A 57,098-nucleotide genomic window follows, 5' to 3' on the forward strand; every position below is an offset into this window, starting at 1 on the left:
AGCCTTCGACCGACACCCACAGCAGCAGGGCGCGCTGCTCGGCAGTGAGTTGGTCGAAGGCTTGCAGGGTGGATTGGGCCATTACCGTACGCTCCACCGAGGGCTGAGCATCGTCGCGGCCGGTGAAGAATTCGAGCATGCGCGCGTAGCGCCGGTTGCGCCGATGGGCATCGAGGAATTGTCGGTACAGGATCGAAAACAGCCACGCACGCAGGTCGCCTTCGATGCGCTTGTCGGCCCAGGCGATGATCGCCCGTTCCAGGGTTGACTGCACCAGGTCGTCGGCGCTGCTGGCGTTACGGGTCAGGGACACGGCAAAGCGCCGCAGCCTGGGGATGAGTTCACGTAACTGTTCGTCGAGTTCATGCATGGGTGTCTGGCTGTTTACTACGCTGCTGGGACTAGGGAGACGTCCTGTGCTGAAGGTTATTCCATGGGCTGGAAAATAAAACGCAGCCAGGGAATAGAGTTTATCGGCGTGCGTCTCAATGCTCCGACCTTATGTTTCACCCCCTAAGGCCTCTGGCCCTGGAGTTCATACATGGTAGATCACTCATCACCGCCTCGTCCTCCGTTGAGCACTGCGAGCCTGATCGCGCGACTCGCCGGTATCGGTGCCGTGGTTGCCGTTGTTGCCGGGGCATTCGCCTACGTCAACGGCACCCTCGACCCACAGCGCCTGCGTCCAAAAACCCTGGTCAATGCCCTGGAAACCAATAACGGTGTGCACCCGGGGTTTCGGCGTAACCATGCCAAGGGTGTGTGCGTGGCCGGGTACTTCGAGAGCAATCCCCAGGTACGCACCTACTCCAGCGCCCAGTTGTTCAACGAAGCGAAAACCCCAGTGATCGGGCGGTTCGCCTTGCCCAGCGGCAACCCTTATGCGCCGGACAGCAGTGTGCCGATCCGCAGTTTTGCCGTGCAGTTGAGCCAGGCCAACGGCCAGCAGTGGCGCACCGGGATGAACAGCATGCCGGTGTTCCCGGTGGGCACGCCCGAGGCGTTCTACCAGTTGCTCAAGGCCGGCGCGCCGGACCCGGCCACCGGCAAGCCGAACCCGGCGAGCATGCCGGCGTTTTTTGCCGCACACCCGGAGACCGCGCCGTTTCTGGCCTGGGTCAAAACCGCCAGACCATCGGCCAGTTACGCGACCGAAACCTATAACGGCATCAACACGTTTTACCTGGTGAATGCCGACGGCAAACGCCAGGCTGTGCGCTGGACCGTGGTGCCGCAGAGCCGCGACGCAGCGGGCGATACCGCGCCTGAAGGCGGCGACTTCCTGGAAAAAGACCTGGTGCAGCGCCTGGCTGCGGGGCCGCTGCATTGGCAGTTGAACATGACGCTGGCCAACCCCGGCGACCCGCTCGATGACGCCAGCAAGACCTGGACCGGTGAGCACAAGGTGCTCAACGCCGGCACCCTGGTGTTGCAGAGCAGCCAGCCACAAGCCGATGGCGATTGCCGCGATATCAACTTCGACCCGCTGATTCTGCCCAGTGGTATCGAGGCGTCCAATGACCCGCTGCTGGCGGCTCGCTCGGCGGCCTATGCCAGTTCATACCTGCGCCGTGCCGGTGAAGTCAGCCCGTTGCACAGTGTCCCCCAGGAGTCGAAGCCATGAAGGTTGAACCACGATTTTTTGCCCCGCTGGCGCGTTTGCTGCACTGGGTGATGGCGTTGATGATCATCGCCATGCTGTTTATCGGCGCGGGCCTGGCGGCGTCAGTGTCTGAGCGCCACGAGTGGCTGATTCACCTGCACAAGCCATTGGGGATCGCCATTCTGGCGCTGGTCATCGTGCGCCTGGTGGTGCGTTTTTCCACGCGCCAACCGCCGCTGCCGGCTGACTTGCCGCTGTGGCAAGTGCTCGCGGCCAAGGCCTCACACGCGGTGCTGTATGGGTTGATGCTGGTGTTGCCGTTGTTGGGCTGGGCAATGATTTCGGCCGCCGGTGACCCGGTGATGCTCAGCAGCTCCGTGCAACTGCCGGCATTGGTCTCGGCGAATGCGCCGTTGTTTGCGCTGTTGCGCAAGGCCCACGGTTATCTCGCCTACCTGCTGTTTCTGACGGTGCTGGTGCATCTGGCGGCCGCACTGTTCCACGGGTTGATCCGCCGCGACGGCGTACTGCAAAGTATGACCGGCACCCGCCACTGATCAGTCTTTGACTGATCGTCAACGCAGGTGGCCGATGATATCGGCCACGCTGCTCAGGACATCCTTGCCCAACTGCCGGGAGCGATCGCCGGACCAGCCGGTTTTCGCGTTGGGCGCATCGTCGTTGTCCTTGAAGGGCATCTCCAGGGTCAGTGACAGGCAGTCGTACTTCTCACCGACCGCATTGCAAGCCAGGGTCATATTGGCTTCGCCCGGCAGATCGCGGGTGTAGCCGTAGGTGGTCTGAAAGTCACGAGTCAATTGGCTCAGGTGGCTGCGGAAGTGTTTTTCCAGGGCTTCGATACGCGGGCTGTAGCCGGGGTTGCCTTCGCAGCCTGCGGTGAACACGTAGGGGATTTCTTCGTCGCCATGGATATCGAGGAACAGGTCGACGCCATATTTTTCCATCTGCTGTTGCACGAACAGGACTTCCGGGCTGAGTTCCTGGCTGGCGCTCTGCCAGGCGCGGTTGAGGTCCTGGCCCATGGCATTGGTACGCAGGTGGCCATGAAATGCGCCGTCGGGGTTCATGTTCGGCACCAGGTACAGGTCGGCGATGGCCAGGAGCTTTTTCAACTCGCTGCCACCGCTCTGTTGCAAGCGTTCTATCACGCCCTCCATAAACCATTCGGCCATGTGTTCACCGGGATGCTGCTGGGCGATGATCCAGACCTTGCGGCGGCCTTCGCCCCCTTTGCCACGGCGCAGCAGTTGGATATCGCGGCCCTCGACACTTTTGCCGGTGGCCAGCAGCTTGACGCCGGCGTACTTCAGCGCCTGCTCGATCAACCAGTCGTGGCGTTCACGGCTATAGGGTTCGAAGTAGGCGAACCACGCGTGTTTTTCCCGGGTCTGGAGGCTGATATGCAGGATTTCGCCATCAAAGCGTGACGGCACGCGGAACCAATTGACGTGGTCGTAGGATGCCACGGCGTTATAGCCGGTCCAGGCGTGCTTGTAGGACGAACCGCCCGCGTTGCTCAGGCGAAAAGTATGGGTGTGACCCACATGCATGCCTTCGGCCTTGAAGTGAAACCACTGATAATGCTGGCTGCGGGTGTCGGGTTTGATTGCCAGCAACAATTGGTAGGCATCGCTGGCATCCAGGACCTGGATATTGCCGCTGTCGAAGTCGGTGCTGATTTTGATGGACGTCAAGGCCACGGTCATAGTCTGGTTGCCTGAATATGAGGATGTGGCGGCTATCTTACACAGGCAGCAGGCAATGTCTGGAAGCAAAATTGTTGCACGGGGGGAGGGGGGCATCATCCGTGACGCTGCGCCAGCTTAGGGTCTATGAGATTGATTCTCAAGCGCTAAATCGGGAAGATTTGGACTGGGGCCTTGCTGCGCCTTTCTTTTCGCAATGGTCTTTTGCTACCATCCGCGCCATCAAGCAACACACAGTCTTCATTAGCCTGAAGCCATGCCAGAAAAACTGGCAAAAAAAAGACCCGGCCAAAGAGCCGGGTCAAAAACCGTGATTAGCCTGATGAGGAGATATTCCAAGAGTCCGACCTAAGGTCTCTTGGTCTATCGACTGATCTCGCGATCAGCTAGGTCCAATAATAATCATTATCATTTGCAAGTCAAATGTTTTTATCCGTCCGATAGAAATATTTTTCCCGTGTGCCCGTCATCCGCTTGCCTGAGCGTCCTGCGCTCGCAACGACCGCTCCACCATCGCCTTCGCCATATCGATCAAGTACACCACCGAAAATGCCAGGTCACGCTGATTGCCCTGATGGCTGCTCGCCGACTCGTAGGCGGTTGCCGCCGCACTGCGCAGCAGGTCGGAGGCGTGCACCAGCGCTTCCTCCTGGCTGATGCTTGAATTGATGGTGAAAAAGGCTGTGCCCGAGGCTGGCGCAGACATATCTTCTTTCAAGTAATAGTCCAGCGCGCGCTGTGCGGCGCCGCTGCAGTGCATGTCGTGCAGCTCAGTGTTTTCAGGTAGTTCAGGCAGGTGATACGGGCTCGTCGTCATGAGGGGCGGTACTCTGGGTGGGTGTCGAAAACCTTATATCGATGATAGTACGTATCGTATTTATGTCGTTTTATGGATTACTACAAACTGTTTATTGCCGTGGAAAATACGCACCGTATTGTCAGCGCCATGGATAACTGGATAGCGTTGGTGCGAGCCAACATGAAAGACCGCAAGGTCACGCAGGATGAACTGGCGGAGCGCCTGGGCATGTCCCAGGGCGGCGTGGGCCATTGGCTCAACAAGCGCCGCGTTCCGAGCCTGGCGGACATGAACCGGGTACTGGCGGAACTGGGGCTGGGCTACCTTGAAGTGGCGCTGGAGATTCGCGACAGGACGGATGCACAGGCGGCACTGGAGCACCACTACAACCCGTATTTTCGCTACCCGGTCAACGACTGGGGCGGTGTGTGCGAACTGCGTGAAACACGTGCCCATTATGGGCCGGAACGCTTTGAACTGACCGATTACCATGCCCATGGCGACGCCTTCTGGCTGCCGGTGATCGGCGACGCCATGACCGCGCCCACGGGTCTGAGCATCAGCGCAGGCATGCTGATCCTGGTCGATCCGGCTATCGAGGTGCAGCCCGGCAAACTGGTGGTTGCGCAATGGCTGGACAGCCCCCAGGCCACCTTTCGCCAGCTGCAGGCAGACAGCGGCCAGCTTTACCTGGTGCCGCTCAATCCCACTTACCCCAAACTGCTGTTCACCGACGATTGCCGCATCCTGGGCGTGGTCGTGCAAGCCATGGCGAAGTTCTAGTGCGCTGGCTCCAGTTCCACCAGTGCACTGCCTTCGGCGACCATCTCGCCCTCCTGGCAAAACAGTGCCTTGACTACGCCCGCCTCGGGCGCGCGGATGCTGTGTTCCATCTTCATCGCTTCAAGTACCACCAGTTGCGCACCGGCTTCGACGCGTTGGCCGATGTCCACCAGTACGCGCACGATGCTGCCGTTCATGGGGGCGGTAAGGCCGCCTTGAGAGGTGTGACCGGCCTCGGCCGCCGCAATCGGGTCGAACAGGCTGACCGCCTGCATTTCGCCATCCCAGCGCAGATACACCGTGCCTTCATTGCGCACCGCCAGATGGGAGCGATGTATACCCTGGTGTTCGATCACCAGGTGCTCGTCCATGAGTGGCGACGGTGGCCCGGCCAGCGTGACCAGTCGGTCCTGGCCATTGCAGCTCAAATGCAGTGAAACCTGGGCCGGCAGCCCCGCGCGAAAACCTTGGGTCGCTGCCCAGGGTCCGTCACCGGTCGGCAAGGTTTGCATAAAAGCCGAACCTGCCGCCTGCCAGAACTCATCGCTCAACGCTGCGGCCACCGGCAGCAGCTCAGCCTGATAACGCGGAATAAACCCGGTATCCAGCTCGGCCGCAGCAAAGGCCGGATGGCCAATGATGCGCCGCAGGAAGCCCAGGTTGGTCTTGAGCCCGCCCACCGCATATTCGTCGAGCATACTCAGCAAGCGTAGCCGCGCCTGTTCACGGTCCTCGCCCCAGGCAATCAACTTGCCGAGCATCGGGTCGTAGAACGGCGAAACGCTGTCCCCTTGTTCGACGCCGCTGTCCACACGCCGCCCCGGGCCTGGCCTGGACTCGCGGTACAGCGCCAACCGTCCGGTGGCGGGCAGGAAATCAGTGGCCGGGTCTTCGGCATACAGCCTGACCTCAATCGCATGCCCCCTCAGCGGTACCTGGGCCTGGGTGATCGGCAGCACTTCGCCCTGGGCCACACGGATCTGCCAGGCCACCAGGTCGAGGCCGGTGATCGCCTCGGTGACCGGATGCTCGACTTGCAGGCGGGTGTTCATCTCCATGAAGAAAAACTCGCCGCGGGCATCCAGCAGGAACTCCACTGTGCCCGCGCCCACATAGCCAATGGCCTGCGCCGCGCGAACCGCCGCTTCGCCCATGGCCTTGCGTTGCTCGGCACTGAATCCCGGCGCGGGGGCTTCTTCCACGACCTTTTGATGACGCCGCTGGATCGAGCAATCACGCTCATTGAGGTACAGGCAGTTGCCGTGTTGATCGGCAAACACCTGGATTTCCACATGGCGCGGTTTGAGCAGGTATTTCTCCACCAGCATCTGCCCGTTGCCAAATGACGACAGCGCCTCACGCTGGGCGGAGGCCAGGGCTTCTGCCAGCTGGCTGACGTCCTCGACCACCTTCATACCCTTGCCGCCGCCGCCAGCCGTGGCCTTGAGCAACACCGGGTAACCGATACGCGCGCAGGCCTCCCGGAAGGTCTCGAGGTCCTGGGCCTCGCCGTGATAACCCGGCACCAGCGGCACGCCGGCGGTGTCCATCAGCGCCTTGGCCGCCGACTTGCTGCCCATGGCGTCGATTGCCGAGGCGGGCGGGCCGAGGAAGATCAAGCCCGCTGCCTCGACGGCCCGAGCGAACCCGGCGTTTTCCGAAAGAAAACCGTAGCCCGGATGAATCGCCTGGGCGCCGCTGGCGTGGGCGGCGGCGATCAGTTTATCGATCTGCAGGTAACTGTCAGTGGCCTTGCTGCCGCCCAGGTCGACACGAATATCCGCTTCGCGGCTGTGCCGCGCATCACGGTCGATCGCACTGTGCACGGCCACGGTGGTCAGCCCCAGCGCCTTGGCGGTGCGCATGATTCGGCAGGCGATTTCGCCACGGTTGGCCACCAGCACGCTAGTCAATGTGCTCATGGGTGCGGCTCCTTGGATTGCCAGCTGGGTGCGCGTTTTTGCAGAAAGGCGCGCAAGCCTTCCTGGCCCTCGGCACTGACCCGAATTCGCGCGATGGCGTTTTCACAGTAACGCCGCAGCGCCGGGGTAAGGGCACCGTTGCCCACCTCACGCAATAAGTCTTTGCTCGAACGCATTGCCGCCGGGCTGTTGTGCAGCAGGTTGGCGATCCACTCATCCACCCGTTGCTCCAACGTCTCGACCGGGTAGCTTTCCGCCAACAGGCCGATCTCCCGCGCACGCTGGCCGCCAAACCGCTCGGCCGTCAAGGCATAGCGACGTGCCGCGCGTTCACCGATGGCCTGCACCACGAATGGGCTGATCACCGCCGGTGCCAGGCCGATACGCACTTCAGACAGACAGAACTGCGCGTCATCGGTGCCGATCGCCATGTCGCAGCAACTGATCAAGCCCAGCGCGCCGCCGTAAGCGGCGCCTTGTACCACCGCCAGGGTGGGGATTTTCAGCTTGGCCAGGTTGTACATCAACTCGGCCAGTTCACGGGCGTCGTCCAGGTTGGTGTGGTAATCCAGCTCGGCCGATTGCTGCATCCAGGCCAGGTCGGCGCCGGCGCTGAAGTGCTTGCCGCGCCCGCGCAACACCAGAAAGCGCAGGGACGGGTCGCCCTGTACGTGGTCGAGAGCGATGATCAGTTCGCGGATCATCTGGGCGTTGAACGCGTTGTTCTTGGCTTCACGACTGAGCCACAGCGTGGCAAAGCCACGGCTGTCGGTGATCAGTTCGAGGGTGTTGAAATCGCTCATGAAAGAAGCTCCGTGAAAATGAGAGGCTTCCTGTAGGAGCAAGCTTGCTCGCGAAGGTCGTCAACGATAACGCGGGTATCCAGGATGTACGCGTTGACTGGACGTTTTTCGCCAGCGAGCTCGCTCCTGCAGGTCACATGCGGAACACGCCGAAGCGGCTCGGCTCGATAGGGGCGTTGAGGGCGGCGGACAGTGCCAGGGCCAGCACGTCGCGGGTCTGCAGCGGGTCGATGACGCCGTCATCCCACAGGCGTGCGCTGGAATAGTACGGATGGCCCTGGGTTTCGTATTGGTCGAGGATCGGCTGCTTGATCGCCGCTTCTTCCTCGGCACTGAACGCGTTGCCGGCGCGCGAGGCCTGCTCGCGCTTGACCTGCACCAGCACGCCCGCCGCCTGTTCGGCGCCCATCACGCCGATGCGCGCATTGGGCCACATCCACAAAAAGCGCGGGTCATAGGCGCGACCGCACATGCCGTAGTTACCGGCACCGAAACTGCCGCCGATGATCACCGTGAACTTCGGCACCTTGGCGCAGGCCACCGCCGTCACCAGTTTGGCGCCGTGCTTGGCGATGCCGCCGGCTTCGTACTTCTGGCCGACCATGAAGCCGGTGATGTTCTGCAGAAACAGCAGCGGAATCCCGCGCTGGCAGGCCAGCTCGATAAAGTGCGCACCTTTTTGCGCGGCTTCAGCGAACAGAATCCCGTTGTTGGCCAGGATCGCCACCGGGTAACCGTGCAGATGTGCAAAGCCGCACACCAGGGTGGTGCCGAACAGCGCCTTGAACTCATCGAACACCGAACCGTCCACCAGCCGTGCGATCACTTCGCGCACATCGAACGGCTGCTTGGCATCGGCCGGAATCACGCCATAGAGCTCTTCGCCGCTGTACAACGGCGCGACGGGCGTGCGTTGGCGCAACTCACCCTGCTTGCGCCAATTGAGGTTGGCCACGCTGCGGCGGGCCAGGGCCAGGGCGTGTTCATCGTTGTCGGCATAGTGATCGGCCACGCCGGAAATCCTGCAGTGCACATCGGCACCGCCGAGGTCTTCGGCGCTGACCACTTCGCCGGTGGCGGCCTTCACCAGCGGCGGGCCCGCGAGGAAAATAGTCGCCTGCTGGCGCACCATGATCGCTTCGTCGGCCATGGCCGGCACATAGGCTCCACCGGCGGTGCACGAGCCCATCACCACGGCAATCTGCGGGATGCCCTGGGCACTCATATTGGCCTGGTTGAAGAAGATCCGCCCGAAATGCTCGCGGTCCGGGAACACTTCATCCTGGCGCGGCAGGTTGGCGCCGCCGGAGTCCACCAGGTAAATGCACGGCAGGCGGTTCTGCTCGGCGATGGTCTGGGCGCGCAAGTGTTTCTTGACCGTCAACGGGTAGTAGGAGCCGCCTTTCACGGTGGCATCATTGGCGACGATCATGCATTCGACGCCTTCCACGCGGCCGATGCCGGCAATCACGCCGGCAGCCGGTACGTCTTCGCCGTACACCTGGTGGGCGGCCAACTGGCTCAATTCGAGGAACGGCGAGCCCGGGTCGAGCAAACGATTGATGCGCTCGCGTGGCAGCAGTTTGCCGCGTGAGGTATGCCGCTCCTGGGCCTTGGCGCCGCCGCCTTGTTGTACCTGGGCGAGGAGGGTGTGCAGCGCGTCGACCTGGCGGCGCATCGCCGCGCTGTTGGCGACGAATTCCGCCGAGCGCGGGTTGAGCTGGGTGTGTAGAAGCATGGGCTACTCCGTAGCAGCTTTAAGTTTCGAGCTACAAGCTACAAGTTAGAAGCAAGAGCACCGTCCTCTTGCCGCTTGAAGCTTGTCACTTGCCGCTGACGAAATTCATTTCGTCTCATTAAACAGTTCGCGACCGATCAACATCCGCCGAATCTCACTGGTGCCGGCGCCGATTTCGTACAGCTTGGCATCACGCAGCAGGCGCCCGGCGGGGAATTCATTGATGTAGCCGTTGCCGCCCAGGATCTGGATCGCATCAAGGGCCATTTGCGTAGCGCGTTCGGCGCTGTACAGGATCACGCCAGCGGCGTCCTTGCGCGTGGTCTCGCCGCGCTCGCAAGCCTGGGCCACCGCGTAAAGGTAGGCGCGACTGGCATTGAGCTGGGTGTACATATCGGCGACCTTGCCCTGGATCAGCTGGAACTCGCCGATGCTCTGGCCGAACTGCTTGCGGTCGTGGATGTAGGGCACGATCAGGTCCATGCAGGCCTGCATGATTCCGGTGGGGCCGCCGGAGAGCACCACGCGTTCGTAATCGAGGCCGCTCATCAGCACTTTGACGCCGCCATTGAGCACGCCGAGGATGTTTTCTTCGGGGACGTGCACGTCATCGAAAAACAGCTCGCAGGTGTTGGAGCCGCGCATGCCCAGCTTGTCGAACTTGTTGCTGCGACTGAAGCCTGCCCAGTCGCGCTCGACGATGAACGCGGTGATGCCGTGGGCGCCCTTTTCCATGTCGGTCTTGGCGTAGATCACGTAGGTATTGGCGTCGGGGCCGTTGGTGATCCAGGTCTTGCTGCCGTTGAGCACGTAGACGTCACCGCGTTTGTCGGCGCGCAGTCTCATCGACACCACGTCGGAACCGGCATTCGGCTCGCTCATGGCCAGGGCGCCGATGTGCTCGCCGCTGATCAGCTTGGGCAGGTACTTGAGTTTCTGTGCGTGGCTGCCATTGCGGTTGATCTGGTTGACGCACAGGTTGGAGTGGGCGCCGTAGGACAACGCCACCGAGGCCGAGCCACGGCTGATTTCTTCCATGCTCACCACATGCGCCAGGTAACCCAGGCCCGCGCCGCCGTACTCCTCCGGCACGGTAATACCCAGCAGGCCCATGTCGCCGAACTTGCGCCACAGGTCGGCGGGAAACAGGTTGTCGATATCGATCTGCGCTGCGCGGGGCGCGATTTCCTTGGCCACGAAGGACTGCACCTGGTCGCGCAGCATGTCGATGGTTTCGCCGAGGGCGAAGTTCAGGGACGGGTAACTCATGGACAGGCACCTTAATGTGAGCTTTTGTTGTTGTGTAGGCAAGGCGCGGGGGAGGGCGCTCACCTTTACGTTAACGTAAGCTTGCGTTGCGGCGCTGTCAATCGTAGTTTACGTTTACGTCAACCTACAAAAAAGACAACAGGGGTCGTTATGGATCAACCGAATCCGAGCTACAGCCGTGGCTCCCAGGACAAGGCCTTGCTGGCCATGACCATTGGCGAGGCGTTCGATCGTACCGCTGCGCAGTATCCTGATGGGGAAGCCTTGGTGGTCCGCCACCAACAGCGGCGCTACACCTGGCGGGAGCTGGCCGAGACGGTTGATCTGCATGCGCGGGCGTTCCTCGCCCTGGGCATGCAAACCGGCGACCGCCTGGGCATCTGGGCACCCAATTGCGCCGAGTGGCTGGTCTGCCAGGTGGCGAGCGCGAAACTCGGCGTGATTCTGGTCAATATCAACCCGGCGTATCGCACCAGTGAGCTGGACTACGTGCTCCAGCAGTCCGGTTGCCAGTGGCTGGTGTGCGCCAGCGCGTTCAAGACGTCCGATTACCACGCCATGCTGCAGGAACTCAAGCCCGACCTGCGCCGCATCATCAGCCTGGACCCCAACCCACCTGCGCCATTCATGCCTTGGGCGCAATTGTCGGCGCTGGGGGCGAGCGTCCCTGCGCAGCAACTGCATGCCCGCCAGGCCAGCCTGCATTTCGACCAGCCGGTGAATATCCAGTACACCTCCGGCACCACCGGCTTTCCCAAAGGCGCCACCCTCAGTCACCACAACATTCTCAACAACGGCTATATGGTCGGTGAAAGCCTGGGGCTTGCCGCGCAGGACCGTTTGGTGATTCCTGTGCCGCTGTACCACTGTTTTGGCATGGTCATGGGTAACCTGGGGTGCATCACCCACGGCACCACCATGATCTATCCCAATGACGGCTTCGACCCGTTGCTGACGCTGACCGCCGTTGCTCAAGAGCGCGCCACCGGCCTGTACGGCGTGCCAACCATGTTTATCGCGCTGCTCGATCATCCACGCCTGGGCGAGTTCGACTTGTCCAGCCTGCGTACCGGAATCATGGCCGGCTCGACCTGCCCGATCGAGGTGATGCGCCGCGTCATCGGCGAACTGCACATGGGCGAAGTGCAGATTGCCTATGGCATGACCGAAACCAGCCCGGTGTCCTTGCAGACCGGCGCCGATGACGATCTGGAGCGCCGTGTGACCACCGTAGGCCGCACCCAGCCGCAGCTGGAAAACAGGATCATCGACGGTGACGGCAACACACTACCACGCGGTGAAATAGGCGAACTGTGCACGCGCGGTTACAGTGTGATGCTCGGCTATTGGAACAACCCCGAAGGCACTCGCGATGCCATCGACGAGCAGGGCTGGATGCACACCGGCGACCTGGCGACCATGGACGAACACGGTTACGTGTGCATCGTCGGGCGCAACAAGGACATGATCATTCGCGGTGGCGAGAACGTATATCCACGGGAGCTGGAGGAGTTTTTCTTCACCCATCCGGCCGTGGCTGATGTGCAAGTCATCGGTATTCCCGATGAACGTTATGGTGAGGAAATCGTCGCCTGGATCAAGTTCCACCCGGGCCAGGTGGCGAGCGAGCTGGAACTGCAAACCTGGTGCAATGGCCGCATCGCCCACTTCAAGAGGCCCAGGCACTTCAAGTTCGTGGACGCGTTTCCGATGACGGTGACGGGCAAGATCCAGAAATTCCGGATGCGCGAGATCTCAATCGAAGAGCTGCGAACACGCTCGCAATAACTCACAGAAAGCACAAAGGGGACCCGAAGGTCCCCTTTAATATGTCGTTGCGTGCTCTTTTTTATTATTGAGGGGCGGCCTGTTGTTGTTTTTGGTAGCCGTGACCCGTACCGCTGTTTTGGCGACCCCCATCCGGGGTCAAGAGCAAACGTATTTTTTTGAGCGCTGATCTGCTTCTTCGTAAACGATCCAACCAGTGGGTAGCTACCTGAGGTAGTTTTATTTTTCTCTAACCGGTTGCGGGTTTCGGCACGCCGTACCCTGCAAAGCACATCTTCTCCAAAAAAATCTGTTAGCTGCGTCTCTGCCGTGTTGTTTTTGTTATGTCAGAGTCGTTTCGTCTTATTTTTATTAGGTTTGGTGCTTTTTATTCTTGTTATGCCATAGAGATAGCAGAAGCCGTGCCAACTTTTTAAAGTCCTTTAAAATCAATGGTTTGATTTTTTAGCAGGTTATATTTCTCTGGATTGGCAACGGATTATGTTCCCGCGTTACCCGTTATGCCGGTCTGCGGTAACACATTGTCACAGGTGTGCTACTCAACCGAGGTTACGCGCCTTCGCCACACGCGATCCACTTGCCCGTCCCAGCACCTGGCTGATCTGCTGGCCCGCGCCAATCAGGCGCTCCAGGTCTATACCCGTGTCGATCCCCAGCCCATTGAGCAGGTACACCACATCCTCGGTGGCGACGTTACCGCTCGCGCCCTTGGCATAAGGGCAGCCGCCGAGGCCCGCGATAGAGCTGTCGAATACCTGGATGCCTTCCAGCAGGCTGGCGTAGATGTTGGCGATCGCCTGGCCGTAGGTGTCATGGAAATGCCCTGCGAGCTTGTCGCGCGGCACTTGTGCGCCGACCACCTCGAACAGCCGGCGTGTCGCGCCCGCCGTGCCGGTGCCGATCGTGTCGCCCAGGGACACCTCATAGCAGCCCATGGCATACAGCTCGCGGGCGACAGCCGCCACCTGTTGCGCAGCAATATCCCCTTCGTAGGGGCAACCCAGCACACATGACACATACCCGCGCACGCTGATGCCGTGCTGCCGGGCCGCCGCCATGATCGGCGCAAACCGCTCCAGGCTCTCGCTGATGGAGCAATTGATATTGCGCTGGGAAAACGCTTCGGACGCCGCCGCAAATACCGCGACTTCCTTGACCCCGGCCGCCAGTGCATCCTCAAAGCCGCGCAGGTTCGGCGCCAGCGCGCCATAGGTCACGCCAGGCTTGCGCTGGATCTGCGCGAACACCTCGGCGGAGCCGGCCATCTGCGGTACCCACTTGGGCGACACGAAACTGCCCACCTCGATATAACCCAGGCCGGCGGCGCTCAAGGCGTCCACCAAGCGCACCTTGTCGGCGACGCTGATCGGTCGGGCTTCGTTCTGCAAACCGTCGCGTGGGCCGACTTCCACCAGGCGTACGTGTGAGGGGAGGTTCATGGCGGTTACCTTCTGGTCAATGGCCGGCCTGGCGCATGGTGTGTGCCAGGGCCTGGGTGCAGCGCTCTTCAGCGGTGTCCAGTTCCAGCTTCATTTGTTCGATATCCAGCAACTGTTGCTCAAGCTGCTCACGGCGCTCGGCGATCTTTGCCAGCATGCTGTTGAGTTGAATGTGGTTGCCGCTGGTGGGGTCATAGAGCTCGATCAACTCGCGGCATTCGGCCAGGGAAAAGCCGATGCGCTTGCCGCGCAGAATCAGCTTGAGGCTGACCTTGTCCCGCGCCGAGTAGATGCGCTCCTGGCCCCGGCGCTCGGGGGCCAGCAGGCCTTGCTCCTCATAGAAGCGAATGGCGCGGGTGGTGATATCGAGCTCGCGGGCGAGGTCGGAGATGCTGTAGGTGGTGCTCATGGCGGTGCTCGAGAAAGTCCTGGGGCTAAGCTAATGGCAGGTTGACGTGAACGTCAAGGGCTCCCTTGCTGGTGCTCCATAATCCAATGTGGGAGGGGCGGTGCGACGATTCGACTTGCCCTCGATGATGGCCTCAGAGCCGACCAGGCTTTTGTGTCGATCCCGGTCCAAATGTGGGAGGGGGCTTGCCCCCGATGGCGGCCTCTGGGCCGACCGGGCTGTTGTGGCGATCCCGGTCCAAATGTGGGAGGGGGCTTGCCCCCGATGGCGGCCTCTGGGCCGACCGGGCTGTTGTGTCGATCCTGGTCCAAATGTGGGAGGGGGCTTGCCCCCGATGGCGGCCTCAGAGCCGACCAGGATGTTGGATTGGACCGAGTACATATCCGTTTCTGCGGTCATGGCTGCTATCGGTTCCGCTTTTACAGCGGGTTACTTTTGGAAAAGAGCCCCAAAAGTAACCAAAAAGGCTCTTGCCCCACCACTCGGCACCTCGCTTAGGCTCGGTGTGCCCGAACGCAGGCTTGAATCCGTGGGCCGCCGCCACGCGCCATCCATGGCGCGGGGCGGCTAACCCGGCGTCCTGCCGGGTTGCCCACGGATTCAAGCCTGCGTTCGGCCAGCGTGGTTTAACGGGGCGCCCAGGATCAAAAGCAGATCAAGATCAAGATCAAGATCAAGAGCGGCTCGCTTCGCATCGTGGTTAGCGGTGGGCGCTATAGCGTTATGGTCATCGGGGGCAAGCCCCCTACACTGGGGCCTCCTGCAACCTCAAGCCTGTTGCTTATCCAGCTTCTTCTCGTGGGCAGTAACTTGCTGGCACAACTCGATCATCTGTTCGCGCATCCAGCGGTTCGCCGGGTCCTGGTCGGTGCTTTCATGCCAGTACAAATGGGTTTCCACCGGCGGCACATCATTGACCGGCAGGTTGAACCAGTGCAGCTCATGGCGACGGGCGAAGCGTTCGGGCACGGTCATGACCATGTCGGTCTGCTGCAATACTTGCGACGCCATCAGATAGTGCTGGGAGCGCAGGGCGATCTTGCGCTGGATGCCCATCTTGCCCAGGGCCAGGTCGACATGCCCCAGGCCGTTGCGGCGACTGGAAATATGGATATGGGTCAGCGACAGGTAGTCATCCAGGGTGAATTTGTCCTTGCCCGCCATCGGGTGGCCCTTGCGCATGGCGCACACGTAGCGGTCTTCCATCAGCTTGACGTGGCGCACTTGCGGGTCGGTGTTGAGCGGCGCATCCACGGCGAAATCCAGGCGCCCGGCGGCCAGTTCCTTGGTGGTTTCTCGGCGTTTGGACAGGAAGCTCTCGATGACCACCGTCGGCGCCAGTCGGCGCAGGCGTTGGAACAGCAGCGGTAAAATCACCGCTTCGGTCAGGTCGGTCATGCTGATGCGATAGGTCTTGGCCGCCTGTTGCGGGTTGAAAATCCGGCTCTCCTGTACGGAAACCCGCAGCAACGACAACGCGTTGCGCACCGGGCCGATGATGTTCTGCGCCATCGGCGTGGGCACCATGCCCTGGGCGGTGCGCACGAACAGCGGGTCGTTGAACGTCTCGCGCAGGCGTGCCAGAGCGTTGGACACTGCCGGCTGGGTGATACCGACAATCTGCCCGGCACGGGTGAGGTTGGCTTCGGTGTAGATTGCGTCGAAGACGATAAAGAGGTTGAGGTCGACCTTGCTCAGATTCATGTGGATTGCGCTCTTATTATCAGGGGGCGATTTTTTATGTCTTCCGACGCCAATCATATATCGGTGATGAATGTTAATACACGCCGAGAATAGGCTAGGTAAATTATCAACGCTGTTCTAGCATCGATTGCATGACCTAAACAACCTCTCAGAGAAGGGAGCCGCTCATGGATTTCGCCTATTCGCCCAAGGTTCAGGAACTGCGTGAACGCGTCACCGCATTCATGGACGCTTACGTCTACCCGGCCGAGCCGGTGTTCGAGCGCCAGGTCAGCGAAGGTGACCGCTGGCAGCCCACTGCCATCATGGACGAGCTCAAAGCCAAGGCTAAAGCCGAGGGGTTGTGGAACCTGTTTCTGCCGCAATCCGAGCTGGGCGCCGGCCTGACTAATCTCGAATACGCGCCACTGGCCGAAATCATGGGCCGCTCATTGCTGGGCCCGGAACCGTTCAACTGCTCCGCCCCCGACACCGGCAATATGGAAGTGCTGGTGCGTTACGCCAATGAAGAGCAGAAACAGCGCTGGCTCGAGCCGCTGTTGCGCGGCGAGATTCGTTCAGCCTTCGCCATGACCGAACCGGATGTGGCCTCCTCGGACGCCACCAACATGGCCGCCCGCGCCGAACGCCAAGGCGATGAGTGGGTGATCAACGGCAAGAAGTGGTGGACCTCCGGCGCCTGCGATCCGCGTTGCAAGATCCTGATCTTCATGGGCCTGAGCAACCCGGATGCGCCACGCCACCAGCAGCACTCGATGATCCTGGTGCCGGTGGATGCGCCCGGCGTCAAAATCCTGCGCCCGCTGCCGGTGTTCGGCTACGACGATGCGCCACACGGCCACGCCGAAGTGCTGTTCGACAACGTACGCGTGCCTTACGAAAACGTGCTGTTGGGTGAGGGGCGCGGGTTTGAGATTGCCCAGGGCCGGCTTGGCCCGGGCCGTATCCACCACTGCATGCGCTCCATCGGCATGGCCGAGCGCGCGCTGGAATTGATGTGCAAACGCTCGGTCAGTCGCAGCGCCTTCGGCAAGCCGCTGGCCCGCCTGGGGGGCAATATCGACAAGATCGCCGACTCGCGCATGGAAATCGACATGGCGCGGCTGCTGACCCTGAAAGCGGCGTACATGATGGACACGGTCGGCAATAAAGTCGCCAAAAGCGAAATCGCCCAGATCAAGGTGGTTGCGCCCAACGTGGCACTGAAAGTGATCGACCGCGCCATCCAGATTCATGGCGGTGCCGGTGTGTCCAATGACTTCCCGCTGGCCTATATGTACGCCATGCAACGCACCCTGCGCCTGGCCGACGGCCCGGATGAAGTGCACCGTGCGGCGATCGGCAAGTTCGAGATTGGCAAGTATGTGCCCAGGGAGCTGATGCGCGGCGGGCAGTGAGACCGCGTCGCTCGCTATCGGCGGCAAGCCACCTCCCACACTTGGATGTGTGAATACAGTCAAAATGTGGGAGGGGGCTTGCCCCCGATGAGGCCGGATCGAACAATCCAAAAAAACCAGCCTCAGTACACCCAAACCTCCACCCGCCGATTCTTGATCCGCCCTTCATCTGCCGTATTCGCCGCCACCGGCATCTGCGCGCCGAACCCGCGAATATCGCGCAATATCACGCCGCTTTTCACCAACTCCCGGCGCACCGCCATGGCCCGCAACTTGGACAGCAAGGCCGCCCGCTGCGGATCATTCTTGGCATCGCCAAACCCCACCAACGTCACTTGCTTGTGCAGTTTGCCGTGGCTTTTCAGGTAGGCCACCACCCGCTGTACATCCTGGCGCGCCTTGTTGTCCAGGCTGGCGCTGCCTTCCTCGAAACGAAAATTCACCGTCAGGCGCTGGGCGTTGCGCACGATTGCCTGATAATCCGCGGGCATCGAGGCGCGTGGCGTCACGCCGATCGCCTGCACGTGCTGAGCGATAAAGCCGTTGGCCGCGACGATTGCCTGGCCCTGGCTGCTTTGGGCAAAATCCACCAATGCCTTGGCCCAGGCGTTATGCGTCGCCGGCGGCAGATAAAAATACAGGCGCCGGGACAGCGGGTAATCCTCGGTGGCGATCAGGCTGTTCAGTGGCAGCATCGGTTGCGAGTCGCCATCGACAATGGCCACTGCCTTGGCTTGGCGCACGTAGGGCAGCCCGATAAAACCGATGCCTTGAGGGTCCTGGCTGACCGCATCGGACAGCGCTTCACTGGACTCGAAACGCCGGGCCGAGGCGACCAGCGGTTTGTCGCGGCGGTTCAGCACCAGTTCCTTGAAGGTGTCATAGGTGCCGGACCGGTCGTCGCGGGCGTACACCTGAATAGCGCCGCCAACGCCGCCCAGTGCTTCCCAGGTGCTGATCTGGCCATTGAAGATCTGCGCCAGTTGCTCGGTGTCCAGCGTATTGAGCGGGTTGCGGGGGTTGAGGATGATTGCCACGCCATCGATGGCGATCACCTGTTCGGCTTCCGGGCTTTTCAGGTCGCCCAGGGTTTGCAGGTCGACCCGTTCGGTGTCTTTGATCGGGCGCGACGATGCGGCGAGGTCGGCACTGTGGTTTTTCAGCGCGGCAAATCCTGTACTGGAACCGTGGGCGGCTACGTCGATGCTCACGGTTTTACCCTGACGGGTCTTGCCCATCACGTGCTGTTCATTGGCGCCCTCGGCGGGTTCAATGTACACGCCTTGCAAACCCTTGCGCTCCATCAACCCCTTGACCAGGGCCGGGCCCAACCCCGCGCCGATAGTGTTGGAACCCTGGAGGCGCAATGCCGGGCCTTGATCGGGAAGCGGGAGAGGGGCGGACACAGCGAAAAACGGGAAAAGCGTCAGCAGTAACAGAACGCGCAGCCTCATGCCGGCACCTTTTTGCGCCAAAGGAAGTGCTGCGAGATTAAGTCAGTTGGATTGCAAACATATGACCGATACACCACAGATCAAACTGTGGGAGGCGGCGGCTTGCCCTGGCCCTCTGTAGGAGCGAGCTTGCTCGCGAAAAATTCACAGGCACCCGGTTCATTCAGAAAGCACGCGTTATCGTTGACGTTTTTCGCGAGCAAGCCCCCTCCCACAGTTGACCGAGTAGTGTCAGGGAATTAACTCAATTCCAACCAGATCGGCGCATGGTCCGACGGCTTTTCCAATGCCCGCAAATCATAATCGACGCCGGCATCCTTGACCCGTGGGAGCAAGCCATTGGACGCCATGATCACGTCGATGCGCAGGCCGCGCTTGGGCTCGTCCTCAAAGCCACGGCTACGGTAATCGAACCAGCTGAAACGGTCGGTCACCTCAGGGTTCAAGTGACGGAAGCTGTCCACCAGGCCCCAGTTTTTCAGGCGGGCCATCCATTCGCGTTCTTCCGGCAGGAAACTGCACTTGCCGGTTTTCAGCCAGCGTTTGGCGTTGTCGGCACCGATGCCGATGTCGCAGTCTTGCGGGGAGATATTCACGTCGCCCATCACCACCAGTGCCTGCTCATTGCTGAAGCGGCTTTCCAGCAGCTGCTGCAGGTCTTCATAGAAGCGCTGTTTGGCCGGGAACTTGGTGGGGTGGTCGCGGCTTTCGCCCTGGGGAAAGTAGCCGTTCATGATGATGACCGGGTTGCCGCTCTCGTCGGCGAAGGTGCCCCAGATAAACCGGCGCTGGGCGTCTTCTTCATCGGTGGCAAAACCCTTGTGCACACTCAACGCTTCTTTGCGCGAGAGCAGGGCCACGCCGTAGTGGCCTTTCTGGCCGTGGTAATACACGTGGTAGCCCAGCGCCTGGACTTCGGCCAGCGGGAACTGGTCGTCGTGGACCTTGGTTTCCTGCAGGCCAATCACATCCGGCTGGTGTTTTTCAATCAGCGCCGCCAGCTGATGGGGGCGGGCACGCAGCCCGTTGATATTGAAGGAGACGATTTTCATGGTCGGCGGTCCAGTCTGGCAAAAGGGCGATGCTAGCCGACAAGTCGGACGGGGGCCAGCGTGGCAGTAGGACGCGTGCGCTGCTAATGTCTGGGAACGACTGGCGCTGCGCAGGTTCGTACCCATAAGAGCGCCATCTTTTTGCATGGCGTCCAGGAGATTGATTGTTATGCCTGACACCTCGACGGCCGCTGCCGAGATTCGCGTGCTCAACAGCGGTTATTCCCGCGAAGCGCGTTCCCTGTTGTACCAGGCCTACCGTCACGAACCGACCTTCGCCTACATCTTCGAAGCCGAGCGGCCAGGTTATGAACAGCGGGTACGCGCTACGGTGCGGGAACTGGTCAAGCAGCATTTTTTCCAGAAACTTCCGGCCATTGGCCTGTTCGTCAACGATCGTTTGATCGGCGTCGCCCTCATCGCGCCGCCGCAGCGGCGCCTGGGCATCACCGAGAGCTGGGCCTGGCAGATCCGCATGTGGTTGAGCACCGGTGTGCGCGGTACGCGGCGTTACCTGGAGTACCATCAGGCCGTGCTGGCGTGCCTGCCCGGTGAGTCGGTGCACGTATTGCCGTTGCTGGGCATTCACCCGCAGTTGCAAGGTCACCACTATGGCGAACAATTGCTCGAAGCGGTTCACAACTGGTGCGCCGAAGACCCGCACTCATCGGGCGTGGTGCTCGACACGGGCAATTCCCGTTACCTGGATTTCTATAAGCGCCAGGGCTATGAGGAAATCGGTGAAATTGCTGTAGGACCTGTCCTGGAGCATGTGTTTTTTCATCCCAATCCCCAGGCGTTAACTGCTGCAACGACTTGAGACAGAATTATTCAGATAAATCCGGGTTCAAAGTTCCTCTCTCGCTCGTGTAGCATCCGCGCCTATGAAGTTTCCAGGAAGATTTACCAGCGGCTTGGTTCTGCTGTTCACAAGCTGCGGCGCATTGGCGCAAAGCGAACTGGACGTGCGGATCAAACCCTCAAATGACGCGCTGAAAGCCAACATCGAAGGCTACATCGGCGGGGTTGGCGATCGTGACGAAGAAGCCCTGCTGCGCTTCAGCCGCGGTGCCGAAGAGCAGGCGCGCAAAGCGGCCCAGGCGCTGGGCTTCTATCAGCCACTGATCGCCAGCGATGTGAAGGGCGGCAAGAACCCGCGCCTGATCCTGACCATCGACCCCGGCGAGCCGGTGCATCTGCGCAACGTGACCCTGCGGGTCGATGGCCCGGCGGCGAGCCTCAAGGCATTTCGCGTGCCCGCCAGTGACGATCTCAAGCCCGGCGCGGTGCTCAATCACGGCCATTACGATGACGCCAAGCGCCTGATCCAGAACCAGGCGTCGCGCTACGGCTTTTTCAGTGGGCGTTTCACCCGCCAGACACTCTCCGTCGACCCCCAGGCGGGTGTCGCCGATATCGAACTGGTTTACGACAGCGGCCCACGCTACAGCATGGGCAAGGTCAGCTTCACCGGCGACACGCCGTTCGATGAAGAACTGCTGCAACGCATGGTGCCCTTTGACAGTGGTACTCCTTACGACTCCGAACTGATCGCCGAACTGAACCAGAACCTGCAAGCCAGTGGCTTCTTCGAAAGCGTGCGGGTGGACGCCAGCCCCACTGCCTCGACCAATGACGTGATTCCGGTGGCCGTGCAACTGGACACGCGCAAGCCACGCACCATGGGCCTGGGCCTGGGGTTTTCGACGGACGTCGGCCCGCGGGGCAAGGCCAACTGGACGCGCCACTGGGTCAATCCCCAGGGCCACAGTTATGGCTGGGAAGCCGAGTTGTCGGCGCCGCGACAGAACGTCGGCCTGTGGTATGACATTCCGCTCGACCCTCCGCTCACCGACAAATTGCGCTTCGCCGGTGGCTATCAGAATGAAGAGATCGCCAACACCGACACCTTGAGCAAGCTGCTCACCCTCGGCCCCGAATGGCACAGCAAGTTGCCCAGCGGCTGGACCCGGGTCATCTCGCTCAAATACCAGCGTGAAGAGTATCGCCTGGGCAATGACTCGGGCCTGAGTAACCTGGTGATGCCGGGCATCAGCTACTCCTACCTGCGCAGCGACAACCGCATCGATCCGCACAACGGCTATCGCCTGATGTTCGACAGCAAAGTCGCCAAGGAAGGGCTCGGTTCCGACACCAACCTGCTGTATGGCACCGCCACGATCAAGGGCTTGACCACCTTGTGGGATAACCACCGGTTCCTGGGCCGCGCGCAAGTGGGCGGCAGTGCCACCAATGGCTACAAGTCGGTGCCGCCGTCGCTGCGCTTCTTTGCCGGTGGCGACCAGAGCGTGCGCGGTTATGAATACCAGACCCTGTCGCCGGAAAACGACCGTGGCGACCGCATCGGCGGCCGCTACATGGTGGCGCTGAGCGCCGAATACCAGTATTCCATCACCGAGAAATGGCGGGTCGCGACCTTTATCGACCAGGGCAACTCGTTCAACACCCTGGATATGCCCAGTCTGAAAACCGGCGTGGGGGTGGGTGTGCGCTGGGTCTCGCCCGTGGGCCCGATCCGCCTCGATTTGGCCCATGCCCTGGAAGATCCGGGCGGCATTCGATTGCACTTTTCCATGGGGCCTGAGCTGTGATGCGTGGTTTGAAAATAGCGGGGCTGGCATTGATTGCCGTCCTCGCGCTGTTGCTGTTGACGCTGTGGACGCTGCTCGGTACCCAGGCAGGCAGTCGCTGGGTTCTGGGCCAGGTGCCGGGCCTGAGCGTGGAGAATTTTCACGGACGCCTGGGCGGGCGATGGAGCGCCGACCACGTGCTGTGGCAACAGGACGGCAGCCGCGTCGAACTCAAGGCGCCGACGCTTGACTGGTCGCCGGGTTGCCTGTTGCGCATGACCTTGTGCATCGACCAGTTGGATGTGGACCAGGTCAGCCTGGCGTTCGCACCCGGCACCGAAGAAAGCAGCAGCGGGCCGATCCAACTGCCCGAACTGAAGCTGCCGGTTGCCATCCAACTGGGTGATGTTCGCATCGCCAGCCTGCTGTTCAACGGCAGCGAAGAACTCAAGGGCCTGCAACTGGCGGCGCACTGGACCGCCGCCGGCCTACAGATCGACGCTGTTCATTTGCAGCGCGACGACCTGGTGCTGGACCTCGCCGGCCTGCTGCAACCCACCGGCGATTGGCCGCTCAATGCCACCGGCACGCTCAGCTTGCCCTACGCGCCGGGCGGCGCACCCTGGACCGTCGCGCTGAAGATCGACGGAGACCTGCTCAAAACCCTCAAGCTCGACGCCGACAGCAGCGGTTACCTGCCAGCCAAGCTCAGCGGCGAGCTGCAACCGTTGGCGGAAAACCTGCCGGCGCAGTTGCGCATCACCTCCGAGGCGTTCAAGCCCAGCGCCGATCTGCCCGACACCTTGCAACTCAACCAGTTGGACCTGAGCGCCAAGGGTGACCTTAAAGAGGGTTATCAGTTGCTGGGCAAGGCGGTATTACCGGCGGAAAAAGGCCCGGTGGATTTACTGCTGCAAGGCAAGGTCGACGCCAAGGGCGCGCAGATCGCCGGCCTCGACCTGAACGCCGGCGACAAGCAAAGCCTCACGCTCAGCGCCAACCTGGATTGGCAACAAGGCTTGCGCGCCGACGCCAGAATCGACTGGCTGGACTTTCCCTGGCACCGCCTCTATCCGCTGATCGACGAACCGCAGGTGGCCTTGCGCACCTTCAATGGTGAGGTTTCCTACAAGGACGGCAACTACCTGGGCAACCTCAAGGCCGACCTTGACGGCCCGGCGGGCGCATTCACAGTGGTCACGCCCTTCAGCGGCGACCTCAAGCAGATCTTCCTGCCCGAACTGAAACTGAGCGCAGGTCAAGGTAAGGCCGAGGGCCATCTGAACGTACAGTTTGCCGACGGTATCGCCTGGGACACCGCGCTGGACCTGTCGGCATTGAACCCGGCGTACTGGGTCGCCGAATTGCCCGGCACCCTGGCCGGGCCGCTGCGCAGCACAGGCGAATTCAAGAACGAGCAACTCAAGCTCAACGCCGACCTCGACCTCAAAGGCCGCCTGCGCGGGCAGACCGCCGTGTTCGCGGCCAAGGCCGAAGGCGCGGGGCAGCAATGGACCCTCGCCAACCTGGACATCCGCCTGGGCGACAACCGCATCAACGGCAGCGGCAGCCTGCAGCAACGCCTGGCCGGGCAGATCGACATCAAGCTGGCGCGCCTGGCCCAGCTCTGGCCGCAATTGCGCGGGCAGGTCAACGGCCGCCTCGATGTTGCCGGTACCTTGAAGGCGCCCCAAGGCGCGCTCGACCTCAAAGGCCAGCAACTGGCATTGGCCGATAACCGCCTGCAAAGTCTCAACCTCGACGCGACACTGGACAGCGCCCAGCGCGCCAGCATCCACCTCAAGGGCAGCGGCATCCAAAGCGGCGAGACCCAGGTCGGCACACTCACCGCCAGCGCCCAGGGCGATATCAAGAACCAGAAGGTTCAGGTGGAGCTGGCCGGACCGTTGCTCAAACTGGCCCTGGCGCTGGATGGCAACCTCGACGCAGGCAACTGGCGCGGGCGCCTGGCCAGCGGTGACGTACAAGCCGGTGGCCAGGACTGGCGGCTGCAGGCCCCGGCGAAAATCGAGCGCCTGGCCGACGGCAGGCTGACCTTCGCCGCGCACTGCTGGGTGTCTGGTGGCGCCAGCCTGTGTGGCGAAGACCAGCGCCTGATGCCTGAGCCGAAGCTGCGCTACCACCTCAAGCAATTCCCAATCGACAGTCTTGCGGCGTTCCTGCCCAAAGACTTCGCCTGGCAGGGCAGGCTCAATGCCGACGTACAACTCGACCTGCCGGCCAGCGGCCCGAAGGGCGTGGTCTCGGTGGACGCCGGGGGCGGCAACCTGCGTGTCAGGGACAAGGGCCAGTGGCTGGATTTCCCCTACGATACCCTCAAGCTGGAAACCACCCTGAACCCCAAGCGCATCGACACCCAACTGAATTTCCGTGGCGGCAAGTTGGGCGATTTGTTGTTGCAGGCGCAGATCAACCCGTTGCCGGCCAGCAAGCCGATCACCGGCAATTTCAGCCTCACCGGCCTGGACCTCGCCGTGGCGCGACCCTTTGTGCCGATGGTTGAAAAGCTCAACGGCAAGCTCAACGGCAATGGCCGCATCTCCGGCGGGCTGCTCGCGCCCCTGGTCAACGGCAACGTGAACCTGGTGGACGGTGAAGTCTCCGGGCCGGAACTGCCCATCAGCCTCGAGGGCCTGAACCTACAGGCGCAGATCGCCGGCGAAAGCGTGCAGTTGAACGGCGGCTGGCACAGCGGCAAGGCCGGGCAGGGCAGCCTCAAGGGCCAGATCGACTGGGGCCGCGCCCTGGTGGTCGACCTCAGCCTCAAGGGCTCGCAACTGCCGGTTACCGTGGAACCCTATGCCAAGCTGGAAGTGGCCCCCGACCTCAAGATCAGCCTCAAGGACGACAAGCTGGCGATCGCCGGCAAGGTGCACATCCCGCGCGGCGATATCACCGTGCGCGAGCTGCCGCCCTCGACGGTCAAGGTCTCCGATGACACGGTGATCGTCGGCAGCCAGACCGAAGAAGGCAAACCGCCGATGGCCATGGCTATGGATATCGATGTGGAAGTGGGTGAAGACCAACTCAACTTCGCCGGCTTCGGCCTCACCGCCAAAGTGCAGGGCCACGTGCATATCGGCGACAACATGGACACCCGCGGCGAACTGTGGCTCAACGACGGCCGCTACCGCGCCTACGGCCAGCGCCTCAACGTGCGCCGTGCACGGCTGTTGTTTGCCGGGCCGTTGGACCAGCCGTTCCTGGACATCGAAGCTGTCCGTGTAGTGGTCGAATCGTCCCGAACCGTGACCGCCGGTATTCGCCTGAGCGGCAGCGCCGAACAACCGACCACGCAGATTTTCTCAGAGCCCGCCATGGCTCAGGAGGACGCGCTGTCCTATCTGGTGCTGGGACGTTCGCGCACCAACAACGGTGAAGACAACAACATGCTTGCCGAAGCCGCCCTGGGCCTGGGCCTGATGGGCAGCGCTGGGGTGACCTCGGACATCGCCAATAAGTTGGGCATCCAGGATTTCGACCTGGATACCCAAGGCACCGGCAACAGCACTGCGGTGGTGGCCAGCGGCAAGATCAACGACAAACTCAGCCTGCGTTACGGCGTAGGGGTGTTCGAACCGGCCAATACCATTGCCTTGCGCTATCTGTTGAGCAAGAAGGTGTACCTGGAGGTGGCCACAGGCGTGGCGAGCTCCCTGGATATCTTCTACAAGCGCGACTTCTAAGCCCAACTGGGTCAAATGTGGGAGGGGGCTTGCCCCCGATAGCGGTTTTTCAGTCAGCTAATCTGTAGCTGACCCACTGCTATCGGGGGCAAGCCCCTCCCACATTGGTTCTTTATTTCACTCGAGCTTTTGGTCAGTTACCAAGCAACCTAACTGTTCCATTTGACATTCGCTGCCTAAGCAGTAATATCGCGTCACACATTCACTGCCTAGGCAGTAATAAGGTGACTTTCGATGCCCCACTTCACCCCCGACAACTTTCACAACTGCCATCTCGGCCTGTTGCTGGGCCGCGCTGCGATCCTCAAGGACCGCATCATCGACACTCATATGGAACCCCACGGCATCACCGCCGCGCAGTTCAAGGTGTTGATCATCATGGCCCAGTTCGGCGTCGACACCCCGGCCGAGCTGTGCCGCCACTTGTCCCTGGACAGCGGTTCGATGACGCGCATGCTCGACCGGCTGGAGCAGAAAGACTTGCTCAGCCGCAAACGTTCCGAGCTGGACCGCCGCCAGGTGCAGTTGGTGCTGACCGCCGATGGCCAGCGCCTGGCGGACATGCTGCCGCACATCGGCGCCCAGGCCCTCAATCAACTGGCCGGCGTCCTTGAGTCGGGCGAGCTGGAAACCCTGGAACGGATCCTCAAGAAAATTCTGATCGCTGCGGGTGACCCCATCACAATCCAGCGGGTAGGTAAACAATGAACACACGCGCACTCAGCCTGGTGCTGGCGGCGATGACGCTGGCCGGTTGCGCCAACTACAGCGGCCTCGACACCCAGGGCCGACGCCTGGACGCCAACGCCCTGCAAACCGGCAAATCCTTGAGCGGCGTGACGCTGTCGGATGCCGCCTGGCCCAGCGCCGACTGGTGGAAAGGCCTTGGCGACCCACAGCTCGACAGGCTGATCCAGGAAGCGCTGCAAAACAGCCCCGACATGCAAGTCGCCAGCGCCCGTGCCCATCAGGCCGAAGCTGCGGCCTATGCCGCCAACGCCGCGCGCCTGCCCACCGTGGATGCCAGTGCCGGTGTCAGCCGTTCGCGGCTGGCCAGGGACCAGGACCCGCGCGGGGAGGGCGATGCCTACTCGACCGTGCGCAACATTGGCGCCAGTTTCAATTACAACTTCGACCTGTGGGGCGGCCAACGCGCTGCCTGGGAAGCCGCCCTGGGTCAGGCCCGCGCCGCCGAAGTCGATCAGCAGGCCGCCCGCCTGACGCTGGCTGCCAACGTGGCCAAGGCCTACAGCGACCTGGGCCAGGCGCACATCGTGCGTGACCTGGCCGAGGATGACCTCAAGCGCACCCGACAGATGCTCGACCTGAGCCAGCGCCGGCTGAGCTCCGGTATCGACAGCGAGTACCAGTACCAGCAGACCGAAAGCCTGGAAGCCAGCTCCCAGTCGCAGTTGATCGATGCGGAAAAACAACTGCAAAGCGCCAGGATCGCCCTCGCCGTATTGCTCGGCAAAGGCCCCGACCGTGGCAACGAGCTGGCCCGCCCGGCGGTGCTCAAACCCGCCGCCGTCGCCGTGCCTTCCGTGTTGCCCGCCGAGTTGCTCGGTCGGCGGCCGGACCTGGTCGCCGCCCGTTGGCGGGTGGAGGCTGCGAGCAAGGACATCGCCGCCAGCAAGACCCGCTTCTACCCCAACCTCAACCTGAGCGCGAGCGCCGGCGCCGAGTCGTTGCTGGGGGACGCGATGTTTGGTTCGGCCAGTCGTTTCTTCAACATTGCACCGACCGTGTCGCTGCCGATCTTCGACGGTGGCCGCCTGCGCGCCGACCTCGATGCCCGCGACGCCGATTACGACCTGGCCGTGGCCCAGTACAACAAGACCCTGGTGCAGGCCCTGGGTGATATCGGTACCACCCTGTCGCAATTGCGCGACACCGGGCGGCAGATCAAGGCCCAGCAACACGCCGCCGACATCGCCCAGCAGTCCTACGACACCGGGGTGCAGCGCTACAGCTCCGGCATCGGTAATTACCTGGATGTGCTCAGCATCGAGCAGCAATTGCTGCAGGCCCAGCGTCAGTTGGCGGCCTTGAATGCTGCGCAGATCGATCTGTCGATTCAATTGATGCAGGCCCTGGGTGGCGGGTTCGACGCCAACAACGTGGCCGCGACCACCCCAGCCACCCGCACGGAATAATTTGAGGTATTTGTCATGGCCACTGCCGACAGCAACAACGCAACTGAACAACCCAAAGACAACAACCCGCGCAAACGCAAAGTCATGCTGATCGGCCTGGCGCTGATCGTCATTCTCGGTGTCGTCGGCGTATGGGCCTGGTACGAGCTTTACGGGCGCTTCAACGAAAGCACCGACGACGCCTATGTGAACGGCAACGTGGTGGAAATCACCCCGCTGGTCACCGGCACCGTGGTCAGCATCGGCGCCGACGATGGCGATCTGGTCCACGAAGGCCAGGTGCTGGTCAACTTCGATCCCAACGACGCCGCCGTCGGCCTGCAAAGTGCCCAGGCCAACCTGGCGCGCACGGTGCGCCAGGTGCGTGGTTTGTACAGCAACGTCGATGGTATGAAAGCCCAGGTCAACGCGCAGAAAGCCGACGTGCAGACGGCCCAGGACAACTACAACCGACGCAAGACCCTGGCGCAGGGCGGCGCGATTTCCCTGGAAGAACTGTCCCACGCCCGTGACAGCCTGACCGCCGCCAGGAACGCCTTGACCAACCTTGAGCAGCAACTCAAGATCACCAACGCCCTGGTGGATGACACGGTGATTTCGTCCCACCCGGATGTGCAAGCCGCCGCCGCGCAACTGCGCCAGGCTTACCTGACCAATGCGCGCAGCACCCTGATTGCACCCGTCACCGGCTATGTGGCCAAGCGCACCGTGCAGTTGGGCCAGCGCGTCCAGCCGGGTACCGCGCTGATGGCGGTGATTCCGCTGGACCAGCTGTGGATCGATGCCAACTTCAAGGAAACCCAACTGCGTGATATGCGCATCGGCCAGCCGGTGGACATCGAGTCGGACATCTACGGCAGCGACGTGAAGTACAGCGGCACCGTCGACAGCCTCGGCGCCGGCACCGGCAGCGCGTTCGCCCTGTTGCCCGCGCAGAACGCCACCGGCAACTGGATCAAGATCGTGCAGCGCGTACCGGTGCGCATCCACATCAACGCCGAGGAACTGGCCAAGCACCCGCTGCGGGTGGGTTTGAGCACCGTGGTCAATGTGGACCTGCACGACCAGAGCGGCCCGGTCCTGGCGCAGCAGCCGCCGCAGAAGGCTTCGTTCACCACCAACGTGTATGACCGCCAACTCGCCGAGGCCGATGCCATGATCAACCAGTTGATCCATGACAACAGCGTCGCCGCTCCCAAGGCTGCGCAACGCTGATGAGCAATAACGCCTCGTTCACGCCACCCAGCCTGTTGATGGCCACTATCGGGCTGTCGCTGGCGACCTTCATGCAGGTGCTCGACACCACCATCGCCAACGTGGCGTTGCCGACCATTTCCGGCAACCTGGGCGTGAGTTCGGAGCAGGGCACCTGGGTCATTACTTCGTTTGCGGTGAGCAACGCCATTGCCTTGCCGCTCACCGGTTGGTTGAGCCGGCGCTTCGGCGAGGTGAAGCTGTTCCTGTGGGCGACCATGCTGTTTGTGCTGGCGTCGTTCCTGTGCGGTATTTCCACCTCGATGCCCGAGTTGATCGGCTTTCGCGTGCTGCAGGGGCTTGTGGCGGGGCCGTTGTACCCGATGACCCAGACGCTGCTGATCGCGGTCTACCCACCGGCCAGGCGCGGCATGGCCCTGGCGCTGCTGGCGATGGTCACGGTGGTGGCGCCGATTGCGGGACCGATCCTCGGCGGCTGGATCACCGACAGCTACAGCTGGCCGTGGATCTTCTTCATCAACGTGCCTATCGGCATTTTTGCGGTGATGGTGGTGCGTGCGCAGTTGAAGAAACGTCCGGTGGTCACCAGCTACCAGCCGATGGACTATGTGGGGTTGTTGAGCCTGATCGTCGGCGTCGGCGCCTTGCAGATCATCCTCGACAAGGGCAATGACCTGGATTGGTTCGAGTCCAACTTCATCATTATCGGTGCGGTGATCTCGGCGATTGCCCTGGCGGTGTTCGTGATCTGGGAGATGACCGACAAGCACCCGGTAGTGAATCTGCGCCTGTTCGCCTACCGCAACTTCCGCATCGGCACCATCGTACTGATCCTGGGTTACGCGGGCTTTTTCGGGATCAACCTGATCCTGCCGCAATGGCTGCAGACCCAGATGGGCTACACCGCGACCTGGGCGGGACTCGCGGTGGCGCCGATCGGTATCCTGCCGGTGCTGATGTCGCCGTTCGTGGGCAAGTACGCGAACAAGTTCGACCTGCGCCTGCTGGCGGGCCTGGCGTTCCTGGCGATTGGCTTGAGCTGTTTCATGCGGGCGGGGTTCACCAACGAAGTGGACTTTACCCATATCGCCCTGGTGCAACTGTTCATGGGCATCGGCGTGGCGCTGTTCTTCATGCCGACCCTGAGCATCCTGATGTCCGACCTGCCGCCCCAGCAGATTGCCGACGGCGCGGGCCTGGCGACTTTCCTGCGCACCTTGGGTGGCAGCTTTGCGGCGTCGCTGACCACCTGGATCTGGATCCGCCGGGCCGACCAGCACCATGCCTACATGAGCGAGAACATGACCACCTACGACTCGGCGACCCGCGACGCCTTGCAGGCGCTCGGAGGGGCAGGGCACAAGGCGTATGCGCAACTGGACCAGATCCTCACCAGCCAGGCCTACATGATGTCCACCGTGGACTACTTCACGTTGCTGGGGTGGATGTTCATGGGCTTGATGCTGCTGGTGTGGCTGGCCAAGCCACCGTTTACCGCGAAGGCGGGGCCTGCGGCTTCGGGGCACTGACTGCCTTGGGCTGAAATGCAATCAACTGTGGGAGGGGGCTTGCCCCCGATAGCGGTGGGTCAGGCACAGATGCATCGACTGACACTCCCTCATCGGGGGCAAGCCCCCTCCCACAGTTGATGTGTGTTGTCAGGTATCAAGCGCCAGGCAAAGCCAACTGTGGATTGACGAAGTCAAACGCCGCCAGTTGAAAGCCTTGCTCATCCACCTGCAACGCCCAGCCTTGCTTGTCCCAATCCCCCAACACAATACGCTTGGCTGCCTGGTCACCAATCTGCAACTTATGAATGGCGGGGCGGTGCGTATGGCCGTGGACCAGGGTGCGCACGCCGAAGTGCTGCATCACCCGCGGCACTTCGTCGGGGGTGACATCGACAATGTCGTTGGCCTTCATGCGCGTCTGTGCACGGCTCTCGCTGCGCAGCTTTCGCGCCAGCTTATGGCGTGTGCCCAGAGGCAGGTTGCGCAGGATAAACAGCACAATCGGGTTACGCAGGATGCGCCGCAGCTTCATATAGCCGAGGTCACGGGTGCAGAGGCTGTCGCCGTGCATCAGCAGCACGGGTTCGCCGTAGAAGTGCACGACGCTCGGGTCCTTGAGCAGGCTGGCGCCTGCGGCTTTGCAGAACGCCTTGCCGATCAGGAAGTCGCGGTTGCCGTGCATGATGAAAATCGCAGTGCCGCTGTCGCTCAGTTCGCGCAGCGCGTCACAGATAGAACGCTGGAACGGTGTCATCCCATCGTCGCCAATCCAGGCTTCGAAGAAGTCCCCCAGAATGTACAACGCCTGGGCGCCACGGGCGCGGCCGTGGAGCAGATCCAGAAACGCCCGGGTGATGTCCGGGCGCTCCTCTTCCAGATGCAAGTCTGAAATCAGCAATATCACCCAACGATCTCGGCTTTCTCGACGATCACGTCTTCGGCTGGAACGTCCTGGTGACCGGCCTTGGACGTGGTGGACACGCCTTTGATCTTGTCGACAACGTCCTGGCCTTCGGTGACTTTACCGAACACCGCGTAACCCCAGCCCTGCACATTCTTGCCGCTGTGGTTGAGGAAGGCGTTGTCGGCCACGTTGATGAAGAACTGCGCGGAGGCCGAATGCGGCTCCATGGTACGGGCCATGGCGACGGTGTACTTGTCGTTGGAGAGGCCGTTGTCCGCTTCGTTCTGGATGCTCGGGCGCTTGTCTTTCTTCTCTTTCATGCCTGGCTCGAAACCGCCGCCCTGGATCATGAAGTTGCCGATGACACGGTGGAAAACGGTGTTTTCGTAGTGGCCGGCGTTGACGTACTCGATGAAGTTGGCAACGGTGATCGGCGCTTTCTCGGCGTTCAACTCGATGACGATGTCACCGTGGTTGGTGGTCAGTTTGACTTGAGTCATGTTCACTACTCTTTTCAGGGAATTCGTGGGTTTGAGTGCCTGGGGCACCTTACCTGTCTGGCTTAAACGACGGCCAAGGCGCGCAGTTTAGCGTGCCCTGCAGGAATTTCGAGGTGGTTTTTTAACGCCCCGGCCATAAAAGCAGTAATTAAACAGCAGTTTTTGGTCCCAGCCTGTCAGTGTCTTGACTGCATCGGCTATTATGAGCCCTTTGTTTTATCTGGCCCCACCTGGCCACGAACCTGTCTGTTCAAGGATCCTATGAGCAAGCCCACTGTCGACCCTACCCCGAATGCCAAGGCCGGACCTGCCGTCCCGGTCAATTTCCTGCGCCCGATCATCCAGGCGGACCTGGATTCGGGCAAGCACACGCAGATCGTCACCCGTTTCCCGCCAGAGCCCAACGGCTACCTGCACATCGGTCACGCCAAGTCGATCTGTGTGAACTTCGGTCTGGCCCAGGAGTTCGGTGGCGTCACGCACTTGCGTTTCGACGACACCAACCCGGCCAAGGAAGACCAGGAATACATCGACGCCATCGAAAGCGACATCAAGTGGCTGGGCTTCGAATGGTCCGGTGAAGTGCGCTATGCCTCCAAGTATTTCGACCAGTTGTTCGACTGGGCCGTCGAGCTGATCAAGGCCGGCAAGGCCTATGTGGACGACCTGACCCCGGAGCAGGCCAAGGAATACCGTGGCACCCTGACCGAGCCGGGCAAGAACAGCCCGTTCCGCGACCGTTCGGTGGAAGAGAACCTGGACTGGTTCAACCGTATGCGCGCTGGTGAATTCCCGGACGGCGCCCGCGTGCTGCGCGCCAAGATCGACATGGCCTCGCCGAACATGAACCTGCGCGATCCGATCATGTACCGCATCCGCCATGCTCACCACCACCAGACCGGTGACAAGTGGTGCATCTACCCCAACTACGACTTCACCCACGGTCAGTCGGACGCCATCGAAGGCATCACCCACTCCATCTGCACCCTGGAGTTCGAGAGCCATCGCCCGCTGTACGAGTGGTTCCTCGACAGCTTGCCGGTACCGGCGCACCCGCGTCAGTACGAATTCAGCCGCCTGAACCTGAACTACACCATCACCAGCAAGCGCAAGCTCAAGCAACTGGTTGATGAAAAGCACGTGCATGGCTGGGACGACCCGCGCATGTCGACCCTGTCGGGCTTCCGCCGTCGCGGCTACACCCCGGCCTCGATCCGCAATTTCTGCGACATGGTCGGCACCAACCGTTCCGACGGCGTGGTTGACTTCGGCATGCTCGAATTCAGCATCCGCCAGGACCTCGACGCGAACGCCCCGCGCGCCATGTGCGTGCTGCGTCCGTTGAAGGTCGTGATCACCAACTACCCGGAAGGCCAGGTCGAGCACCTCGAACTGCCGCGTCACCCGCAGAAAGAAGAACTCGGCGTGCGCAAGCTGCCGTTCGCCCGTGAAATCTACATCGACCGCGATGACTTCATGGAAGAACCGCCAAAAGGCTACAAGCGTCTGGAGCCGAACGGCGAAGTGCGCCTGCGTGGCAGCTACGTGATCCGTGCCGATGAAGCGATCAAGGACGCCGATGGCAACATCGTCGAACTGCGCTGCTCGTACGACCCGGACACCCTGGGCAAGAACCCTGAAGGCCGCAAGGTCAAGGGCGTGGTCCACTGGGTGCCGGCCGCTGCCAGCATCGAGTGCGAAGTGCGCTTGTACGATCGTCTGTTCCGCTCGCCGAATCCTGAAAAGGCCGAAGACAGCGCCAGTTTCCTCGACAACATCAACCCTGACTCCCTGCAAGTACTCACCGGTTGTCGTGCCGAGCCATCGCTTGGCGACGCACAGCCGGAAGACCGTTTCCAGTTCGAGCGCGAAGGTTACTTCTGCGCGGATATCAAGGACTCGAAACCGGGCGCGCCGGTATTCAACCGTACCGTGACCTTGCGTGATTCGTGGGGCCAGTGATTCTGTTTAAGGAACTGTCGTGCTAACGATCTACAACACACTCAGCAAGACCAAAGAAGTCTTCAAGCCGCTGGATGGCAACAAGGTGCGCATGTACGTGTGCGGCATGACCGTGTACGACTACTGCCACATCGGCCACGGCCGCAGCATGGTTGCCTTCGACCTGGTGACCCGCTGGTTGCGCTTCAGCGGCTATGACTTGACCTATGTGCGCAACATCACCGACATCGACGACAAGATCATCAACCGCGCCAATGAAAACGGCGAGTCGTTCGACGCGCTGACCGAGCGCATGATCGCCGCGATGCACGAGGACGAGGCGCGCCTCAACATCCTCAAGCCGGACATGGAACCGCGCGCCACGGACCACATTCCTGGCATGCACGCGATGATCCAGGCCCTGATCGACAAGGGTTACGCCTACGCCCCCGGCAATGGCGACGTGTACTACCGTGTCGCCAAGTTCATGGGCTACGGCAAGCTGTCGCGCAAGAAAATCGAAGACCTGCGCATCGGCGCACGCATCGAAGTCGACGAAGCCAAGCAGGACCCGCTCGACTTCGTGCTGTGGAAAGCCACCAAGCCGGGCGAGCCCAGCTGGGAGTCGCCGTGGGGCGCCGGGCGTCCGGGCTGGCACATCGAATGCTCGGTGATGTCCACCTGCTGCCTGGGCGAGACCTTCGACATTCATGGCGGCGGCAGCGACCTGGAGTTTCCGCATCACGAAAACGAAATCGCCCAGAGCGAAGCCGCCACCGGCAAGACCTACGCCAACGCCTGGATGCACTGCGGCATGATCCGCATCAATGGCGAGAAGATGTCCAAGTCCTTGAACAACTTCTTCACCATTCGCGACGTGCTGGAAAAGTACCATCCGGAAGTGGTGCGGTATCTGCTGGTGTCCAGCCATTACCGCAGCGCCATCAACTACTCGGAAGACAACCTCAAGGATGCCAAGGGTGCCCTGGAGCGGTTCTACCATGCGTTGAAAGGTTTGCCCGCCGTTGCCCCGGCTGGCGGCGAAGCGTTTGTGGCGCGGTTTACCGAAGTGATGAATGATGACTTCGGTACCCCGGAAGCCTGCGCGGTGCTGTTTGAGATGGTGCGTGAGATCAACCGGTTGCGCGAGAGTGATCTCGACGCGGCGGCTGGGCTTGCTGCTCGCCTCAAAGAGCTGGCGAGTGTGCTGGGCGTGTTGCAGATGGAAGCCGATGACTTCCTGCAAGCCGGCGCTGAAGGGCGTGTGGATGCAGCAGAGGTGGATGCGCTGATCCAGGCGCGTCTGGCTGCTCGTGCCAATAAAGACTGGGCGGAATCCGACCGTATCCGTGACCAACTGACCGCGATGGGTGTGGTGTTGGAAGACGGGAAGGGTGGGACGACGTGGCGGTTGGCTGATCAGGCTTGAGCGGTAAACGCTGAATGAAAACGCCCCTACTGGCTCGGGGCGTTTTTTTGGGTGCTGTTCTTGTTCCTGTCCTAATACGACGGGGAGGGCATTTTTAGTTTATACGGACCGGCGGTCGATCAAACGATTGTCAGAAAATTGAACGTAGCCTTGCGGACCTTCCTTGAAGTGGCGATTTGGACGATGGGAATGACGGTCTTCACCACTGTTTCCAACCTTGAGCAGCGTACGTCCATCGCTATCAATAATAGTCTCGACTCGCAGGACTCCGTACATACCTTCCATGCTAAGTGTCAAGATTCCATTGTAGAGATGGAATCCAGGTGCTGTCGGATTCAACGGGATAATCGTATGCTCTCTTTCTTCTATGTTTCCTTGAAGGGCAGATATGTTTTTTATGACGAAATTTCCCTCATCCAGTAAATAGGCGCCCACCCAGGAGCCCCACAGCGAGTAAGGAACACGTGAAGATGAGAAGTATCCGGTTGTGGCCAAAACTGTTTTCTTTCGAGCTTCATCTATTTCTTGTTCTTTGCTAGTGTCAATTGCCATCTCCCACCAATTTGGCAGTAATAGCAGAACATGATTTCGTTCAAGGTAACCTTCAATGGCAGGTTCCAATTGAATGGCGAGAATATTGTTCAACTCCGCTATCAGCGCCGTATTTTCACGCACAATTTCAGCTTCGGGCACTGGAGGAGGCGCCGGTGGGCTAATGGTCGAGGACAGGATATCCATGGGCGTACGCCCAGCAGCAACGTCTGCTCTCCATGGGGTATCACGGGCATCAAGCACTGCACCTGCAACTTCTCCAATCCAGTAGGAAGGGTTGACGTTCTGAAGGAGCCATCGTTGCATCTCGGGTGAAACGGGATAGCTCAATTCTGCCGCCTTGGCTCGCCGTGCCTGATCGTCAGCAGGATTGTCTATCAGGGCCGCGGCCAGCATCTGCGTGTGAAAAAACTGGGCACTTCCTTCTGTTACATCGGGAAGCTTGAGGTTGTCCGCAATTGCCGGGAATTGATTGATAAAGAGTGCATCCCAATAAGCTGCTTGTGCCAGATATTGTTGGGGTTGGGCGGGGTTTAAAGCGGCTCTTTGAAGCGCATGATAGAGGAGTGTACGGTAAAGCGCTGGGTTCGTCGGAACGGGATAGTCTCTGTCCAAAAAAGTGCGTGGCGGAGGCGACCAATATTGCTCTGAAAATTGTATAAGGTGGAAAGTTTCGTGAACAACGAAGCTGTAAATTTCTTCCTCGTCTGAAAGAACAGGCGGGAATTTGTCTGGCGGTAATGGCAAATAGCGAAGGACGTCAAGTGCAGTGGCCTGGCGGGTTTTCCACCATATATAGCGTAAACTCCCCCTGCCACCGTCCGCATGCGGATGGGGTGGGGCTGCATCGACGTCCGCTCGCGCCACGGGAACAATACCGGCAACGCTTATTTCAAATGCCTGGTCACCCGATACCAGCAGCAAATAGCGGTCTGACATATTTGTATCTGGCCAGATTTGGTTACTCACTGGCCAGGCTTTCTGTATAAGTTTATGAATTTTCTGTGAGAGTTGATCTATCTTGACGTTTTGAGTATTGGTCATTTTTCAATCCTCTTAAATCATTTTTATTGTGCCCAGTTAGTGGTATTGCACTGCTGTAGAAAAATGTGAACAGATGATAATGTCCTGCTTTTTAATGGCTGTAGGATTCGGCTGTCTTTTAGTCAATTCGCTTCATGCGCTTCATGTCATTGGCGGATTCTCAATAATAGTTTAGTCACCCTAACCTCCGTCGAGCAGCCGCGTTAATGTTGATTTAATCCTTGCGTGCAACAACCGAGCGTCGAAGAAATAGCCCAGCCACCCCTTTCTGTACTGCGAGGATGTGGGTTAACGGCGTGCCTGCCACCTACAGTGATGCGCAGGGCATCAGTGAACCTATCGTTCCCGGCCATACGGTGCCGGGAATCAAGCTGAACGAGCTGACGGCCAACCGTCAGCGCACCGTTCAGTTCATGCCAACGGTACGCGCATTGCGCAATTTCGGGCCCGTGGTTGTGCCTGCCGACAGCTATTTCATGCTGGGGGACAACCGCGATAACAGTGCTGACTCCCGGTATATCGGCTTTGTGCCACGTCGGCTGTTGATCGGGCGGGCGCACCATGTCCTGGCGTCGGCGGAGATCCTGGACCATTGGATACCACGGTTGCGCAGGTTTGGCGCGCCGATCCTGTAACAGGATTCATGCTATTAGACGGCACCATGACTCACAGGAAGAGACTCGAATGGATTGTATTTTCTGCAGCATTGTTCAAAAGACCTCCCCGGCTCACATTCTGTGGGAAGACGACCAGCATATGGCGTTTCTCTCGATCTTTCCCAATACGCCCGGTTTTAGTGTGGTGATACCCAAGCAGCATTACGGCAGTTATGCGTTTGCGCAGTCGGATGAAGTGCTGGCCGGGCTGGTCGTAGCGGCGAAGAAGACCGCGCTACAGATCGACCGAGCGTTTGCGGATGTGGCGCGTACGGGGATGATGCTGGAGGGGTATGGGGTGGATCATTTGCATGCGAAGTTGTTTCCCATGCATGGGACGGGGTCGGACAGTGCGTTCAAGCCGTTGAGTTCGAAGGTGGATAAGTTTTTCGAAGCCTATGAAGGCTACATCTCATCCCATGATTCAGAGCGGGCGGAGGATACCGAATTGGCGGCGTTGGCGGCGCACATCCGATCTTTCGCCTAGTACCCATCTAAATGTGGGAGCGTGTTCATTCAAGTAATCAGCGGCGGCTGCTGACCTCGGCGGGTACGTCGTCGCCGGCCATGCGCTTGCGGAACAGTCCGGTACGCGCCAATAGCAACGTGGTCACCGGCACCGTGATCGACAACAAAATCGGTATCAACCAGCCATGCAACACCGGCCCGGACTTGAGCACCGAGAAATAGATAATCGACGCCAACGCCACACACCAGGCCCCCAACGTCGAAGCCAGCGCGGGCGGGTGCATACGCTGGAAGAAGTCCTTCATGCGCAACAACCCGATCGCGCCAATCAGCGCGAACACGCTGCTCAGTACCAGCAGCACCGCCACGACAGTTTCCATCCATAACGGCATCATTCAATCACCTCGCCACGCAGCAGGAATTTCGCCAGGGCAAACGAGCCGACGAAGCCAAACAGCGCAATCAGCAGCGCCGCTTCAAAGTAGGTGTCACTGGCATAACGAATGCCTAGTACCAGCATCATCAGCATCGCCAGGATGTACAGGTAGTCCAGCGCCAGTACCCGGTCCTGCGCCGACGGGCCTTTGAACAGGCGGATCAGGGTCAGCACCATGGCCAGGGAAAACAGGAACAGGCTGAACAGGATCGCATTGGAGAGCAGGGCGCTCATTCGAAGATCTCCATCAGGGGCCGTTCGTAGGTGGTCTTGAAGTGCTCGATAAACGGCGCTTCATCCTCCAGGTCGAACACGTGCAAGAGCAGGATGCTGCGGTCCAGCGCCAGCTCGGACCAGATGGTGCCGGGGACCACGGTGGTGATCATCGACAGCGCGGCGAGGCCGTTGGCGTCGCGCAGATCCAGGGGAATCTTGATGAAGCGCGAACGCGGCGGGCGGGAGCCGCAAGTCAATACGCCCCAGGCCACTTGCAGGTTGGACACGATCACATCACGGCCCACCAGGAAAAACAGGCGGATGATCACGCCAGGGCGGCGGATGCGGATCGGCAAAGGCCGCAGCGGTGCCATCAGCAGCGGTGCGAGAAAGCCCAGCAAGGCCCCCAGCAGCAGGTTGCCAGGGCTCACGGACAGGTTCAACACCAGCCACAACAACCACAACGCCAGGGACAGCCATGGGGCAGGGAACAGGCGTTTCATGGCTGCACCTCCAGCGCGGCGGTCTTGGCTTCAGGGCTTGGCACCGGCCGCGTTGCCATGACTGCCATCACGTAGTGTTCCGGGTTGTTCAGGCTCTGGGCGGTGGCCTGGGTGTAGCGCATCAGCGGTTCGGCCTTGAAGGTCAGCAGGATGCTCAGGCCGAGCAGGAAGAAGATTGGCACGCACTCGTAGCGACGCAGCAGTGGCGATGGGCGCTCTTCCGGGGTCCAGAAGCGCTGGATGCCCAGGCGCGCGAAGGCGATCAGCGAAGCCAGACCAGAAAGGATCAGCAACGCTACCAGGCCCCAGGCGGCGGGACGGATGGGCTCGTCAACACTGAGGCCCAGGCCCAGCGGATTCACCAGCGCGCTCAACAAGCTGAGCTTGCCGATAAACCCAGACAGCGGCGGCATGCCGATAATCAGCAGCGCACAGGCGACAAAGCTCAGGCCGAGGAACGCCATGGTCCACGGAATCACCTGGCCGACGACGGCCTTCTGTTCATCATCCAGGTTGACGCCGGGGCGCGGATGCAGGGATTCCATGGCTTTAGGCAATGCATCGATTTCTTCATCCAGCGGTAAATCGTTGGCCGAACGCGAACGCTCGATCAATTCAGCCAGCAGGAACAGCGCGCTCAACGCCAAGGTCGAGCTGACCAGATAGAACAGCGCGCCAGCGGTCAGGCTCGGCTGAGCGAAGCCTACCGCCGACAGCAGAATCCCGGCTGACACCAGAATGCTCAAGCTCGCCATGCGCTCCAGACGCTGCGCCGCCACCATCGCCAGCGCCGCGCAGATAATGGTCGCCATGCCGCCATACACCAGCCAGTCACCACCAAACAGCGCCGAGGCGCCTGCCTGCCCGGAGAACAGCAGGGTCCACAGGCGCAGCACGGTGTACACGCCGACCTTGGTCATGATCGCAAACATTGCCGCCACCGGTGCACTGGCCGAGGAGTAGGCAGGCGCGAGCCAGAAGTTCAGCGGCCACATGCCGGCCTTGGCCAGGAACGCCGTCGCGAGGATCGCCGCACCGGCGTGTAACAGGCCACGATCAGCCTCCGGCACCAGCGGGATTTTCAGCGCCAGGTCAGCGAAGTTCAGCGTGCCGGTGACGCCATAGATCATCGCCGCGCCAATCAGGAACAGCGACGACGCCAGCAGGTTGATCGCGATGTAATGCAGCCCTGACGACACCCGCGCACGGCCCGAGCCGTGCAGCATCAAACCGTAGGACGCCGCCAGCAGCACCTCGAAGAACACGAACAGGTTGAACAGGTCGGCGGTGAGGAAGGCGCCGTACAGACCCATCATCTGGATCTGGAACAGCGCATGGAAACTGGTGCCCGCACGGTCCCAGCGGGCCATGGCGAACAGCAGCGCGCTCACGCCGATAATCCCGGTGAGTACCAGCATCAGCGCCGACAGTTGGTCCACCACCAGCACAATGCCGAACGGCACTTGCCAGTTGCCCGGCAGGTACACGCCGATCGAGCCAGGGCCGCCTTTTTGCGTCCAGTACAGCAGCAAAATGGCCACGCCCAGGCCGAGGATGCTCGAGATCAGGTTGATCTGCGCCTTCAGCGGGCGACGTTTTTCGCCAAGCATCAGCATCAGTGCGGCGGTGAGTAATGGCAGCAGGATGGGCGCGACGATCAGTTGGTTGACCCAATTCATTCCTTGGGCTCCCGGCCGTCCACATGGTCAGTGCCGGTCAGGCCCCGCGAGGCCAGCAGCACCACCAGAAACAGCGCGGTCATGGCGAAGCTGATTACGATCGCCGTGAGCACCAGCGCCTGGGGCAGCGGGTCGGTGTAGTTGAGCAGGTCTTGCGGCACGCCGTCCTTGATGATCGGCTCCTTGCCGATAAACAGGCTGCCCATGCTGAAAATGAACAGGTTGACCCCGTAAGACAGCAGGCACAGGCCCATCACCACCTGAAACGTCCGTGGCCGCAGGATCAGCCAGACACCAGAGGCCGCCAGGACCCCAATGGCAATTGCGATGACTTCTTCCATCAGGCGGCTCCTTCTGTTGTGGCAACGACTTTGGCCTGGTTGCTCGGTTTATGCGCTCGCACCGACTGGTGACCGAGGGCAGTGAGCATCAGCAGCGTCGAACCGACGACCATGGCGTACACACCGACATCGAAGAATAACGCGCTGGCGACATGAATATCGCCCAGCACCGGCAGGCTGAAATGCCAGGTGTGCGTGGTGAGGAACGGGTACCCGGCAAACAATGCGCCGAGCCCGGTGAGGGTCGCTGAGAACAGGCCGAACCCCATCCAGCGCATCGGCCGCAGGCTCATTTGCGCCTCGACCCACTGCGTGCCGGCGACCATGTATTGCAGGATAAACGCCACCGACATCACCAGCCCGGCGACAAACCCGCCGCCCGGTTGGTTGTGGCCGCGCATGAACAGGTAGAACGACACCACCAGCGCAATCGGCAGCAGCAAGCGCACCAGCACCGCCGGCACCATCATGAAACCCAGGGCCGTGTCGCTGGCCTGGCGCGGGTTGACCAGGTCGGTGGCCACGTCCGGCGCCAGCTGGCGCTGTTGCGGCGGCAGTTCCATGCTTTCTTTCGACGGGCGGAAGCGCCGCAGCAGGGCGTACACGGTCAGCGCCACGGCGCCGAGCACGGTGATTTCGCCGAGGGTATCGAAGCCGCGGAAGTCCACCAGCATCACGTTCACCACATTGCTGCCGCCACCCTCGGGCAGGGCGCGACTGAGGTAGAACGAGGAGATATCGTTGGGGGTCTGGCGTGTCAGCATCGCATAGGACAACAGCGCCATGCCGCCACCCACCACGGTGGACAGCAGGAAGTCGCGCACCCGGCGGATCCGCGCCTTGCGCAGGGTGTTGGGCAGTGGCCACACCTCTTCGATCCGCCGTGGCAGCCAGCGCAGGCCGAGCAGGATCAACACGGTGGTGACCACTTCCACCACCAGTTGCGTCAGGGCCAGGTCCGGCGCCGAGAACCACACGAAGGTAATGCACGTCATCAGGCCGCACACGCTGACCATGGTCAGGGCTGCCAGCCGGTGATACTTGGCCTGCCAGGCGGCGCCCAGCGCGCAGGCAATCGCCAGCACCCACAGGGTCACGAACACGATGGAGCCGGGGATCTTCGGCCGGTCACCCCAGGTCAGGCCGCTGTTGAGCATCGGGATCAGGGCGCCGATCACCGCCACGATCACCAGCAGGAACAATTGGGTTTGCAGGCGCTTGGTGCTGATGCGTTTCTCGATCTTGCGCACCCCGCGCATCATCACCACCAGGCAACGCTCGAAGCCGCGCTTGCCGTTGAAGTAGCCGATCAGCGGCGGGTAGGTGAAACGGCCGCGCTTGAGTTGCTTGCGCAGCATCAGGTAGAGCACCACACCGCCGGACATGGCCACCAGGCTCATGATCATCGGCGCGTTCCAGCCGTGCCAGATCGCCAGGCTGTATTCCGGCAGCACACCGCCCACCACCGGCAGTGCGGCGGCGGCGAGGATCGAGCCGACCACCTGGGCCGGGAAAATCCCCACCAGCAGGCAGGTGAATACCAGCAGTTCGACGGGGGCGCGCATCCAGCGTGGTGGTTCGTGGGGCGTGTGCGGCAAGTGGGTGGCGGGCGGGCCGAAGAACACATCCACGGTAAAGCGCAGGGCATAGGCCACGCTGAACGTACCGGCGATGGTCGCGATCACGGGCAGCATGATTTCCACCCATTTTGTCGACGAGATAAATACGGTTTCGGCGAAGAACATCTCTTTGGACAGGAAGCCATTGAGCAACGGCACGCCGGCCATCGAGGCACTGGCCACCATCGCCAGGGTCGCGGTGAACGGGATCAGGCGCACCAGTCCACTGAGCTTGCGGATATCCCGCGTGCCGCTTTCGTGGTCGATAATGCCCGCGGCCATGAACAGCGAGGCCTTGAAGGTGGCGTGGTTGAGAATATGGAACACTGCCGCGACGGCGGCCAGCGGGCTGTTGAGGCCCAGCAGCAGGGTGATCAGCCCGAGGTGACTGATGGTGGAGTAGGCCAGCAGGCCTTTGAGATCGTTCTGAAACATGGCGCAGTAGGCGCCGAGGAGGAGGGTGAGCGCGCCGGCACCGCCGACGATCCAGAACCACTCTTCGCTGCCGGACAGCGAGGGCCACAGGCGGGCCAGCAGGAACACGCCGGCCTTCACCATCGTCGCCGAATGCAGGTATGCCGACACCGGCGTCGGCGCGGCCATGGCGTGGGGCAACCAGAAGTGGAAGGGGAACTGCGCGCTTTTGCTCAAGGCGCCGATCAGCACCAGGGCCAGCATGACCGGGTACAGCGAGTGCGCACGAATCTGATCGCCCGCTGCCAGCACCTGGTCCAGGTCATAGCTGCCGACGATGTGCCCCAACAGCATCACCCCGGCCAGCAGGCACAAACCACCCGCGCCGGTGACCATCAGCGCCATATACGCACCACGCCTGGCATCGGCGCGGTGGTGCCAGTAACCGATCAGCAGGAAGGAAAACAGGCTGGTCAGTTCCCAGAAAAACACGATCTGGATCAGGTTGCCGGAAATCACCAGCCCGAGCATGGCGCCCATGAAGGCCAGGAAAAACGCGAAGAAACGCGGCACCGGGTCATCCGGCGACATGTAGTAACGCGCATACAGTGACACCAGCGTACCGATACCCAGCACCAGCATCGAGAACAGCCAGGCAAACCCGTCCATGCGCAACACGAAGTTCAGCCCAAGGCTGGGCAACCACATGAATTCTTCGCGGATCACGCCACCGTGGGCGATCTGGGGGTAGAGCAGGGCGACTTGAATGGTGCCAACCAGCGCCACCAGGCCTGCCAGCAGGGATTCGCTATTACGTGCGTTGTGCGGCAGCAAGGCCGCCAGACAGCTGCCAATGAATGGCAGAAGCAGTAGAACTATCAGGGACATAGGCTTCTAATCTGCGGGAGTTTGGGATGCATCATACGTGCCGCTTTCGCGATCACCAAACGGCAAGATGTGGCAGGATCCTACAAGGGTAGGAGTAAAGCGGCTACAGCGGTTGAAAGTGGCAAGCTGCAAGCTGCAAGCTGCAAGCTGCAAGCTGCAAGCTGCAAGCTACAAGCTACAAGCCGCAAGCCGCAAGCCGCAAGCTACAAGCCGCAAGCTACAAGCCGAACGCCTACCTCTTGCAGCTTGCAGCTTGCAGCTCAACAATCATCCCCGATTTTCCTGCTCGACCGCGTCCTGCACAGCGCCAGCCTTCGAGCTGCTCCTCTTCAACTCACTCACAATCACCGCCACCACAATCAACACCGCGCCTGCCATCGCAATCGGCGGGAAGCGCTCCCCGGCAATCCGCCCAACCACGCCGGCCCACACCGGCTCGCCGGCATAGATCAAGGTAGCGCGGGTCGGTGAAACGCTCTGCTGCGCCCAGTTCATCGCCAGCTGGATCACCGCACTGGTCAAGCCCAGGCCCACCGCGCTGAACAGCAGCAGCCACGAAAAGCCCGGCAACGGCTCGCCCATCGGCACCACCATCAGGAACGACAGCAGCGACGCCGTGGCCAGTTGCACCACGGTCACCCGGCGCACATCCACTTGCCCGGCGAAGGCGCTGATCAGAATGATTTCGGCGGCAATCGCCACGGCACCGATCAGCGTGGCGATTTCACCGGGGCTGAAATTCAGTGACGCACCGGCGGGGCCGGTCAGCAGCATCAACCCGGCAAACGCCAGCATGATGCCAATGCTCGGCATCAACCCCGGGCGTCGACCCAGCACCAGCCACTGCAACAACGGCACGAAGGGTACATAGAGCGCGGTGATGAACGCCGACTGGCTGCTCAGGATCGTCTGCAGGCCAATGGTCTGCAAGCCGTAGCCGAACATGATCGCCACGCCGATGAACACCCCGGCCTTCAACTCGAACAGCGTCAGGTCGCGCAACGTACGCAGGGAGAAGAAGCCGACCACAATGGCCGCCGCCGCAAAACGCAGGCCCACGAAAAACATCGGCCCGCTGACGCTCATCGCATGCTGCACCAGCAAGAACGTGCCACCCCAGATCATGGTGATGACCACCAGGATGCATTCGGCTTTGCTGAAGCGATTGAAACGCGAAGGGGAGTTCTGGGCAGTCATGGCGGCTCGGTCTTGCAAGGGAAAGGCACGGACCGCACAATGCGCCGCACGCTGGGCAGTATACTGCGCACACCCACCCATTGAGCAATATAGTGCACAAAGAAAATCCACACCGGGCCTCGGTCCTGCAGCACGTCAGCCAGAACGTTCGGCGCCTGCGCCATGCCGCCGACCTGAGCCAGACCGCGCTTGCGGAAAAATCCGGGGTCAGCCGGCGCATGCTGGTGGCCATCGAGGCCGGCGAAAAGAACGTCAGCCTGTCCACCCTGGACCGTGTGGCCGAAGCATTGGAGGTGGCGTTCAGCGATTTGATCCAGGCGCCGGATGCCGGTGACCACAGTCGCATCAACGAGCTGGCCTGGGCGGGCGATATCCCCGGCAGCAAAGCCGTGTTGCTGGCCAAGGCCACGGCGCGCCGTGAAGTTGAACTGTGGGAGATGCACCTGGCGCCGGGCGACCGCTACAGCCCGGACCCCGACCCGGACGGCTGGAGTGTGCAGCTGTTTGTGTTCGAAGGCTGCCTCACCCTGCTGCTGGGCGAACAGGAAAAGCACGTCGCGGCCGGTGAGTTCTATATGTTTGCCAGCCGCCACGTCCACGGTTATCGCAATGACGGCGAGGTGACCGTGCGCTTTGTGCGCAACGTGGTGATCTAACTGTTTGCCCAGCAACAGTGGATAGACAATGTGCTGGTTTGTCAGGCATCAGGCCCCCCTGTCAACCAGCAACTCGCTGATTTTACTGACGATTAAATTCAGGCACGACTCCTGCAAAGGCTCTTTTATTCATTCGGAGCCTGGAGTCGGCCCATGTCAGCCCACCCTCAACATTCAGCCCATATCATCCGCTCGGACGCGGAAGCCATCGAGGTCGCCACGCGGCTGGCGGCGCGGTTTGCCCTGCAGGCCAGCGAGCGCGACCGTGAGCGGCGTCTGCCGGTGGCGGAACTCGACGAGTTCTCTGCCAGCGGCCTGTGGGGCATTACCATTCCCAGAGCCTACGGCGGTGCCGAGGTTTCCTATGTGACCGTGGCCGAGGTCATCAAGCTGATCTCCGCCGCCGACCCTTCGCTGGGGCAGATTCCGCAGAACCACCTCGGCGTGGTGGATATCCTCCTGCAAACCGCCACTGAGGAGCAGAAGCGCCACTACTTCGGCAAGGTGCTGGCGGGCTATCGCTTCGGCAATGCCTTTTCCGAAGCCAAGAGCAAAAACGCCGGCACTTTCGACACGCAGATTCGCATCGACGGCGACTCCGCGCGCATTGACGGCGAGAAGTTCTACTGCACCGGCGCGCTGTTTGCGCACATCGTGCCGACCGTCGGCAACAACGAGCACGGGCAGGCGCTGATTGCCTTCATCGAACGCGATGCGCCCGGCCTCACGGTGATCGACAGCTGGGACGGTTTCGGCCAACGCACGACCGCCAGTGGTGGCGTAACCCTCGACGGTGTGAGCGTGCCCTCGAGTGCGGTCATCCCCGCACACCAGGCGTTTGACCAACCCACCGCCAACGGCCCGATCTCGCAGATTATCCAGGCGGCCGTCGATACCGGCATTGCGCTGGGCGCTCTGGAGCAGGCGAAGATTCACGCCCGCCAGGCACGACCCTGGATCGACAGCCAGCAGGATCACGGCTGGCAAGACCCATTCACCATTGCCGCCATCGGCGACCTGGCGTGGCGCGTGCACGGCACCGAAGCGGTGCTCGCCAAGGCGGGCAGGGCTGTCGACCTGGCCCTCGCCGAACCGACTGAAGACACCGTCGCCAACGCCTCGCTGATCGTCGCCCAGGCCAAGGTACTGTCCGCCGAAACGGCCTTGCTCGCCAGCAGCAAACTCTTCGAGCTGGCCGGCACTCGTTCGGTCACCGGCAAGCACAACCTCGACCGTTTCTGGCGTAACGCCCGCACCCACACCTTGCACGACCCGGCGCGCTGGAAGTACCACCTGATCGGCAACTTCGTGCTTAACGGCGTGAAGCCTGCACGCCACGCCTGGAACTGAGGAAGCTCATACGATGACCGCACTGAACCACGCACGCCAACTACTGGAAACCACCCGCCGCTTTGTCGAGCGCAGCGACGACCCTTACGTGATCAGCCGCTTCGGCGACTTGCAGATTCGTGTCGATGTGGCCGCCGCGCTGTTCGAGCGTGCCGAAACCGACCCGAGTCCGGTGGCCGTCACCGAGGCACAGATCGCGGCCGCCGAGGCCCTTATCGCCGCCAGCAATGCTGAGTTCGAATTGACCGGCCGCCGCACCGCGCTGCCGTCGCCGGTCGATGACCCGCTGCGCCGCAAATACCAGGTCGTCGGCAACTACCACCTCAACGGAGTGCTTTGATGTCTCGCGAAATTCGCCTGAATGCCTTCGACATGAACTGTGTCGGCCACCAGTCTCCCGGATTGTGGGCGCACCCTCGGGACCGTTCCTGGCAATACAAGGACCTGGAATACTGGACAGACCTGGCGAAAATCCTCGAGCGCGGTAAATTCGACGGGCTGTTCATCGCCGATGTGTTGGGCATCTACGACGTCTACAACGGCAACGGCGACGCGGCGATCCGCCAGGCGACGCAAGTGCCGGTCAATGATCCGCTGTCGCTGATCGCACCGATGGCCCTGGTCACCGAGCACCTGGGGTTCGGCCTGACTGCGTCGCTGTCCTTTGAGCATCCGTACCCGTTCGCGCGCAGGCTCTCCACCCTCGACCACCTGACCAAGGGCCGCGTCGGTTGGAACATTGTCACCTCTTATCTGGAAAGCGGCGCCAGGAATCTCGGCCAGAAAGCCCAGACCGAGCACGACGCCCGCTACGACTATGCCGAGGAATACCTGCAGGTTTGCTACAAACTCTGGGAAGGCAGTTGGGAAGAGGGCGCGGTCGTACGTGACCGCGAGCGCCGGGTGTTCAGCGACCCGCGCAAGATCCACGAGATTCGCCATGTGGGCAAACACTTCCAGGTGCCCGGCATCCACCTGTGCGAACCCTCGCCGCAGCGCACGCCGGTGCTGTACCAGGCCGGCGCCTCCAGCCGTGGCAAACAGTTTGCCGCCGAACAGGCCGAGTGCGTGTTCGTGGCCGCGCCGTCCAAGCTGCTGCTGAAAAAGACCGTCGCGGATATTCGCCGACGTGCGGCCGAGGCGGGACGTGATCCGCGCAAAATCCTGATCTTCAACCTGCAGACGGTGATCGTCGGCGAGACCGATGCGCAGGCCAAGGCCAAGTTCGACGACTACAAGTCTTATGTCAGCTACGAAGGCGCGATGGCGCTGATCTCCGGCTGGACCGGCATCGATTTCAGCCAGTTCAAACCGGACGAGCCGCTCAAACATGTGCATACCAACGCCATCCAGTCGGCGGTGGAAGCGTTTTCCACGGCGGATCCGAACAAGGTCTGGACGCCGAATGAACTGGCCAACTGGGTCGGCATCGGTGGCTTCGGCCCGCTGTTTGTCGGCGGACCGCAGACGGTGGCGGACCTGCTGCAGGAATGGGTGGAAGAGACCGATGTGGACGGCTTCAACCTGGCCTATGCGCTGACCCACGAGACCTTTGTCGACGCCGTGGAGTGGCTGGTGCCGGAGCTGCAGAAGCGTGGCGTGTACAAGACCGAATACGCCCAGGGCACGCTGCGCGAAAAGTTGTTTGGCGAGGGGCCGAGGTTGGGCGCCAATCACCCCGGCGCCGGCTACCGCGACCTGTCCGGTTCACACAAAACCCCTGTGGGAGGGGGCTTGCCCCCGATAGCGGTGGGTCAGGCAAAAGTGTCCTGACTGACACACCGCCATCGGGGGCAAGCCCCCTCCCACATTTGATCTTCAGCGTTTGACTTATTTCAGCCAGCGGACCACCGCACGCTTATCCACCAATAGGAGCAAACCCCTATGAGCGTGCCCGAACCCCAAGCCGCCCTGGAACGCCTGCACCACTGGGCACAGCTCACACCCTTGCAGGTGGCCCTGCGCCACAAACGCCAGGGCCAATGGCATGCCTGGCGCTGGATCGACGTGTTGCGTGCCGTCGAACGCGTGGCTGACGGCTTGCGCCAGCAGGGCTTCAGCGAACAGTCGCAGCTGGCGCTCAGCGGCGCATTTGAGCCAAACCTGCTGTTGCTGGCGCTGGCAGCCCAATCCGTGGGCGGGCAGGTGCTGACGCTGGCCGATGATCTGGAGCCGGCAGCCCTGGAGCAACAGCTCTGGCGCCTCCATCCCAGCCACGCCTGCGTGCAAGGTCGCCAACCCGATTGGGCATTTGCCCAGCGCGTGGACTTCGCTCAACTGCTCGGCCCGGCCGCCCCGTCGCAACGCCTGCAACGCTGGTGGCAGCCCAGCGCTGAAACCGTACTGTGGAGCGAGGAGGGCACCCACTGGCAAGGCGGTCTCGCCGCGGTGCTGGAGCAATGGCTCAATAGCGGCCACGGCCTGGCGTTTCCGGAAACCCTGGCCTCGGCGCAGCGCGATCGCAGCGAAGTCGCCCCCACTGGCCTGCTGCTGTCACCCGAGCGTTTGCAGCACCTGGCCGACGAGATCGAAAGCCGCCTCGCCGCCCACGGCACCTGGCGCCGACGCCTGTGTGAATGGGCCATCGCCCATCCACAAAGCGGCCTGCGCCGGGTGCTGAAAAACCGTGTGCGCAAGCTCCTCGGCTTCCAGCGCCTGGGCTATATCTGGCAGCCGCTTAAAGCCCCCGCCGAGCCAACCTGGCTGGCCGAATTCAAACGGGACATTGCATGAGCCAGGCTATTTTGCAGGTGCGCGATATTTCGCTGTCGTTCAAAGGCGTCAAGGCGATCAATGCGCTGTCGTTCGAGGTGCAGCGCGGCGAGATCTGCGCGCTGATCGGCCCCAACGGCGCGGGCAAGAGCTCGTTGCTCAATGTGCTCAACGGTGTGTACCGTTTCGACGCCGGTGAGATTGTGTTCGACGCGCAACACCTGCACCGGATCGACCCGCTGGGCGCCGCGCGCCGAGGCATCGGCCGTACGTTCCAGAACAATGCACTGTTCAAGAAAATGAGCGTGCTCGACAACGTCCTCACCGGCCTGTCGCGGCATATGCGCACCAGCCTGATCGAACAGGCCCTCGGCCTGCCCCGTGCGCGGCGTGAAGCCCAAGCGTTTGCCCTGCGCGGGCAGGGCATCCTTGAGTTTCTTGAGCTGCAAGCCCATCGCGATGTGCAGGTGGGCAACCTGTCCTACGGCCTGCAAAAGCGCGTCGAGCTGGGCCGTGCGCTGATCGCCGGGCCCAGCCTGTTGCTGCTCGACGAACCCATGGCCGGCATGAACGCGCAAGAGAAACAGGACATGGCGCGCTTCGTCGCCGACGTGAATCGCGACCTGGGCACCACCGTGGTGTTGATCGAGCACGACATGGGCGTGGTCATGGGCCTGTCCGACCATGTGGTGGTGCTCGACTACGGACGCAAAGTCGGCGACGGCACGCCGGCCCAGGTGCAGGCCAACCCCGACGTGATCGCGGCCTATCTGGGAGCGGTGCATTGATGATCTTTTTCTTCGAAACCCTGCTGGGCGGCCTGCTCGCCGGCACCCTGTATTCGCTGGTCGCCATCGGCTTCGTGCTGATCTACAAAGCCAGCGGCGTGTTCAATTTCGCCCAGGGCGCGATGCTGCTGTTTGCGGCGCTGACCTTCGTCAGCCTGCACGACCAGGGCGTGCCGTTTGTCCTGGCGCTGCTGCTGACGGTGGTGGTGATGATCGTCGGCGCCTTGCTCATCGAGCGGCTGGTCTTGCGCCCGCTGGTGAACCGTTCGCAGATCACCCTGTTCATGGCCACGTTGGGCCTGTCGTTCATCATCGAAGGCCTGGCCCAGGGCTTGATGGGCTCGCAGGTACGCGCGCTGGACCTGGGCATTGATGATGTGCCGCTGTTTGTCGGCCCGCTGATGCTCAGCCAGTTCGACCTGATCGCTGCGGCGGCTGCCGTGGTGCTGGTGACCGTCCTCGCGCTGCTGTTCAACAAAACCCGTATCGGCGTATCGCTGCGTGCGGTGGCGGATGACACCACGGCGGCGCTGTCCATCGGCATCAACCTCAACCGTATCTGGCAGATCGTCTGGGCCGTGGCCGGGATTGTCGGGTTGATCGCCGGGCTGCTGTGGGGCGCGCGCCAGGGTGTGCAGTTTTCGCTGTCGCTGGTGGTGCTCAAGGCCCTGCCGGTGTTGATCATTGGCGGTTTTACCTCGATTGGCGGGGCGATTGTCGGCGGGCTGATTGTCGGCGCGGCGGAGAACCTCGCTGAGGTCTACATCGGCCCGCTGATCGGCGGCGGGATCACGCCGTGGTTCGCCTACGTATTGGCCCTGGCCTTCCTGTATATCCGTCCCGCCGGCCTGTTCGGCGAGCGCGCCATTGAGCGAGTCTGAAACCATGTCGATCCCCGTTGCTCAAGAAACCGCGCCGCTGTTGTTGATCCAGCGGCGTATCCCCTGGGGCCTGCTTGGCCTGTTGGCGCTGGCGTTTATCGTGGTGCCGCTGTGGGGCAATGATTATTGGCTGAATGCGATTCTGGTCCCGTTTCTGGTGCTGTCGTTGGCCGGGTTGGGTCTGAACCTGCTCACCGGCTACACCGGGCAAACCTCGGTGGGCGCTGCCGGTTTCATGGCCGTCGGCGCGTTCGCCACCTACGGGTTCCTGCTGCGCCTGCCGGAGCTGGGCTTGCCGGTGGCCTTGCTCGGCGGTGGGGTTATCAGTGCTTTGGTTGGCCTGCTGTTCGGTTTGCCCAGCTCGCGGATCAAAGGCTTCTACCTGATGGTCACCACCCTGGCTGCGCAGTTCTTCCTGGAGTGGCTGTTCGTCAAATTCCCTTGGTTCTACAACTATGGTTCGTCCGGGACTATCTCCGCGCCAAAGCTGGCGCTGTTCGGTCATGACCTGAACACCCCGCTGGGTCGTTACCTGCTGACCCTGGTCACGGTGCTGTTGTTGACGTGGACCGCGATCAATCTGGTACGCAGCCAGGTCGGGCGCAACTGGATGGCGATCCGCGACATGGACACCGCCGCCGCCGTGGTCGGCATTCCCGTAGTGCGCTACAAGCGCCTGGCGTTTGCGGTCAGCTCGTTCTATCTCGGCATCGCCGGCGCGCTGTGGGCCTTTGCCTACCTGGGCACGGCCAGCGCCAGCAGTTTCGATATCAACCGCTCATTCCAGATCCTGTTCATCATCATTATCGGCGGCATGGGCAGCATCGCCGGCAACTTCGTCGGCGCGGCCTTCATCAGTTTGCTGCCGATCTTCCTCAGCCATGCCGGGCAGGCGCTGTTCGGCGGTTCGGTGGATGCGGGGCAGTTGCAGAACCTGCAGAAAATCATCTTTGGCGTGTTGATCATCGTGTTCCTGATCAAGGAACCCGAGGGCTTGATTCGCCTGTTGCACAACCTGCGTGACCGTGTGCGGCAGTGGCCGCTGCGTTTCTAACCTTCTCAAGAGAACTTCCATGCGTGCATCCTTGAAACGTTCCCTGCTCGGCACCGCGTTCGCGCTGGCGGCCCTGACCGGTGCTGTGCCCCAGGCCCTGGCCTCGCCGGACCAGCAATTCATTCCCCTGGCGACCTACCGTGTCGGCGCCTATGCCTCCAGCGGCGTGCAGGTGTGGGCCGGGATGATCGACTACCTGCGCTATATCAATGAAGTCGAGGGCGGCATCAACGGCGTGAAGCTGGTGTGGCAGGAGTGCGAAACCGAATGGACCGCGGAGAAGGGCATCGAATGCTACGAGCGTTTCAAGCATGGCCTGGATGGCGCGCCGGTCGCGGTGTACCAGCCCAACGGCGCGCCGGCCGCCTATGCACTGAGTGAACGGGCAGAGGTGGACAAGATTCCGCTGATCACCCTGGGTTACGGCCGCACCGAAGCCACTGACGGCACGGTGTTTCCCTACAACTTCCCGGTGATGCTGACCTTCTACAGCGAGGCCTCGACCCTGGTGAACTACATTGCCGCGCGCGAAGGCGGCTTCGACAAACTCAAGGGCAAGAAGATCGCCACGGTCTATCACGACTCGGCCTACGGTCGCGAAACCCTCGGCCCGTTGAAGTTGCTCGCCGACAAGTACGGCTTCGAGAATATCCAGATTCCGGTGGCCGACCCCGGCAACGAGCAATCGGCGCAGTGGCGCCAGGTACGCCAGGCCAATCCGGACTGGGTGTTCCTGCGCACCTGGGGCGTGTCCACCCCGGTGGCGGTGAAGACGGCGGCGCGCTTCGGCTTCCCGGTTGACCATATCATCGGCGATATCTGGGCCAGCTCCAGCGAAGACGTGCTGCCGGCCGGTGCTGCCGCCAAAGGTTATCTGGCGCTCACGCCGTACCCGGCAGGCAGCGACTTCGAGATCCACAAGCGCCTCAAGCAGGCGATCCTCGACAAGGGCCACAGCGACCTCAAGGACCTGAAGAACTTCGGCAGCGTCTACTACAACTCGGGCCTGGTGAATGCCGCCGTGGCCGTGGAGGCGATCCGCACGGCCCAGGCCAAATTTGGCAAGCGCCCGCTCAATGGCGAAGAGGGCCGCTGGGGTCTCGAGCACCTGGATATCGACGATGCACGCCTCAACGACATGGGCTACCTGGGCCTGATGCAAAACCTCAAGCTGTCGTGCCGCGACCATGAAGGCGGCGGTTCGGCGCGAGTGCAGCAGTGGGACGGTGCCAACTGGACACTGATCAGTGACTGGATCGCCGCCGACCGGGCGTTGTTGCGTCCGTTGATCGATGAAAAGTCCGCCGCGTTCGCCAAAGAGAAGCACCTGACGCCGCGCACCTGCAGCGGGGATGAATAAACCATGAGCCAGCCTGCCACTGAGCCAGGGCGTTCGGCGTTGCTGACGGTCGACGATATCGAAGTGGTCTATGACGGGGCGATCCTGGCGGTGGCCGGGGTGTCGCTGAGTGTGCCCAAGGGCGCCATCGTTGCGTTGCTCGGCGCCAATGGCGCGGGCAAAAGCACCACCCTCAAGGCCATTTCCGGGCTGGTGCGGGCCGAGCGCGCCGAAGTCAGCCGTGGCCGGATCGACTACGCGGGCCTGAACCTGGCGGGCGTAGAGCCCAGCCAACGGGTACGCCAGGGCATGGTGCATGTGCTGGAAGGCCGGCATGTGTTCGGCCAGCTCACAGTGGAAGACAACCTGCGCAGCGGCGGCTTCGTGCGGCGCCTGAGCCGCAGGGAACTGGCTCAGGATCTGGAGCGCATCTACACCTGGTTCCCCAGGCTCAAGACCAAGCGCCACACCCGCGCCGGCCTGACCTCCGGTGGCGAGCAGCAAATGGTCGCCATTGGCCGGGCGTTGATGACCCGTCCGGCCCTGGTGCTGCTCGACGAGCCGTCGATGGGGTTGGCGCCGATGATCGTGCAGGAGATTTTCGCGATCATCGCGCAGCTCAACCGCGAGCAACAGGTAAGCTTTTTGATCGCCGAGCAGAATATCAATGTCGCGCTCACCTATGCGTCCCGGGGCTACGTGCTGGATACTGGGCGGGTGGTGTTGAGTGGCAGTGCCGCCGAGCTGTTGGGACGGGGTGACTTGCATGACATTTATCTGGGCAAACAGTAAGGGCGAAGGTGCATGAGTGAATCGATCCGCAACGCTGATGGACTGATCATCGGCGGCGGCCTGAGCGGCACGATGCTGGCGGTGCAACTGCTGCGCCTGCCGGGCAGGCGGCGCCTGCTGGTGATCGAACCGCGTGCGCAACTGGGGCGCGGCGAGGCCTACAGTGCGGTCGAACTGGGTCACACCCTGAACGGCAATGCGGCGCGCATGAGTGTCGACCCGGACAATGCCGATGACCTGACCCAGTGGCTCACCGACTACATCGGCGCCGGCGGGTGGCCGGAGTCGGCGCAACAGCCTGTGCCCATCAGCGAACTGTTCCCGCCACGGGGCATTTTTGGTCTGTACGCGCAGCAGCGCTTGGCGCAGGCCAAAGCGCTGTCCGCATCCACCGTCGAGCATATCCGTGCAGAGGCGGTCGACGTACAAATCGACGCGGCCGGCGCCCTGTTGACCCTGGATAACGGCGAACGCCTGCGGGGCGCCTTTGCGGTATTGGCCACCGGCATGTTCCCGGCAGCGCGTACGCCGCAGACCGAATCCAGCGGCCTGAACGCGGCCGCAGTAGACCCCTGGGATGTGCAGGCCATGACCCGGCTCGACCCGCACTCGACCGTGCTGATCATCGGCTCCGGGCTGACCATGGTGGATGCCGTGGTCTCCCTCGAGCAGGCCGGGCATCGTGGGCCGATCGAGGTGTTCTCGCGCCATGGCCTGTTGCCCCATGTGCGCCGCCAGCCGCCGGGCTGGGACGACTTTCTCGGCGCTGATCACACGCTGCGCAGCCCTCGGCAGCTGCTGCGTGAAGTGCGCCGCCAATGCCGTATTGCGCTCGCCCAGGGTGTGGATTGGCAGGCGCCGCTGGACACGGTCCGGGTGCATATCGCAAGGTTGTGGAGCCAGGCGAGCGCACGCGAGAAACGTCAGTTCGTGCGCCATGTGCGGCCGTGGTGGGAAAGTCATCACCACCGTTCGCCGCCGTTGAGTGCGCAGTTGGTGGAACGGTTACACGCGCAGGGGCGGCTACGGATTCACGCCGCGTCGTTCAAGGGGCTGCTGCCTTCGGCCAGCGGCGTGACCATTGGCGTGCGTCATCGCGGCGAGCAGAGCCTCAGCCAGGTATCCGGCGCGGCGCTGATCAACTCCAGCGGCATCGAGTACGACTGGCGCCGCGTGGCCCGGCCGTTGCCGCAACAATTGCTCAAGCGCGGGTTGGTCCAGCCTGGGCCGTTGGCGCTGGGGATTGCGGCGGACACTTCTGGCGCGGTGCTGGATGCCCAGGGCCAGGTGAGTGGGCGGCTGTTCGCCATGGGCCCGCCATTGCGCGGAATGTGGTGGGAGAGTACGGCGGTGACGGATGTGGCGATCCAGGCCAAGGCGCTGGCCGCCAGACTCACACAAATTTAAAAAATGTGGGAGGGGGGCAGGCTCTGATGCCAGTGTAGGAGCGAGCAAGCTCGCTCCTACAGACTGGCATCAGGGCAAGCCCCCTCGCACATTTGGATCTGCATTTACTTTGAGATTTTCACCAGTCCGGGCTTGAGGCCAAACACTTCAACGCCCTGGGGCGTCGATTGCCCGGTCGTCACCTTCACCCGTTCCACCGGCTGGTCCATCGACTCCCGATATTCAACCGTCATATCGGGCCCGATCGCCGCGCTTGGCACCACAA

The 57,098-nt window shown here is 61.8% G+C and carries 50 protein-coding genes and 1 pseudogene (2 of these 51 running past the window's edge); 28 read left to right on the forward strand and 23 right to left on the reverse strand.

Annotated elements, in window-relative coordinates; genetic code table 11:
- Positions 1–370: the 5' portion of an RNA polymerase sigma factor gene (locus BFQ04_RS24885; RefSeq protein ID WP_065953073.1), read on the reverse strand. The gene continues 137 nt to the left of window position 1, outside the view; 370 of the gene's 507 nt are visible here — the first part of the coding sequence; the start codon lies at positions 368–370; its stop codon lies beyond the left edge, outside the window.
- Between the two features lie 171 nt (positions 371–541).
- Here BFQ04_RS24885 and BFQ04_RS24890 point away from each other — a divergent pair, with 171 nt between their 5' ends.
- Complete coding sequence (locus tag BFQ04_RS24890; protein ID WP_065953074.1) at positions 542–1,624, forward strand: catalase family peroxidase; 1,083 nt, start codon at positions 542–544, stop codon at positions 1,622–1,624.
- Entirely contained in the window at positions 1,621–2,160 is a 540-nt protein-coding gene (locus BFQ04_RS24895) for a cytochrome b (protein ID WP_065953075.1), read from the forward strand. Before BFQ04_RS24890 ends, BFQ04_RS24895 begins: the two co-directional genes overlap by 4 nt.
- Positions 2,161–2,178: 18 nt before the next feature.
- Here BFQ04_RS24895 and BFQ04_RS24900 read toward each other — a convergent pair whose 3' ends face one another.
- On the reverse strand, positions 2,179–3,330 hold the full coding sequence (locus BFQ04_RS24900; protein WP_065953076.1) for a M14 family metallopeptidase: 1,152 nt from the start codon (positions 3,328–3,330) through the stop codon (positions 2,179–2,181).
- Between the two features lie 101 nt (positions 3,331–3,431).
- On the opposite strand from BFQ04_RS24900, the gene BFQ04_RS24905 reads away from it, so the two are divergent.
- Positions 3,432–3,644 (forward strand): hypothetical protein, encoded by a 213-nt coding sequence (locus tag BFQ04_RS24905; RefSeq protein ID WP_139111970.1) that lies wholly within the window; start codon positions 3,432–3,434, stop codon positions 3,642–3,644.
- Between the two features lie 152 nt (positions 3,645–3,796).
- On the opposite strand, the gene BFQ04_RS24910 is transcribed toward BFQ04_RS24905, so the two are convergent.
- Positions 3,797–4,147, reverse strand: coding sequence for a DUF6124 family protein (locus BFQ04_RS24910; RefSeq protein WP_083218067.1), 351 nt, complete (start codon positions 4,145–4,147; stop codon positions 3,797–3,799).
- Between the two features lie 129 nt (positions 4,148–4,276).
- On the opposite strand from BFQ04_RS24910, the gene BFQ04_RS24915 reads away from it, so the two are divergent.
- Positions 4,277–4,912, forward strand: coding sequence for a LexA family protein (locus BFQ04_RS24915; RefSeq protein ID WP_065953211.1), 636 nt, complete (start codon positions 4,277–4,279; stop codon positions 4,910–4,912).
- Here the strand turns inward: BFQ04_RS24915 and BFQ04_RS24920 are convergent.
- The 4 genes from BFQ04_RS24920 to BFQ04_RS24935 form a co-directional block, all read right to left on the reverse strand.
- Positions 4,909–6,834, reverse strand: coding sequence for an acetyl/propionyl/methylcrotonyl-CoA carboxylase subunit alpha (locus BFQ04_RS24920; RefSeq protein WP_065953079.1), 1,926 nt, complete (start codon positions 6,832–6,834; stop codon positions 4,909–4,911). The two genes, BFQ04_RS24915 and BFQ04_RS24920, sit on opposite strands and share 4 nt — an antisense overlap.
- A complete protein-coding gene (locus BFQ04_RS24925; RefSeq protein ID WP_065953080.1) occupies positions 6,831–7,637 on the reverse strand; it encodes a gamma-carboxygeranoyl-CoA hydratase in 807 nt (268 codons plus the stop codon). Before BFQ04_RS24925 ends, BFQ04_RS24920 begins: the two co-directional genes overlap by 4 nt.
- Positions 7,638–7,770: 133 nt before the next feature.
- On the reverse strand, positions 7,771–9,375 hold the full coding sequence (locus BFQ04_RS24930) for a carboxyl transferase domain-containing protein (protein ID WP_065953081.1): 1,605 nt from the start codon (positions 9,373–9,375) through the stop codon (positions 7,771–7,773).
- Positions 9,376–9,480: 105 nt separating this feature from the next.
- Entirely contained in the window at positions 9,481–10,644 is a 1,164-nt protein-coding gene (locus BFQ04_RS24935; protein WP_065953082.1) for an isovaleryl-CoA dehydrogenase, read from the reverse strand.
- 150 nt (positions 10,645–10,794) lie between these two features.
- Here BFQ04_RS24935 and BFQ04_RS24940 point away from each other — a divergent pair, with 150 nt between their 5' ends.
- Positions 10,795–12,432 carry an AMP-binding protein gene (locus BFQ04_RS24940; protein ID WP_065953083.1) on the forward strand — a complete coding sequence of 546 codons (1,638 nt, stop codon included), beginning with the start codon at positions 10,795–10,797 and terminating at the stop codon, positions 12,430–12,432.
- A 539-nt stretch (positions 12,433–12,971) separates the two neighbouring features.
- Here BFQ04_RS24940 and BFQ04_RS24945 read toward each other — a convergent pair.
- The 3 genes from BFQ04_RS24945 to BFQ04_RS24955 form a co-directional block, all read right to left on the reverse strand.
- On the reverse strand, positions 12,972–13,871 hold the full coding sequence (locus BFQ04_RS24945) for a hydroxymethylglutaryl-CoA lyase (protein WP_065953084.1): 900 nt from the start codon (positions 13,869–13,871) through the stop codon (positions 12,972–12,974).
- Between the two features lie 16 nt (positions 13,872–13,887).
- Positions 13,888–14,280: a MerR family transcriptional regulator gene (locus BFQ04_RS24950; RefSeq protein WP_057721728.1), complete on the reverse strand. Its 393-nt coding sequence runs from the start codon at positions 14,278–14,280 to the stop codon at positions 13,888–13,890.
- A gap of 768 nt (positions 14,281–15,048) precedes the next feature.
- Entirely contained in the window at positions 15,049–15,984 is a 936-nt protein-coding gene (locus tag BFQ04_RS24955) for a LysR family transcriptional regulator (RefSeq protein ID WP_027606275.1), read from the reverse strand.
- Positions 15,985–16,151: 167 nt separating this feature from the next.
- On the opposite strand from BFQ04_RS24955, the gene BFQ04_RS24960 reads away from it, so the two are divergent.
- The gene (locus BFQ04_RS24960) at positions 16,152–17,381 is read left to right on the forward strand and encodes an acyl-CoA dehydrogenase (RefSeq protein ID WP_065953085.1); all 1,230 of its coding nucleotides are present in this window, start codon (positions 16,152–16,154) and stop codon (positions 17,379–17,381) included.
- Positions 17,382–17,503: 122 nt separating this feature from the next.
- Here the strand turns inward: BFQ04_RS24960 and BFQ04_RS24965 are convergent, their stop codons facing one another.
- Together BFQ04_RS24965 and xthA are read right to left on the reverse strand one after the other, a co-directional pair.
- Entirely contained in the window at positions 17,504–18,835 is a 1,332-nt protein-coding gene (locus tag BFQ04_RS24965; protein WP_065953086.1) for a substrate-binding domain-containing protein, read from the reverse strand.
- A 239-nt stretch (positions 18,836–19,074) separates the two neighbouring features.
- Positions 19,075–19,887, reverse strand: coding sequence for an exodeoxyribonuclease III (gene xthA, locus BFQ04_RS24970; protein ID WP_065953087.1), 813 nt, complete (start codon positions 19,885–19,887; stop codon positions 19,075–19,077).
- Positions 19,888–20,056: 169 nt separating this feature from the next.
- Between xthA and BFQ04_RS24975 the strand changes: the two genes are divergently transcribed.
- From BFQ04_RS24975 to BFQ04_RS25005, 7 genes are all read left to right on the forward strand, one after another.
- Positions 20,057–20,707, forward strand: coding sequence for a GNAT family N-acetyltransferase (locus BFQ04_RS24975; protein ID WP_065953088.1), 651 nt, complete (start codon positions 20,057–20,059; stop codon positions 20,705–20,707).
- Positions 20,708–20,771: 64 nt separating this feature from the next.
- The gene (locus BFQ04_RS24980) at positions 20,772–22,499 is read left to right on the forward strand and encodes an autotransporter assembly complex protein TamA (RefSeq protein ID WP_065953089.1); all 1,728 of its coding nucleotides are present in this window, start codon (positions 20,772–20,774) and stop codon (positions 22,497–22,499) included.
- Positions 22,499–26,185 carry a translocation/assembly module TamB domain-containing protein gene (locus BFQ04_RS24985; RefSeq protein ID WP_175413319.1) on the forward strand — a complete coding sequence of 1,229 codons (3,687 nt, stop codon included), beginning with the start codon at positions 22,499–22,501 and terminating at the stop codon, positions 26,183–26,185. Before BFQ04_RS24980 ends, BFQ04_RS24985 begins: the two co-directional genes overlap by 1 nt.
- 234 nt (positions 26,186–26,419) lie before the next feature.
- Entirely contained in the window at positions 26,420–26,893 is a 474-nt protein-coding gene (locus BFQ04_RS24990) for a MarR family winged helix-turn-helix transcriptional regulator (protein ID WP_065953091.1), read from the forward strand.
- Entirely contained in the window at positions 26,890–28,341 is a 1,452-nt protein-coding gene (locus BFQ04_RS24995; protein ID WP_065953092.1) for an efflux transporter outer membrane subunit, read from the forward strand. Before BFQ04_RS24990 ends, BFQ04_RS24995 begins: the two co-directional genes overlap by 4 nt.
- A 15-nt stretch (positions 28,342–28,356) precedes the next feature.
- Positions 28,357–29,556 carry an HlyD family secretion protein gene (locus BFQ04_RS25000; RefSeq protein ID WP_065953093.1) on the forward strand — a complete coding sequence of 400 codons (1,200 nt, stop codon included), beginning with the start codon at positions 28,357–28,359 and terminating at the stop codon, positions 29,554–29,556.
- Positions 29,556–31,085 carry a DHA2 family efflux MFS transporter permease subunit gene (locus BFQ04_RS25005; RefSeq protein ID WP_065953094.1) on the forward strand — a complete coding sequence of 510 codons (1,530 nt, stop codon included), beginning with the start codon at positions 29,556–29,558 and terminating at the stop codon, positions 31,083–31,085. The genes BFQ04_RS25000 and BFQ04_RS25005 overlap by 1 nt, the downstream gene beginning before the upstream one ends.
- Before the next feature lie 136 nt (positions 31,086–31,221).
- On the opposite strand, the gene lpxH is transcribed toward BFQ04_RS25005, so the two are convergent.
- Positions 31,222–31,971 (reverse strand): UDP-2,3-diacylglucosamine diphosphatase, encoded by a 750-nt coding sequence (gene lpxH / locus BFQ04_RS25010; RefSeq protein ID WP_065953095.1) that lies wholly within the window; start codon positions 31,969–31,971, stop codon positions 31,222–31,224.
- A complete protein-coding gene (locus BFQ04_RS25015) occupies positions 31,968–32,471 on the reverse strand; it encodes a peptidylprolyl isomerase (protein ID WP_057721741.1) in 504 nt (167 codons plus the stop codon). Before BFQ04_RS25015 ends, lpxH begins: the two co-directional genes overlap by 4 nt.
- Before the next feature lie 261 nt (positions 32,472–32,732).
- Here BFQ04_RS25015 and BFQ04_RS25020 point away from each other — a divergent pair, with 261 nt between their 5' ends.
- Together BFQ04_RS25020 and cysS are read left to right on the forward strand one after the other, a co-directional pair.
- Positions 32,733–34,433 carry a glutamine--tRNA ligase/YqeY domain fusion protein gene (locus BFQ04_RS25020; RefSeq protein WP_065953096.1) on the forward strand — a complete coding sequence of 567 codons (1,701 nt, stop codon included), beginning with the start codon at positions 32,733–32,735 and terminating at the stop codon, positions 34,431–34,433.
- Between the two features lie 19 nt (positions 34,434–34,452).
- Positions 34,453–35,841, forward strand: coding sequence for a cysteine--tRNA ligase (gene cysS, locus BFQ04_RS25025; protein WP_065953097.1), 1,389 nt, complete (start codon positions 34,453–34,455; stop codon positions 35,839–35,841).
- A 99-nt stretch (positions 35,842–35,940) separates the two neighbouring features.
- Here the strand turns inward: cysS and BFQ04_RS25030 are convergent, their stop codons facing one another.
- Positions 35,941–37,437 (reverse strand): hypothetical protein, encoded by a 1,497-nt coding sequence (locus tag BFQ04_RS25030; RefSeq protein WP_065953098.1) that lies wholly within the window; start codon positions 37,435–37,437, stop codon positions 35,941–35,943.
- 281 nt (positions 37,438–37,718) lie between these two features.
- Here BFQ04_RS25030 and lepB point away from each other — a divergent pair.
- Positions 37,719–38,072: pseudogene (gene lepB / locus BFQ04_RS25035) on the forward strand (signal peptidase I); the annotation flags it as partial.
- Between the two features lie 49 nt (positions 38,073–38,121).
- Complete coding sequence (locus BFQ04_RS25040) at positions 38,122–38,580, forward strand: HIT family protein (RefSeq protein WP_065953099.1); 459 nt, start codon at positions 38,122–38,124, stop codon at positions 38,578–38,580.
- 37 nt (positions 38,581–38,617) lie between these two features.
- Here the strand turns inward: BFQ04_RS25040 and BFQ04_RS25045 are convergent, their stop codons facing one another.
- The 7 genes from BFQ04_RS25045 to BFQ04_RS25075 all read right to left on the reverse strand — a co-directional run bounded on the left by BFQ04_RS25045 (position 38,618) and on the right by BFQ04_RS25075 (position 45,854).
- Positions 38,618–38,956, reverse strand: a complete 339-nt coding sequence (locus BFQ04_RS25045; protein ID WP_065953100.1) for a Na+/H+ antiporter subunit G — start codon at positions 38,954–38,956, stop codon at positions 38,618–38,620.
- A complete protein-coding gene (locus tag BFQ04_RS25050; protein ID WP_005789171.1) occupies positions 38,953–39,231 on the reverse strand; it encodes a K+/H+ antiporter subunit F in 279 nt (92 codons plus the stop codon). Before BFQ04_RS25050 ends, BFQ04_RS25045 begins: the two co-directional genes overlap by 4 nt.
- Positions 39,228–39,716, reverse strand: a complete 489-nt coding sequence (locus BFQ04_RS25055; RefSeq protein ID WP_065953101.1) for a Na+/H+ antiporter subunit E — start codon at positions 39,714–39,716, stop codon at positions 39,228–39,230. The genes BFQ04_RS25050 and BFQ04_RS25055 overlap by 4 nt, the downstream gene beginning before the upstream one ends.
- Positions 39,713–41,395, reverse strand: coding sequence for a monovalent cation/H+ antiporter subunit D (locus BFQ04_RS25060; RefSeq protein WP_065953102.1), 1,683 nt, complete (start codon positions 41,393–41,395; stop codon positions 39,713–39,715). The genes BFQ04_RS25055 and BFQ04_RS25060 overlap by 4 nt, the downstream gene beginning before the upstream one ends.
- Complete coding sequence (locus BFQ04_RS25065) at positions 41,392–41,736, reverse strand: Na+/H+ antiporter subunit C (protein WP_003192163.1); 345 nt, start codon at positions 41,734–41,736, stop codon at positions 41,392–41,394. Before BFQ04_RS25065 ends, BFQ04_RS25060 begins: the two co-directional genes overlap by 4 nt.
- Entirely contained in the window at positions 41,736–44,657 is a 2,922-nt protein-coding gene (locus BFQ04_RS25070; protein ID WP_065953103.1) for a monovalent cation/H+ antiporter subunit A, read from the reverse strand. The genes BFQ04_RS25065 and BFQ04_RS25070 overlap by 1 nt, the downstream gene beginning before the upstream one ends.
- 267 nt (positions 44,658–44,924) lie before the next feature.
- Entirely contained in the window at positions 44,925–45,854 is a 930-nt protein-coding gene (locus tag BFQ04_RS25075) for a DMT family transporter (RefSeq protein ID WP_065953104.1), read from the reverse strand.
- Between the two features lie 92 nt (positions 45,855–45,946).
- Here BFQ04_RS25075 and BFQ04_RS25080 point away from each other — a divergent pair, with 92 nt between their 5' ends.
- The 11 genes from BFQ04_RS25080 (at position 45,947) to BFQ04_RS25130 (ending at position 56,833) form a co-directional block, all read left to right on the forward strand.
- Positions 45,947–46,510: a helix-turn-helix domain-containing protein gene (locus BFQ04_RS25080; protein ID WP_065953105.1), complete on the forward strand. Its 564-nt coding sequence runs from the start codon at positions 45,947–45,949 to the stop codon at positions 46,508–46,510.
- A gap of 153 nt (positions 46,511–46,663) precedes the next feature.
- Positions 46,664–47,860 carry an SfnB family sulfur acquisition oxidoreductase gene (locus BFQ04_RS25085; RefSeq protein ID WP_065953106.1) on the forward strand — a complete coding sequence of 399 codons (1,197 nt, stop codon included), beginning with the start codon at positions 46,664–46,666 and terminating at the stop codon, positions 47,858–47,860.
- A gap of 13 nt (positions 47,861–47,873) precedes the next feature.
- On the forward strand, positions 47,874–48,200 hold the full coding sequence (locus BFQ04_RS25090; RefSeq protein ID WP_065953107.1) for an acyl-CoA dehydrogenase: 327 nt from the start codon (positions 47,874–47,876) through the stop codon (positions 48,198–48,200).
- Positions 48,200–49,633, forward strand: coding sequence for an LLM class flavin-dependent oxidoreductase (locus BFQ04_RS25095; RefSeq protein ID WP_065953108.1), 1,434 nt, complete (start codon positions 48,200–48,202; stop codon positions 49,631–49,633). Before BFQ04_RS25090 ends, BFQ04_RS25095 begins: the two co-directional genes overlap by 1 nt.
- A 111-nt stretch (positions 49,634–49,744) precedes the next feature.
- Positions 49,745–50,593: an AMP-binding protein gene (locus tag BFQ04_RS25100; RefSeq protein ID WP_065953109.1), complete on the forward strand. Its 849-nt coding sequence runs from the start codon at positions 49,745–49,747 to the stop codon at positions 50,591–50,593.
- Complete coding sequence (locus tag BFQ04_RS25105; protein ID WP_065953110.1) at positions 50,590–51,360, forward strand: ABC transporter ATP-binding protein; 771 nt, start codon at positions 50,590–50,592, stop codon at positions 51,358–51,360. The genes BFQ04_RS25100 and BFQ04_RS25105 overlap by 4 nt, the downstream gene beginning before the upstream one ends.
- A complete protein-coding gene (locus BFQ04_RS25110) occupies positions 51,360–52,241 on the forward strand; it encodes a branched-chain amino acid ABC transporter permease (protein WP_065953111.1) in 882 nt (293 codons plus the stop codon). The genes BFQ04_RS25105 and BFQ04_RS25110 overlap by 1 nt, the downstream gene beginning before the upstream one ends.
- A 4-nt stretch (positions 52,242–52,245) precedes the next feature.
- Complete coding sequence (locus tag BFQ04_RS25115; RefSeq protein ID WP_065953112.1) at positions 52,246–53,295, forward strand: branched-chain amino acid ABC transporter permease; 1,050 nt, start codon at positions 52,246–52,248, stop codon at positions 53,293–53,295.
- A gap of 19 nt (positions 53,296–53,314) precedes the next feature.
- Positions 53,315–54,655 carry an ABC transporter substrate-binding protein gene (locus tag BFQ04_RS25120; RefSeq protein WP_065953113.1) on the forward strand — a complete coding sequence of 447 codons (1,341 nt, stop codon included), beginning with the start codon at positions 53,315–53,317 and terminating at the stop codon, positions 54,653–54,655.
- A gap of 3 nt (positions 54,656–54,658) precedes the next feature.
- The gene (locus tag BFQ04_RS25125) at positions 54,659–55,426 is read left to right on the forward strand and encodes an ABC transporter ATP-binding protein (RefSeq protein WP_065953114.1); all 768 of its coding nucleotides are present in this window, start codon (positions 54,659–54,661) and stop codon (positions 55,424–55,426) included.
- A gap of 12 nt (positions 55,427–55,438) precedes the next feature.
- Positions 55,439–56,833, forward strand: a complete 1,395-nt coding sequence (locus tag BFQ04_RS25130; RefSeq protein WP_065953115.1) for an FAD/NAD(P)-binding protein — start codon at positions 55,439–55,441, stop codon at positions 56,831–56,833.
- Positions 56,834–56,937: 104 nt separating this feature from the next.
- Here the strand turns inward: BFQ04_RS25130 and BFQ04_RS25135 are convergent, their stop codons facing one another.
- On the reverse strand, positions 56,938–57,098 hold the end of the coding sequence (locus tag BFQ04_RS25135) for an efflux RND transporter periplasmic adaptor subunit (protein ID WP_065953116.1). It continues 1,090 nt past the right edge of the window; 161 of the gene's 1,251 nt are visible here — the last part of the coding sequence; the start codon falls outside the window, past its right edge; its stop codon occupies positions 56,938–56,940.

This window comes from Pseudomonas sp. 37 R 15 (assembly GCF_900004865.1).
GTDB classification, from domain to species: domain Bacteria; phylum Pseudomonadota; class Gammaproteobacteria; order Pseudomonadales; family Pseudomonadaceae; genus Aquipseudomonas; species Aquipseudomonas fluorescens_AM.

Bases quoted from the DNA above. Each gene is read 5' to 3' on its own strand.
- BFQ04_RS24890 (WP_065953074.1), top strand. From the start codon at position 542: ATGGTAGATCACTCATCACCGCCTCGTCCTCCGTTGAGCACTGCGAGC.
- BFQ04_RS24895 (WP_065953075.1), top strand. From the start codon at position 1,621: ATGAAGGTTGAACCACGATTTTTTGCCCCGCTGGCGCGTTTGCTGCAC.
- BFQ04_RS24900 (WP_065953076.1), bottom strand. From the start codon at position 3,330: ATGACCGTGGCCTTGACGTCCATCAAAATCAGCACCGACTTCGACAGC.
- BFQ04_RS24910 (WP_083218067.1), bottom strand. From the start codon at position 4,147: ATGACGACGAGCCCGTATCACCTGCCTGAACTACCTGAAAACACTGAG.
- BFQ04_RS24915 (WP_065953211.1), top strand. From the start codon at position 4,277: ATGGATAACTGGATAGCGTTGGTGCGAGCCAACATGAAAGACCGCAAG.
- BFQ04_RS24920 (WP_065953079.1), bottom strand. From the start codon at position 6,834: ATGAGCACATTGACTAGCGTGCTGGTGGCCAACCGTGGCGAAATCGCC.
- BFQ04_RS24925 (WP_065953080.1), bottom strand. From the start codon at position 7,637: ATGAGCGATTTCAACACCCTCGAACTGATCACCGACAGCCGTGGCTTT.
- BFQ04_RS24930 (WP_065953081.1), bottom strand. From the start codon at position 9,375: ATGCTTCTACACACCCAGCTCAACCCGCGCTCGGCGGAATTCGTCGCC.
- BFQ04_RS24935 (WP_065953082.1), bottom strand. From the start codon at position 10,644: ATGAGTTACCCGTCCCTGAACTTCGCCCTCGGCGAAACCATCGACATG.
- BFQ04_RS24940 (WP_065953083.1), top strand. From the start codon at position 10,795: ATGGATCAACCGAATCCGAGCTACAGCCGTGGCTCCCAGGACAAGGCC.
- BFQ04_RS24945 (WP_065953084.1), bottom strand. From the start codon at position 13,871: ATGAACCTCCCCTCACACGTACGCCTGGTGGAAGTCGGCCCACGCGAC.
- BFQ04_RS24950 (WP_057721728.1), bottom strand. From the start codon at position 14,280: ATGAGCACCACCTACAGCATCTCCGACCTCGCCCGCGAGCTCGATATC.
- BFQ04_RS24955 (WP_027606275.1), bottom strand. From the start codon at position 15,984: ATGAATCTGAGCAAGGTCGACCTCAACCTCTTTATCGTCTTCGACGCA.
- BFQ04_RS24960 (WP_065953085.1), top strand. From the start codon at position 16,152: ATGGATTTCGCCTATTCGCCCAAGGTTCAGGAACTGCGTGAACGCGTC.
- BFQ04_RS24965 (WP_065953086.1), bottom strand. From the start codon at position 18,835: ATGAGGCTGCGCGTTCTGTTACTGCTGACGCTTTTCCCGTTTTTCGCT.
- xthA (WP_065953087.1), bottom strand. From the start codon at position 19,887: ATGAAAATCGTCTCCTTCAATATCAACGGGCTGCGTGCCCGCCCCCAT.
- BFQ04_RS24975 (WP_065953088.1), top strand. From the start codon at position 20,057: ATGCCTGACACCTCGACGGCCGCTGCCGAGATTCGCGTGCTCAACAGC.
- BFQ04_RS24980 (WP_065953089.1), top strand. From the start codon at position 20,772: ATGAAGTTTCCAGGAAGATTTACCAGCGGCTTGGTTCTGCTGTTCACA.
- BFQ04_RS24985 (WP_175413319.1), top strand. From the start codon at position 22,499: ATGCGTGGTTTGAAAATAGCGGGGCTGGCATTGATTGCCGTCCTCGCG.
- BFQ04_RS24990 (WP_065953091.1), top strand. From the start codon at position 26,420: ATGCCCCACTTCACCCCCGACAACTTTCACAACTGCCATCTCGGCCTG.
- BFQ04_RS24995 (WP_065953092.1), top strand. From the start codon at position 26,890: ATGAACACACGCGCACTCAGCCTGGTGCTGGCGGCGATGACGCTGGCC.
- BFQ04_RS25000 (WP_065953093.1), top strand. From the start codon at position 28,357: ATGGCCACTGCCGACAGCAACAACGCAACTGAACAACCCAAAGACAAC.
- BFQ04_RS25005 (WP_065953094.1), top strand. From the start codon at position 29,556: ATGAGCAATAACGCCTCGTTCACGCCACCCAGCCTGTTGATGGCCACT.
- BFQ04_RS25015 (WP_057721741.1), bottom strand. From the start codon at position 32,471: ATGACTCAAGTCAAACTGACCACCAACCACGGTGACATCGTCATCGAG.
- BFQ04_RS25020 (WP_065953096.1), top strand. From the start codon at position 32,733: ATGAGCAAGCCCACTGTCGACCCTACCCCGAATGCCAAGGCCGGACCT.
- BFQ04_RS25030 (WP_065953098.1), bottom strand. From the start codon at position 37,437: ATGACCAATACTCAAAACGTCAAGATAGATCAACTCTCACAGAAAATT.
- BFQ04_RS25040 (WP_065953099.1), top strand. From the start codon at position 38,122: ATGGATTGTATTTTCTGCAGCATTGTTCAAAAGACCTCCCCGGCTCAC.
- BFQ04_RS25045 (WP_065953100.1), bottom strand. From the start codon at position 38,956: ATGATGCCGTTATGGATGGAAACTGTCGTGGCGGTGCTGCTGGTACTG.
- BFQ04_RS25050 (WP_005789171.1), bottom strand. From the start codon at position 39,231: ATGAGCGCCCTGCTCTCCAATGCGATCCTGTTCAGCCTGTTCCTGTTT.
- BFQ04_RS25055 (WP_065953101.1), bottom strand. From the start codon at position 39,716: ATGAAACGCCTGTTCCCTGCCCCATGGCTGTCCCTGGCGTTGTGGTTG.
- BFQ04_RS25060 (WP_065953102.1), bottom strand. From the start codon at position 41,395: ATGAATTGGGTCAACCAACTGATCGTCGCGCCCATCCTGCTGCCATTA.
- BFQ04_RS25065 (WP_003192163.1), bottom strand. From the start codon at position 41,736: ATGGAAGAAGTCATCGCAATTGCCATTGGGGTCCTGGCGGCCTCTGGT.
- BFQ04_RS25070 (WP_065953103.1), bottom strand. From the start codon at position 44,657: ATGTCCCTGATAGTTCTACTGCTTCTGCCATTCATTGGCAGCTGTCTG.
- BFQ04_RS25075 (WP_065953104.1), bottom strand. From the start codon at position 45,854: ATGACTGCCCAGAACTCCCCTTCGCGTTTCAATCGCTTCAGCAAAGCC.
- BFQ04_RS25085 (WP_065953106.1), top strand. From the start codon at position 46,664: ATGTCAGCCCACCCTCAACATTCAGCCCATATCATCCGCTCGGACGCG.
- BFQ04_RS25090 (WP_065953107.1), top strand. From the start codon at position 47,874: ATGACCGCACTGAACCACGCACGCCAACTACTGGAAACCACCCGCCGC.
- BFQ04_RS25095 (WP_065953108.1), top strand. From the start codon at position 48,200: ATGTCTCGCGAAATTCGCCTGAATGCCTTCGACATGAACTGTGTCGGC.
- BFQ04_RS25100 (WP_065953109.1), top strand. From the start codon at position 49,745: ATGAGCGTGCCCGAACCCCAAGCCGCCCTGGAACGCCTGCACCACTGG.
- BFQ04_RS25105 (WP_065953110.1), top strand. From the start codon at position 50,590: ATGAGCCAGGCTATTTTGCAGGTGCGCGATATTTCGCTGTCGTTCAAA.
- BFQ04_RS25110 (WP_065953111.1), top strand. From the start codon at position 51,360: ATGATCTTTTTCTTCGAAACCCTGCTGGGCGGCCTGCTCGCCGGCACC.
- BFQ04_RS25115 (WP_065953112.1), top strand. From the start codon at position 52,246: ATGTCGATCCCCGTTGCTCAAGAAACCGCGCCGCTGTTGTTGATCCAG.
- BFQ04_RS25120 (WP_065953113.1), top strand. From the start codon at position 53,315: ATGCGTGCATCCTTGAAACGTTCCCTGCTCGGCACCGCGTTCGCGCTG.
- BFQ04_RS25125 (WP_065953114.1), top strand. From the start codon at position 54,659: ATGAGCCAGCCTGCCACTGAGCCAGGGCGTTCGGCGTTGCTGACGGTC.
- BFQ04_RS25130 (WP_065953115.1), top strand. From the start codon at position 55,439: ATGAGTGAATCGATCCGCAACGCTGATGGACTGATCATCGGCGGCGGC.